At 56.4% G+C, this 57,671-nt stretch carries 45 protein-coding genes (2 of these 45 only partly in view); 25 read left to right on the top strand and 20 right to left on the bottom strand.

From position 1 onward, the window contains the following. The 3 genes in view from HQL65_01125 to HQL65_01115 are tightly spaced (at most 6 nt apart) and all read left to right on the top strand, a layout consistent with a single transcriptional unit that may run on beyond the window. A protein-coding gene (locus HQL65_01125; protein ID MBF0134813.1) for a tetratricopeptide repeat protein crosses the window boundary here: on the top strand, positions 1–1,644 show its 3' portion. 1,158 nt of this gene lie to the left of the window's left edge; the window shows 1,644 of its 2,802 coding nt (coding positions 1,159–2,802); its start codon lies off the left edge, out of view; its stop codon occupies positions 1,642–1,644. Between the two features lie 6 nt (positions 1,645–1,650). Beyond that, positions 1,651–3,006 (top strand): sigma-54-dependent Fis family transcriptional regulator, encoded by a 1,356-nt coding sequence (locus HQL65_01120; protein MBF0134812.1) that lies wholly within the window; start codon positions 1,651–1,653, stop codon positions 3,004–3,006. Then, positions 2,978–3,718, top strand: coding sequence for a hypothetical protein (locus HQL65_01115; protein ID MBF0134811.1), 741 nt, complete (start codon positions 2,978–2,980; stop codon positions 3,716–3,718). Before HQL65_01120 ends, HQL65_01115 begins: the two co-directional genes overlap by 29 nt. 60 nt (positions 3,719–3,778) lie before the next feature. Here the strand turns inward: HQL65_01115 and HQL65_01110 are convergent, their stop codons facing one another. After that, on the bottom strand, positions 3,779–9,751 hold the full coding sequence (locus HQL65_01110) for a tetratricopeptide repeat protein (GenBank protein ID MBF0134810.1): 5,973 nt from the start codon (positions 9,749–9,751) through the stop codon (positions 3,779–3,781). Beyond that, complete coding sequence (locus tag HQL65_01105) at positions 9,748–11,064, bottom strand: AAA family ATPase (protein MBF0134809.1); 1,317 nt, start codon at positions 11,062–11,064, stop codon at positions 9,748–9,750. Before HQL65_01105 ends, HQL65_01110 begins: the two co-directional genes overlap by 4 nt. Before the next feature lie 112 nt (positions 11,065–11,176). On the opposite strand from HQL65_01105, the gene mobB reads away from it, so the two are divergent. Further along, a complete protein-coding gene (gene mobB / locus HQL65_01100) occupies positions 11,177–11,698 on the top strand; it encodes a molybdopterin-guanine dinucleotide biosynthesis protein B (protein ID MBF0134808.1) in 522 nt (173 codons plus the stop codon). 101 nt (positions 11,699–11,799) lie between these two features. Here the strand turns inward: mobB and HQL65_01095 are convergent, their stop codons facing one another. From HQL65_01095 to HQL65_01080, 4 genes are all read right to left on the bottom strand, one after another. Next, positions 11,800–12,489, bottom strand: coding sequence for an ATP-binding cassette domain-containing protein (locus tag HQL65_01095; protein ID MBF0134807.1), 690 nt, complete (start codon positions 12,487–12,489; stop codon positions 11,800–11,802). Then, a complete protein-coding gene (gene modB / locus HQL65_01090; protein MBF0134806.1) occupies positions 12,486–13,115 on the bottom strand; it encodes a molybdate ABC transporter permease subunit in 630 nt (209 codons plus the stop codon). The genes HQL65_01095 and modB overlap by 4 nt, the downstream gene beginning before the upstream one ends. A gap of 59 nt (positions 13,116–13,174) precedes the next feature. Further along, complete coding sequence (gene modA, locus HQL65_01085; GenBank protein MBF0134805.1) at positions 13,175–13,900, bottom strand: molybdate ABC transporter substrate-binding protein; 726 nt, start codon at positions 13,898–13,900, stop codon at positions 13,175–13,177. A gap of 107 nt (positions 13,901–14,007) precedes the next feature. Then, positions 14,008–14,751 (bottom strand): HesA/MoeB/ThiF family protein, encoded by a 744-nt coding sequence (locus HQL65_01080; protein ID MBF0134804.1) that lies wholly within the window; start codon positions 14,749–14,751, stop codon positions 14,008–14,010. 97 nt (positions 14,752–14,848) lie between these two features. Here HQL65_01080 and HQL65_01075 point away from each other — a divergent pair, with 97 nt between their 5' ends. From HQL65_01075 to HQL65_01065, 3 genes are all read left to right on the top strand, one after another. Next, positions 14,849–15,088: a DUF433 domain-containing protein gene (locus HQL65_01075; GenBank protein MBF0134803.1), complete on the top strand. Its 240-nt coding sequence runs from the start codon at positions 14,849–14,851 to the stop codon at positions 15,086–15,088. After that, complete coding sequence (locus HQL65_01070; protein ID MBF0134802.1) at positions 15,085–15,333, top strand: DUF5615 family PIN-like protein; 249 nt, start codon at positions 15,085–15,087, stop codon at positions 15,331–15,333. Before HQL65_01075 ends, HQL65_01070 begins: the two co-directional genes overlap by 4 nt. A gap of 141 nt (positions 15,334–15,474) precedes the next feature. Continuing rightward, positions 15,475–15,897, top strand: coding sequence for a type II toxin-antitoxin system VapC family toxin (locus HQL65_01065; GenBank protein ID MBF0134801.1), 423 nt, complete (start codon positions 15,475–15,477; stop codon positions 15,895–15,897). Here HQL65_01065 and HQL65_01060 read toward each other — a convergent pair. Further along, positions 15,894–19,373, bottom strand: a complete 3,480-nt coding sequence (locus HQL65_01060) for a PAS domain S-box protein (protein ID MBF0134800.1) — start codon at positions 19,371–19,373, stop codon at positions 15,894–15,896. The genes HQL65_01065 and HQL65_01060 overlap by 4 nt on opposite strands. 279 nt (positions 19,374–19,652) lie before the next feature. On the opposite strand from HQL65_01060, the gene HQL65_01055 reads away from it, so the two are divergent. Next, on the top strand, positions 19,653–20,051 hold the full coding sequence (locus HQL65_01055) for a response regulator (protein MBF0134799.1): 399 nt from the start codon (positions 19,653–19,655) through the stop codon (positions 20,049–20,051). 51 nt (positions 20,052–20,102) lie between these two features. Here HQL65_01055 and HQL65_01050 read toward each other — a convergent pair whose 3' ends face one another. From HQL65_01050 to HQL65_01040, 3 genes are read right to left on the bottom strand one after another with little or no spacing between them, the layout of a single operon-like run. Further along, positions 20,103–20,804, bottom strand: a complete 702-nt coding sequence (locus HQL65_01050; protein MBF0134798.1) for a response regulator — start codon at positions 20,802–20,804, stop codon at positions 20,103–20,105. Further along, a complete protein-coding gene (locus HQL65_01045) occupies positions 20,801–22,870 on the bottom strand; it encodes a DUF4118 domain-containing protein (protein MBF0134797.1) in 2,070 nt (689 codons plus the stop codon). The genes HQL65_01050 and HQL65_01045 overlap by 4 nt, the downstream gene beginning before the upstream one ends. A 6-nt stretch (positions 22,871–22,876) precedes the next feature. Further along, on the bottom strand, positions 22,877–24,766 hold the full coding sequence (locus HQL65_01040) for a potassium transporter Kup (GenBank protein ID MBF0134796.1): 1,890 nt from the start codon (positions 24,764–24,766) through the stop codon (positions 22,877–22,879). A 1,462-nt stretch (positions 24,767–26,228) separates the two neighbouring features. Between HQL65_01040 and HQL65_01035 the strand changes: the two genes are divergently transcribed. Further along, positions 26,229–26,849, top strand: coding sequence for a hypothetical protein (locus HQL65_01035; protein ID MBF0134795.1), 621 nt, complete (start codon positions 26,229–26,231; stop codon positions 26,847–26,849). A gap of 213 nt (positions 26,850–27,062) precedes the next feature. Here HQL65_01035 and HQL65_01030 read toward each other — a convergent pair whose 3' ends face one another. The 7 genes from HQL65_01030 to HQL65_01000 form a co-directional block, all read right to left on the bottom strand. After that, positions 27,063–27,275, bottom strand: coding sequence for a hypothetical protein (locus HQL65_01030; GenBank protein ID MBF0134794.1), 213 nt, complete (start codon positions 27,273–27,275; stop codon positions 27,063–27,065). Positions 27,276–27,317: 42 nt separating this feature from the next. Next, positions 27,318–28,061, bottom strand: coding sequence for a molecular chaperone TorD family protein (locus HQL65_01025; protein ID MBF0134793.1), 744 nt, complete (start codon positions 28,059–28,061; stop codon positions 27,318–27,320). 9 nt (positions 28,062–28,070) lie between these two features. Continuing rightward, the gene (locus HQL65_01020) at positions 28,071–29,006 is read right to left on the bottom strand and encodes a hypothetical protein (GenBank protein MBF0134792.1); all 936 of its coding nucleotides are present in this window, start codon (positions 29,004–29,006) and stop codon (positions 28,071–28,073) included. Between the two features lie 14 nt (positions 29,007–29,020). Further along, positions 29,021–30,148, bottom strand: a complete 1,128-nt coding sequence (locus tag HQL65_01015) for a dehydrogenase (protein ID MBF0134791.1) — start codon at positions 30,146–30,148, stop codon at positions 29,021–29,023. Between the two features lie 32 nt (positions 30,149–30,180). Then, a complete protein-coding gene (locus tag HQL65_01010; protein MBF0134790.1) occupies positions 30,181–33,669 on the bottom strand; it encodes a molybdopterin-dependent oxidoreductase in 3,489 nt (1,162 codons plus the stop codon). Positions 33,670–34,267: 598 nt separating this feature from the next. Further along, positions 34,268–34,936 (bottom strand): DUF4276 family protein, encoded by a 669-nt coding sequence (locus tag HQL65_01005; protein ID MBF0134789.1) that lies wholly within the window; start codon positions 34,934–34,936, stop codon positions 34,268–34,270. Next, positions 34,933–36,195, bottom strand: coding sequence for an AAA family ATPase (locus tag HQL65_01000; protein MBF0134788.1), 1,263 nt, complete (start codon positions 36,193–36,195; stop codon positions 34,933–34,935). The genes HQL65_01005 and HQL65_01000 overlap by 4 nt, the downstream gene beginning before the upstream one ends. 327 nt (positions 36,196–36,522) lie before the next feature. Between HQL65_01000 and HQL65_00995 the strand changes: the two genes are divergently transcribed. From HQL65_00995 to HQL65_00950, 10 genes are all read left to right on the top strand, one after another. After that, a complete protein-coding gene (locus tag HQL65_00995; GenBank protein ID MBF0134787.1) occupies positions 36,523–37,275 on the top strand; it encodes a methyltransferase domain-containing protein in 753 nt (250 codons plus the stop codon). A 48-nt stretch (positions 37,276–37,323) separates the two neighbouring features. Next, positions 37,324–39,675: a phosphoenolpyruvate synthase gene (locus HQL65_00990; GenBank protein ID MBF0134786.1), complete on the top strand. Its 2,352-nt coding sequence runs from the start codon at positions 37,324–37,326 to the stop codon at positions 39,673–39,675. Next, complete coding sequence (locus HQL65_00985; protein ID MBF0134785.1) at positions 39,672–40,403, top strand: gamma-glutamyl-gamma-aminobutyrate hydrolase family protein; 732 nt, start codon at positions 39,672–39,674, stop codon at positions 40,401–40,403. Before HQL65_00990 ends, HQL65_00985 begins: the two co-directional genes overlap by 4 nt. Positions 40,404–40,457: 54 nt before the next feature. Next, the gene (locus HQL65_00980) at positions 40,458–40,700 is read left to right on the top strand and encodes a type II toxin-antitoxin system HicA family toxin (protein ID MBF0134784.1); all 243 of its coding nucleotides are present in this window, start codon (positions 40,458–40,460) and stop codon (positions 40,698–40,700) included. Further along, positions 40,697–40,918, top strand: a complete 222-nt coding sequence (locus tag HQL65_00975) for a type II toxin-antitoxin system HicB family antitoxin (protein MBF0134783.1) — start codon at positions 40,697–40,699, stop codon at positions 40,916–40,918. Before HQL65_00980 ends, HQL65_00975 begins: the two co-directional genes overlap by 4 nt. A gap of 26 nt (positions 40,919–40,944) precedes the next feature. Further along, the gene (locus HQL65_00970) at positions 40,945–41,727 is read left to right on the top strand and encodes a phosphocholine cytidylyltransferase family protein (GenBank protein ID MBF0134782.1); all 783 of its coding nucleotides are present in this window, start codon (positions 40,945–40,947) and stop codon (positions 41,725–41,727) included. 184 nt (positions 41,728–41,911) lie between these two features. Beyond that, on the top strand, positions 41,912–43,651 hold the full coding sequence (locus tag HQL65_00965; protein ID MBF0134781.1) for a TolC family protein: 1,740 nt from the start codon (positions 41,912–41,914) through the stop codon (positions 43,649–43,651). 7 nt (positions 43,652–43,658) lie between these two features. Next, a complete protein-coding gene (locus HQL65_00960) occupies positions 43,659–44,552 on the top strand; it encodes an HlyD family efflux transporter periplasmic adaptor subunit (protein ID MBF0134780.1) in 894 nt (297 codons plus the stop codon). Beyond that, positions 44,549–45,922, top strand: a complete 1,374-nt coding sequence (locus tag HQL65_00955; protein ID MBF0134779.1) for an HlyD family efflux transporter periplasmic adaptor subunit — start codon at positions 44,549–44,551, stop codon at positions 45,920–45,922. The genes HQL65_00960 and HQL65_00955 overlap by 4 nt, the downstream gene beginning before the upstream one ends. A gap of 6 nt (positions 45,923–45,928) precedes the next feature. After that, a complete protein-coding gene (locus tag HQL65_00950; protein MBF0134778.1) occupies positions 45,929–48,037 on the top strand; it encodes an HlyD family efflux transporter periplasmic adaptor subunit in 2,109 nt (702 codons plus the stop codon). A gap of 36 nt (positions 48,038–48,073) precedes the next feature. Here HQL65_00950 and HQL65_00945 read toward each other — a convergent pair whose 3' ends face one another. After that, the gene (locus tag HQL65_00945) at positions 48,074–49,237 is read right to left on the bottom strand and encodes a Fic family protein (GenBank protein ID MBF0134777.1); all 1,164 of its coding nucleotides are present in this window, start codon (positions 49,235–49,237) and stop codon (positions 48,074–48,076) included. 304 nt (positions 49,238–49,541) lie between these two features. Between HQL65_00945 and HQL65_00940 the strand changes: the two genes are divergently transcribed. Then, positions 49,542–50,618 carry a hypothetical protein gene (locus HQL65_00940; GenBank protein MBF0134776.1) on the top strand — a complete coding sequence of 359 codons (1,077 nt, stop codon included), beginning with the start codon at positions 49,542–49,544 and terminating at the stop codon, positions 50,616–50,618. 37 nt (positions 50,619–50,655) lie between these two features. On the opposite strand, the gene HQL65_00935 is transcribed toward HQL65_00940, so the two are convergent. After that, entirely contained in the window at positions 50,656–51,270 is a 615-nt protein-coding gene (locus HQL65_00935) for a DUF3782 domain-containing protein (GenBank protein ID MBF0134775.1), read from the bottom strand. Positions 51,271–51,785: 515 nt separating this feature from the next. On the opposite strand from HQL65_00935, the gene HQL65_00930 reads away from it, so the two are divergent. Beyond that, entirely contained in the window at positions 51,786–51,926 is a 141-nt protein-coding gene (locus HQL65_00930; GenBank protein ID MBF0134774.1) for a hypothetical protein, read from the top strand. A 15-nt stretch (positions 51,927–51,941) separates the two neighbouring features. Here HQL65_00930 and HQL65_00925 read toward each other — a convergent pair whose 3' ends face one another. Then, a complete protein-coding gene (locus HQL65_00925; protein MBF0134773.1) occupies positions 51,942–53,642 on the bottom strand; it encodes a diguanylate cyclase in 1,701 nt (566 codons plus the stop codon). Between the two features lie 607 nt (positions 53,643–54,249). Between HQL65_00925 and HQL65_00920 the strand changes: the two genes are divergently transcribed. The 4 genes from HQL65_00920 to HQL65_00905 all read left to right on the top strand — a co-directional run. Then, positions 54,250–55,275 (top strand): cache domain-containing protein, encoded by a 1,026-nt coding sequence (locus HQL65_00920; GenBank protein MBF0134772.1) that lies wholly within the window; start codon positions 54,250–54,252, stop codon positions 55,273–55,275. Next, positions 55,275–56,180 (top strand): hypothetical protein, encoded by a 906-nt coding sequence (locus HQL65_00915; protein ID MBF0134771.1) that lies wholly within the window; start codon positions 55,275–55,277, stop codon positions 56,178–56,180. Before HQL65_00920 ends, HQL65_00915 begins: the two co-directional genes overlap by 1 nt. A 240-nt stretch (positions 56,181–56,420) precedes the next feature. Beyond that, positions 56,421–56,879 (top strand): cupredoxin domain-containing protein, encoded by a 459-nt coding sequence (locus tag HQL65_00910; GenBank protein MBF0134770.1) that lies wholly within the window; start codon positions 56,421–56,423, stop codon positions 56,877–56,879. A 7-nt stretch (positions 56,880–56,886) separates the two neighbouring features. Beyond that, positions 56,887–57,671 carry the 5' portion of a hypothetical protein gene (locus tag HQL65_00905; protein ID MBF0134769.1) on the top strand. Its footprint extends 154 nt past the window's final position, so the window shows 785 of its 939 coding nt (coding positions 1–785); the start codon lies at positions 56,887–56,889; its stop codon lies off the right edge, out of view.

The raw sequence follows: 57,671 nt of genomic DNA, 5'->3' as shown, positions 1-57,671 counted from the left end.
GAAATCGAATCGATCCTGGCACGTCATCCCAACACGAAACACTACGCCAAACTGCGTCTGCAACAGTTGATCGCCTTCAATGACGCCGAGCAGTATCAAAACGCTGCAGCGATCATGTTCGACCCCAACCTGCCCAAAAACGCCCCCGAAGTCCTCCTGGAACGCGGTCGTACCTACATGGAAATCGAGCGTTGGGAAGATGCCGAGAAAACGTTGCGCCTGGCGTTGACCATGGAACCATCCAGCGAACAGAACAAGGCAGACGCCTATTTTCTCCTGGCCCGCCTCGCCTCCAGACAGGCCCATGACGACCAGGCCGCTGCCATCCTGGATACCCTGGCACCGGAATATGCCGCCCTCCTGGCCAACCGGCCCGGCACCCTCCAGGAGATGGCCGACATCTATTTCAACAGCGGGCGCTTTCCCCAGGCGTACAACATGTACATCCGTTTCCTGGACAACTATCCCAGGGATGCCTCCCGTGCCCCATGGGCCTTGCTGCGCATCGGCGACATCAACCGCAGAATGGGCAAGATCAAGGAATCGGAACAAACCTTCCAGCGCCTGGCCCTGCAATTTCCCAAATCCCAGGCCATGTATTGGCAGCGCATCTACAAGATTCGCATGGATGAAAAACGTCCCCTGGAAGAACGTTTGAAAGACCTCGACACCATCATTGCCGAAAAACCCCTGCCCGGCGCACTGACCGAGGCCGAATTTTCCCAGGCCCTGCTCCTCGGCGAAGCCAAACGCTTCCCGGAAGCCATGGCCAAACTCAACCACCTGTTGGTTCTCTCCTCGCGGGGCACCATCATCAAACGCGCCAACCTTCTCAAGAAAAATATACTGGAAACCGGCATGTCCGAGGCCCTGGAATCCGGACGCCCCGAGCAGGCCGCCGCCCTGGCGGAAACCTATGGCTCCGACTGGCGCAACAAACCCGATTTTGACCGGGCGCGTGTTCTTCTGGCCGAGGCCCTGCTGCGCATCGGCATTCCCGAACGGGTCCCTCCCCTGTTGGCCGACAACAAACTCCCGGAGGCCGCCGAATTTACCCAACTTCTCGTTTCCATGAAGCAATCATCGGAAATGTCCGCTACCTCCGAAGCCGATGGCAGTGCCCTCAGAAAAATCAGCCCGCCAGCCGCCCGGGTGGTTCTGGCCGAGGCAGGGCGTCTCGCCAAGAAGGAACAGTGGAACGACATCATGAATCTCCTGGAAAATCTCCCGGAATCTGTCTTCAACCCCGACGAAAAACAGCGCCGACTCCGGCTGCTGGCCATGGCTGCCACAGCCCGTGGCCGCTTCCCCCAGGCGGTCAGCACCCTGGAAAAACTCCTGTTCGAAAAACCCTTGCAGGATGGCCGCGATTATTATTGGTACGCCACCATTCTCCAGGATTGGCAGGGCGACGATAAATCCCTCCCCGCTTTCAAGCGTGTTGCCGCCGAATCCACCAACAAGGAAGTTCAGGCATTGGCGCACATGCGGATTGGAGATATCCTCCAGAGAAAGGGAGATTTGCCCGCTTCGCAAAAAGCCTTCCAGGAAGCCTCCCGCCTGGATCCGGAAAGTTCCTGGGCGCGTGTCGCCCGTGAAAATGCCCAGCACCTCAAAATGGTCCAGAGTTTGGCGGTGGAATAGGACACCATGACTGAAATCAAGGATATTCTGCTGATTGGTCGGGACAACCGCGAGTGGTCAGCCGTGACCGCCCAGGTGCGTCAGGCCGGATTCAATCCCGTCTCCGTTCTCTCCGTGGCCGATGCCAAGGCCCATCTCTCCCAACGGCATCCCACCAGTCTCATCATCCTGGCGGTCGAAACCCTGAATGACCCCCTCGAAGGGGTCCGGGAACTGACCTTCCTCTTCCGGGGCATGCCCATCCTGGTGGCCGCCGTCAAAGGCAACGTCAACGAGGCCCAAAATGCCATCGCCGTCGGTGCCGCCGATTATCTCCTGCTCCCCATCGATGATGTCACCTTCCAGGAGACCCTGCACCGTTTCGCCAATCAATATTTCGATCCCGAACTCGGGCGCGGGCGGCGCATGATCTCCGCCGACCCCAGCATGAAAAAGCTCCTCAACCAGGTGCGCCGGGTCGCCCCTTCCAAGGCAACGGTCCTCATCCAGGGTGAAAGCGGCACCGGCAAGGAGCTGATCGCCCGCTATGTCCATCAGGTTTCAGATCGCCACAAAGAACCGTTCGTCGCCATCAACTGCGCTGCCTTGCCGGAAAATCTCTTGGAATCCGAGCTGTTCGGTCACATCAAAGGGGCCTTCACCGGTGCCCTCACCGACCGGAAGGGAAAATTCCAGCAGGCCCATGGCGGCACCATCCTCCTGGATGAAATTTCGGAAATGTCGCTCAACCTGCAAGCCAAACTGTTGCGCGTCCTCCAGGAAGGAGAGGTGGATCCCGTCGGCAGCCGCGGTACCATCAAAATCGATGTCCGGGTCATCGCCTCCACCAACCGGGACCTCAAGGCCTGGTCGGCCCAACAAAAATTTCGGGAGGACCTGTTCTATCGCCTGAATGTCTTCCCCATTCTGATGCCGACCCTGCGGGAACGAAAAACCGATATTCCCCTCCTCGCCGAACATTTCCGGCAACGCTTCATTGCCGAGCTGGGACGCAACGAAATCGCTTTCTCCCGTGAAGCCATCAGTGTGTTGCAGGCCTATCACTGGCCGGGCAACGTCCGGGAGCTGGAAAACATCATCCAGCGTGCCCTGCTGGTTGCCGAAGGCAGGGAGATCATGCCGTCCGATCTGATGATCGAGCCGACCATCACCGAAGAGGCCAGGGTTGCCCCGGCAGATAACGAGGACGGACATATTCACCTCCCTGTCGGCACCACTGTCCGCGAGATGGAAGAGTTTCTGATCCGGCGCACCCTGAACGAAGTGGCCGGCAACCGTACCCGTGCCGCCGAACTGCTGGGTATCTCCATCCGCACCTTGCGCAACAAGCTCAATGAATATGCAGCCCGTCTGCCCGAGTGATGCCGGTTGCGACCCTGGTTACCGTTCCCGTTCCTGGCATCCTGCATGGATCATTTTGGGTTTGTTTTTGTTTTTGGTCGGCTGCTCCAGGAGTGGCGCTCCAGAAGTGGATCCGGAAATTTACGCCCGGGACACCTTTCTGGAGACCCTGCAACGCCTGTTCATGCCCAAAACCTATTGGTCCAGGCGCATCGAACAATTGGAGCGTGCCGTGTCCGAGGCCCGCACGGTCTTTCAACAACACCATGCCGCCTATCGCCAGCTCCTGATCACCCGCCGCCAACTGGCCATGGCCAGTGGCCATCCAACCGGCACCAACCAGCTCCGACAAGCAACCGGACGCGATCCCCAATCCGACCCCAGACCGGCAGGTCCCGGCATTCTCCAACAAGAAGCCAGACGTGATCCCAGATCCGACCCCAGACCGGCAGGTCCCGGCATTCCCCAACAAGAAGCCAGACGTGATCCCAGATCCGACCCCAGACCGGCAAGTCCCGGCATTCCCCAACAAGAAACCAGACGCGATCTCAAAACCGACCCCGGACGAAGCACCAGCCGCAAAAGTACTCATGCCTGGGTCCAGGCAATTCAAACCACCCGCGACGACCTGGAACGCCTCCGCCGGGAAAGCCGAATCGCCGGCCAGGACCTGCAACAAAAAACCCTCTGGCTGAAACAGGCCGAACAGGCCTTGAATCACGCCTCGTGGTAGATCTTCATGAAATTCCATTGAATTTCAAGTTGCCGTCACTGTTGGGTTGAGCGGCAGCATTCAGGGTGCAGGTTGATCCTTGCCGGCCAGGACGAATGGTGCCCAAAAGTAGGGATGCCGCCAGCGGGGATGGTCGATGAAGGCGTGCTGCGTGGTCTGCAAAGCCTCCTGTGGTGGGGTGCCGCGAAGAACATGGTCGTAGAATGCCTGCATGAAAGCCATGGTGGCATCGTCGCTGATGCTCCAGAGGGTGGAGAGGACGGCTTTGGCACCGGCTTCCTGAAAGGCGCGTTGCAAACCATAGACCCCTTCACCATTGCGTACATCGCCGATGCCGGTCTGACAGGCCGACAGCACCACCAGATCGGTACCGGCCAGGTTCAGGTTGACGGCTTCCCCGGCAGTCAGGATTCCATCGGTCCCGTCGCTTTGCCTGATCCCCTGCACACCGGCATTGGCCCCGGCAAATGCCAGACCGGCACGGTTCATGGGATCGGCGACCACCAGCATGGCATCCTTGGCGGCAGAAGTGGTGGCCAACGCCTGGGCGGCTGGCGGCGTGGCATCCTTGGCGGCAGAAGTGGTGGCCAACGCCTGGGCGGCTGGCGGCGTGGCTGCCTGGGGGTCGAACCGTGTCATACTGCGCTGGGTTGTGGGCATGGGTGTCGTCGGTACCTCCGTGGGATGTACCAGGGTATCGAGAAAAAAGCCATGGGTCGCCAGGTGCAGAATCCGGGGTGCCGCCAGCAGGTTGACCGCCTGTTCGCTGGCTGCGGTACCAGTCAGCAACATGGGTGGCGTCTGCTGTTGACGCAGCCGTTCGGACAACGCACGCCCCTCCTTCAAAGTACCGGGCAGATAATCGAAATAAATGTCGGAAAGACGAATGCCACCGGTGCGCGTGCCACGTGTGCCATTTTCTGCCGGCTCCGGCAGGCCGGCAAAATAATCCGGTGCCGCCACCACGACCGGGGCGGTACTTGTACCGGTCAGGGGGGGCAGAACCAGATCCCGCACCGAGGAAAGGGTGACAAGCCGGGTGGTGGTCCCCACATACCGTCCCTGTGCGTCCATGAGTGCCTTGAAAGGCAACAGATGCAAGGCCCCATCCGGTACCAGATAGACTTTTCGCTTGTCCGCCAACAAGGGTGCCAGGGGTTGCCAAAGCACAACATGCAGTGCCTTGGCCAGGGTATCCATGGTCCTGCCGGCAGCGGCCTGTTCCATGGTTTCCCGATAGGTTTTGATCAACGTGGCAATCGGCTCCAACGGACCAATGGTGACCAAACGCATGTTGGGCGTGGCCTGCGGATCGGTCACGATGGCCATGACCTGCCATCTCCTATAACCAGCCAGCGGCAGTTCGACTTCGTGGAACACCAGAAAATCGACCAGGACTTCACCAGGCTGTAACGCCGTAACAACCTGTTCCGGTTCGACATGGTGCCGGTTGCGTCCCAGGATCTGTACCTCCTTGCCCAATTCGGCTTCGAGATTGTCGATCTCCTGTTGCAGGTGCGTCAGCCGTGTCTTGTCCGTCATGCCGCTGAACTGCCATTGCGCCACGGTTTTTTTCCTGCTCGCCAGGGTCTGTGCCTTTTCACGCAGAGCCGGCTGCGCGGCACTGCGGGTGACGGCATTGACCTCTGCGGCCACGCGCAGCAACAACCCCTTGCGATGCAGGGAGTAGAGCATCGCTTCGCGGGCCATGGACGCATCCGCCAACCGGGAGAGTACCGTCAAATACAGATCGGTCTGAGACTGGTCATGACGCAGATAAGCCTGCCGGGTTTTTTCGCTGCTGCCCCAAAGAACCCGTTCCAACCATGCATCGGTACTCCGCATGTTGCGTGTCATCCAGGTCATGGCCTGACGGGGCTGCTTCCGCAGCAGCTCCAGGGTGGCCAAGTTGCCGAGAATGCCCGCCACAACCGGATGATCCGTGCCCCACTGTCGTTCCAGAATCTCCAGGGCACGGTGCAACAAGGGTTCCGCCTTGGCCAGATATTCAGGCGTGGCACTGGTGATGAACCATGACTGATACAATCCCGCCAGATTGTTCAAGCTGATGGCCACATCTGGATGCTGCAGACCCAGAAGGTGTTCCCGGATCGCCAGGGCACGTTGCAACAGGGGTTCCGCTGCACCATGTCGTCCCTTCCCGACCTGCATGCTGCCCAGATTGTCCAGACTGATGGCAACATCGAGATGTTGTGGCCCCAGACGCTTTTCGCGGCTCGTCAACACTCGTTTCTGCAAGGCAATTGCCACATCGGTCAAACCTTGCGCATCCAACCAGGCGGACATGTTGCTCTGCATGGAGAGTACGCTCTCATGTTCCGGCCCGAACACGCGCTCCTGGATGGCCAGGGCGCGTTCCAGGAGGGGAATCGCCTGTTCCAGACGACCTTGCGTTTGATACAGGGAGGCCAGATTGCTCAACGTGACAGCCACATTGGGGTGATCTCCTTCCCGCTGCTCCCGGATCCTCAGGGCGCGTTTATAAAGGGGTTCCGCCTGCTCGTAGCGACTCAGCGTCTTGTTCAGGTGCGCGAGATTGTTCAGGGCCAGCGCCACGTCGGGATGCTCCGGTCCCAGTTGTTTTTCCTTGATGGCCAGGGAACGGGCGTACAGGGGTTCCGCCTCTTCGTACCGCCCTTGTTTCTCATACCATGAGGCCAGATTGTTCAAACCAGTGGCCACGTCGGGATGGTCCGGACCCAGGCGTTTTTCCCAGATGGCAAGCGCACGGAGCCGCAACGCTTCCACCTGATCCAATTTGCCTTGCGCCTCGTCAATCCTGGTCAGGTTGTTCAGGCTGATCGCCACATCGGGATGATCCGGTCCGAGCGTGCGTTCCTGGATCTCCAGGGCACGTTTGTACAGAGGTTCCGCTTCAGCATGGCGACCTTGCGCTGCATACAATGCTCCCAGATTGCTCAGGGTCGCTGCCACGTCGGAATGTTCGGATCCGAGTTTCTGTTCCCGAATCGCCAGGGCGCGTCGGTACAATGGCTCCGCCTCCCCGGGTTGGCCATGATCGTTATAGAGCGCTGCCAGATTGTGCAACACCCGCGCCACGCCGAGACTCTCCGGACCCTCTGTTTTCTCATAAATTTCCAGAGCGCGCTTGAACAGCGGTTCCGCCTTGGCGAACTGCCTTTGCTCCCTGTACATCGCCGCCATGTTGTTCAGGACCAGCCCGAGCTTCACATGTTGTGGACCGTGGATTTTCTCCAGGTTGGCCAGGTTGCGGCTGTACAGGGCCTCCGCCTTGGCATGTTTGCCCTGCCTGTCGTAAACAACCGCCAGGTTGTTCAGGATGGTGGTCAGGTCAAGCAGGTCAGCCTGGGTGGATGCCACACTTTTTTCACGTATGGCCAGGGCACGTTCCAGCACGGAAACGGCCTTGGCATACTCATACTGTTTGACATGTCCGACTCCCAATATACCGAGCGGATCGGCCAGGGCCGCATGCTCCGGGCCATGCACCTGTTCCAGAATGGCCACGACACGTTCAAACAAGGGGCCGGCCTGGGCATGCCGGTTTTGGACAAAATAGGTAAAACCCAGATTTTGCAAAACGTTGGCCACATCGGGATGGTTTGGACCGTGCCGCTTCTCAAGAATGGCCAGGGCACGTTGCAATGACGCTTCGGCCTGCGCATGCTGCCGCAGCGCAATGTATGTCACACCCAGGTGACTCAGGCCTTGGGCCAACCGCAGGTCGTCCGGACCGTATTTCTGCTCGATGAGGACATTGAACCGCTCGGTGGCATGTTGGGCTTCCGCATACCGTTGCAATCGATACAGCGCCACGCTCAGCGCCATCAGCTTGCGGGCCAGGATTATGCTATCCTTGCCATACTGTTTTTCCTCCAGCGCCAGTACACGTTGCAGCAATGTTACAGCCTCGTCATAACGGTTGTATTTGCTATAAAATTCCGCCAATTCCTCAAGCTGACCGGCCAGAATCGCACGATCCTGGCCAAAAATTTTTTCATCGACTGCCAAGGCACGCTTGAACAATGGCTCCGCCAGATCTGGCTGATTGCGGGCGTTGTACAGTTGCGCCAATTCACGCATGGCGTGTGTGCTGCTGTTTTTGCCAGAACGTTCCTGGATCGCCAACACACGTTGGTAGAGTGGTTCCGCCTCCTCCGGGTGGACTTGTTTGACAAGGACCCGCGCCAATCCGAACAATGTGTCGGCCACATCGGCATGCTCCGGTCCCAGGGTTTGTTCCCGGATGGTCAGGAGACGTTTGTAGTATGCTTCCGCCACTGGCCAATGCTCCTGCTGTGTCGCCAGTTCGGCCAGGTTTTGCAGGACACGGGCAAGGCTGTGCCGCCTGACAAAACCATCCTTGTCCAGAATGGCCAACGCCCTCTTGTACAACGCCTCCGCCTTGATGTACTGCGTTCGCTCCATGCGATACACATCCGCCAAATCATGCAAGGCAGGGACGATTCTGGGGTGGTCAGGGCCATGCTGCTTTTCCCGGATGCGCAACGCCTGTTCGTACAGGGCAGCGGCCTGGGTTTCCTTATGGTTCTGCCGATAAAAACCGGCCACAGCGACCAGGATCCCGTACACCCTGGGATCCTCGGGACCAAAAGCCTGTTCCTCGATTCGCAGGGCACGGGTAAAGAACGGTTCCGCCTTGTCATAGGCAAAGCGTGCAACATGATACCTGGCCAGATGCAGCAGGCTGGTGACGATGCCCGGGTGTGAGGAGCCATGGGCGGCTTCCGCCACACTCAGGGCACGCTGATAGGTCTGTTCCGCTTCGTCAGCACGATGACTCGTATCATAGCCTGCCGCCAGGGCTTGCAGGGTTGTGACCACTTCGGGATGGTTGGCCCCCAGGTCACGCTCCTGCCGCTCCAGCAGATTCCGATAGATCTGTTCCGCCTGTTGGAACTCATAGTTGGCGAGTGCCAACCGTGCCAGATCATGCCAACGCTGCACGACCTGTGGATGATGAACCCCGAGCAACCTTTCCTGGATCGTCACGGCACGCTGATAGAGGGGGATCGCTGCGGTCGAATGGTTTTGCTTGTCGAGCATCCGGGCCAGGTTGGACAGGGTCGCTGCGACATGGACATGTTGGGCACCCAGGGCTTTTTCAAACAGGGTCAGGACGCGCCTGTAGAGGTCTTCCGCCTGGGCGTACTGGAGTTGTTGCCCGTGGAGCCATGCCATCTGATCCAGCAGAAAGATCACATCGGGATGCTCCGGACCCAGGGCCTGTTCGAACCTGGCCAGGGTCGTCGTGGCAAGCTGCATGGCTTCCTGCCGAGCTGCCGCATATTGCGCAGCATCCATGGGTTTGTCGTCCCGCAGCAGTTGGGCAATCTCCTGCCGTTTCTGGCGCATCTCCTCCCGCAACGCCCGTTGTGGGGCCATGGCGGCGAAGGCCTGGCGCATCCAGGCCAGTTCGCGGGCAACCTGCTCTGGCTGCCAGCCGTTTTTGCCGAACAGGACAAAATCGCCTGCCGGACCCTCCTGGAACTCCTGGTCCGAGCGCAGAAGCGGTATGGTTTTTTCGTAGTATGTGCGTGCCGTCGCCGCATCGCCCAGCAACAGACAGGCATGGCCCAGATTGACCGTCAGCGCCATCTCCCAGGGGTCCAGGGCATGTCCGCGCTGCAACACCTCGCGAGCCTCTGCCCATTGCCGGGTCAGAATCAGATACCATCCCAATGAATTCAGAGCGGAGATGTTGTCTGGAGCCAGCACCACGGCCTGCCGGGCATCTGCCAGTGCCTCCTGAAGGCGATCCTGTTGTGACCAGCACTGTGCCCGTTGCAGGTAGGCTTCGCTGTGTTGGGAATTTCTGGCAATAGCCTGGGTCAGGAGGGTAATGGCACGGGAACAATCCCGTTGCTGCATGGCCTGATTGCCTTGTTCCAGCAACTCTTCAAGAGTGGGTTGTGTCGCAAACGGTGCCGTTTCTTCGGCCTGCACGCGGTGACCGCCCGCCCATGTACCCAGACAAACAATCCCGATGATCAGGATCAATATATTCATTCTAGATCATTCTCGACCGTGGGCGATTCCAGATTGTTGTCGGCAAAGTGGAGGGCATCTTCCATCCAGCCACCGGCCATGAGTCGTGCCAAATCCTGCTGTTCCAGGGCAGTGCGTATATCCGGTATATCGAGAACCGGAATGATCTTGCCCTCCTGGATCTCCGGGTGCCGGTAGACGAGAGAAGCATGTTTCAGAGATTCTGGGGAGAGCAAATGCAACAGTTGGGGTGAATGTGTCGTCATCACGACTTGTTTGTCATGTAAAACGGCCAGCCGTTCGATCATATCGAGCAGCAAATGCAGGCGGGTGGGGTGGATACCGTTATCCAGCTCTTCAAAAAAGTGGACCTTGGCCATATCCGGCCCCATCAGGGAGGCCAGCACACCCAAAAAGCGTAATGTGCCATCCGAGGCACTGTAGGCAGAAATCTGTCGCCCTCCAGCTTCCACCAGGGTCAATTGAATTTTTCCCTCCTGATTGCCCGTAAAAAGAAAATCGGTCACTTCCATGGGAATCAATTCCCGAATCCAGGCCAACAGGGCTTCCCGGGTATCGGGTTGGCTGCAAAGATGTTGCAAAACCGACGACAGATTTTCTCCTTTGTCACCGAGGATCAATTGTCCCGGGATAGAGGGACGCCGCAGGGCTTCCGGGTCAAAATCCAAAAAACGGATGGAGCGGAGATCGTGCAGAACAGAATTACAAATTTGTTGAACCTCTATTGGAACACCAATCAGTTCGGGAATCTGACTTAACAAAGGCCGATTCCGAGGAAAATTTATTTGTTTTTTTTCAATCTCATGTTCAGAATTATAAAATAAAACCTGTGCCTGTATCTGATTTTGCCAATTAAAACCTAGAGAGTCATCTTTATCGATACCATTGATTGTATTAAATATACTAATAAATTGGTTTGCATCATTACGTATTGAAATATTCTCTCTTATAATCATGGGCGATCCCAAATTCCTTTTATGGCCTATATAAACAGCAATATTATAATAAAGATATTGGAAAAATACAGTTAAATGAAAATAATCTTCTCCCCCAAGACAAGCTTCTCGTATTCCTCCACGTATACCACGCCACTCCAGATATCCACCCTGGCCCCACTTTTCACCAAGGATTTCTACCAAAGAGTATCCACGACCCACACCGTGAAGAAACCGCATGGCATCACGAATATTGCTCTTTCCGGAAGCATTCGTACCCAATAATACTGTTACAGGACCAAATATTAATTCCGCATCGCGAAAATTTTTAAAATTTTTCACATATAATCTATTAAGCATCACCAAACCTCCGCGCAAAATACAAACGCTGCAAAAAAATCATTCGTAATTTATAATTGCTTACACACCATCTGGATGGTAACATGCAAGGATATCATCATCAACCGGTTTCAAGATTGGGTTGGCCAGCATGAAGGTCATGGGCTTTGCCGCCGCAAGCGGTACCGGAAAAACCACCCTGATGGCGGGTGTCATTGCCGCCTTGCACGCCAAGGGGTTGCGGGTGGCCGCCCTGAAACACGGGCACCACGCGACCGACCCGGACATTCCCGGCAAGGATACACACCGCTTTCGACAGGCCGGCGCTGCGAGCGTGCTTTTTGCAGGGCCTGACCTGTGGTTCATGATCCAGGAACCACGCGGTACGCCACCAACCCTGGAGGAGTACCTTGCCCGCTTGACCGGACACGACCTGGTCCTGATCGAGGGGTATATGGATCACGCCCACCCCAAAATTGCCCTTTATCGCTCTGGGGCAGATAAAAAATTTTCGGATCGACCCCTGCGGCAGGTGGTGGCTATCGCCTGTGACATCCCACCGCCCGGCGTTTCTGCGGAAATGCCCCTTCTGCCCCTGGATGATCCAGAACGGGTGGCCTGTTTCATTCTGGATTATTTTGATCTGGACCGTTCTCCATGTTCATCCGTCTGATGAGCATCATATTTGGATGGGCAACTTTTTTGGGGGCGCTGCCCCCAAACCCCCGCTGAGGGGGCAGGCGGAGCCTCCCCCTCAGACTCCCCCAACCACTTTTAGTACTTTTCATTATTAACCAATTCCTGCAAAGGCCCCTCTGCTGTCACCTGCCCGGCTGCCATGCACACCAGCCACTCTGCCAATTGCATGACCTCCTCCCTGTGGTGAGTAACGTAAAAGATGGGCAACGACCATTGTTGCTGAATATGCCGTAACATGGTCAAAATGCGATGTTTGCTTTCGGTATCCAGGGAAGCCAGGGGTTCGTCCATGAGCAGCAACCGGGGCGAGGCAAGCAGGGCACGTCCCAGGGCCACCCTCTGCCGCTCGCCACCGGACAAGGTCTCTGGCCGACGCTCCAGCAACATGGCCAAATCCAGAGTCGCAACCACCGCGTCCAGTTGTATCCGCCGTTCGGCGGGCCGGGTGCGCTGCCAGCCATAAAGCAGATTTTTTTTCACGCTCAGATGCGAAAAAAGCCGGGGGCGCTGGAACACCAGGCCAATCCGCCGTTGATGCGGGGGAATGTTGATTCTTCGGGCATCATCCTGCCAGATGTGTTCCTGCCAGCCAAACAGGCCCTGCCCCCCTTTTTCCAGACCGGCCATCCAGTGCAAGAGGGTGGTTTTGCCGGCCCCGGACGGACCGGTTATGGCAACCACCCCCTGAGCCGGAATGACCAACGCCACATCGAGACAAAAATGACGCCTTGGCAGGTGACAGCGAATGGCAAACGACCCGCTCATGCCGCCTCCGGATCGGCAGGACGATTGATGACATAGATCAACAACAGAAAAATGAAGGAGGTGACGAGCAACAGGGCAGAGAGGAGATGGGCCTGAAGATAGGCCATGTTTTCGACATGTTCGTAAATCACGATGGAGAGAACCTGCGTGCGACCGGGAATATTGCCGCCCACCATCAGCACCACCCCGAATTCACCGAGGGTATGGGCAAAGCCCAGGACTGCCGCCGTCAGGTATCCGCGACGCGCCATGGGGATGGCCACGCTGCGAAACGCATCCCAGGGGGATGCCCCCAGAAGCCAGGCCGCTTCGAGGGGTTGGCGACCCATGTTTTCGAAAGCGCGTTGCAGGGGCTGCACCACAAACGGCAACGAATAGAGAACCGAGGCCAGGACCAGACCGGCCTGACTGAAGGCCAGGGTTTCCCCGGTCACCCCCAGCCAGGTTTTGCCCAACCATCCCTGGGGCGCAAACAGGACCAGCAGGTAAAAACCCAGGACGGTTGGCGGCAGCACCAGAGGCATGGCCACCAGGGCCTCCACCAGCACCTTGCACCGGCAACGACCATGGCTCAGCCACCAGGCCAACGGCGTTCCCAAAAGCAGCAGAATCACCACCGTCAGCATGGCCAGACGCAAGGTCAGCCCGATGGCAAGCCAGTCCTGGGGTGTGAGGAGGGAAAAAATCACGGCAGATCGTAACCACCCTGGGCAATCAACGCCCGGGCCGGAGCCGAAACCAGAAATTCCATCAGTTTCCGGGCCGCAGGCTGGGCAGCGCCATTCTTGAGCAGGACCATTTTTTGCGCAATGGGTGGGTAGATGTCACGCGGCAGTTCCCACCAACTGCCCGGCGTTCCCTCCCGGGCCATGGTTTGCACCTGGGACAAGGCCACAAATCCAACCTCGGCGTTGCCGCTGGCGACAAACGCCAATGTCTGCCCCACATCTTCCCCAAAGACCATACGCCCGGAGAGCGTTGACCAGAGATTGGTTTTGCGCAGGGCCTCCCGGGTGGCCCGTCCATAGGGGGCTGTTTCCGGATTGGCCATGGCCAGGCGGCGCAAGGATGTGGTATACGCGGCCAAATCGCCATGACCGGTCAGGCGGGTCGGATCCCGGCTCCACAACACCAGACGCCCCAAGGCATAGACCTGGCCCGCATCCACGGCCAGCCCTGCCCCGAAAAGCCGCTCCGGGCGTTCCGTATCGGCGGCCAGAAAAAGATGAAACGGGGCACCGGCATGAATCTGGGCATACAGCTTGCCCGTGGAGGCATAACTTGTGACGACCTGATGGTCCTGGTCGGTCTGGAAACGCGCCGCCAGGTCCTGAAAAGTGCGCCGAAAATTGGCGGCAACCGCAACCCGCACTTCGTCGGCATGGCCGCCAGTCGGCACAAGAGAAGCCACAATGACTGTTGCGAAAAAAATCCCGCAGAGGACCAGACACCGGAGACGTATCCCCCCATCCCCGGGCAAAGGCACCCGGTATTGCCCACCGGTAACTCTGGAAAAATTCATCCGGCACCGCATACCGGACACTCCGGAAGACGCACACCCTGCACCTGGTGAAAGATGCCTTCCAGCAGGTTGATCAGGAGGGTTGCGCCGACCCGGCTGGAACCCACACCGAGCAAAACCTTCAGGGCTTCGGTTGCCTGCAAGGATCCCACCACCCCCACCAGGGAACCGATGACGCCCGCCGTGGCACAGGTCGGGTTGGCTGTTGCTGTCGGCGGTTCGGGATAGAGACAACGGTAACAGGGAGAAGTCGGATCGAGTCCCGAACGCAGGAGGGTCACCTGTCCCTCGAAACCCAAAACCGCACCGGTCACCAGGGGGCGCCGGGCGGCATGACAGACAGCATTGAGCAAATAGCGCGTGGAAAAATTGTCACAACAATCCACAATGACATCGTGCGCCGCAATCAGGGTGGCGGCATTGTCGTCATCGACCCAGCCATCCACGGTTTCGACCCGAATGTCTGGATTGAGTACCCGGATTGCCGTGGCCGCCGAGGTGACCTTGGCCTGGCCGAGCCGATCCATGCCGTGGATGATTTGCCGGCCCAGGTTGGAAAGCTCTACCCGGTCGCCATCCACCAGCGTCAAACGTCCCACCCCGGAGGCAGCCAGAAACAAGGCCACCGGTCCACCCAACCCCCCGGCACCCACAATCAACACCGACGCCGCCCCAAGACGCCGTTGACCGGCCTCGCCCACCTCGGGCAAAATCATCTGTCGAGAGTAACGCTCTTGCATGCCTCCATGCTAACCGATTCATCAGGTGTTGCAAGGGACCATGGCAGGATGCCGATTCCCGACAAGGGGGAAAAATTTTGCCAATAGGAGACCGGTCATGAATTGGCGTGATCATATTGCCACCAATCCAAACGTTTGCCACGGCCAAGCCTGCATTCGTGGAACCCGGATTCCGGTTTCCGTAGTCCTCGACAACTTGGCCGCCAACCTGTCGCATCATGAGATCATGCAAAGCTACCCATCCCTTACCAAAGAAGCCATTTGTGCTGCAACAGCCTATGCAGCGGACCTTGCCAGGGAAAGGATTATCGATTTCAAACAAAAGGTTGTAGCATGAGATTCAAGGTTGACGAAAATCTTCCTTCAGAAGTAACCATCCTGCTTCAACATGCAGGTCACGATGCATTGAGCATTCTGGACCAAAACATGGGTGGATCTGATGATGGCAAAATATTTCCTGTCAGGTGCAGACAGCAAGACAGAATACAGGACAAACTTTGTTCAGGATGGGTTCATCCCATGGGAGACAAAAATGAAAACCTGCATCGCAGAAAACGAGAAAACCACGACCACCAAACATGATTTACCAATGATGCAACCTGTTGATCAACAATTTAAAATAAACAGGATAGCTGCTATTAAGGCATTGAAAGAATTCCGAACCAATCACACCCTGGGCCAATTTTCTTTGAAATCGTTGATTGAAGACGGCAGGGATTGACTGTGACTTCTGGTTTCGTGCTGGACAATTCAGTCTCTATTGCCTGGTGTTTCAACGATCAGGGGGGAGATTATGTCGTTATGGTCCTGGAATCGCTTCTGGACAAAGAAGCCTTTGTTCCAGGTATATGGCCTTTGGAAGTTACCAACGTCATCTCCCGAGCTGAAAAACGCAAAATCATTCAAAAAGCTGATTCCGAAAGGTTTTTCATCCTCTTGAACAATTTACCCATTCGAATCATTCAAGAGTCACCACAAAGAATTTTCAGAAACATTTTGGACATTTCCCGGATTTACGGCCTTTCATCCTACGATGCATCATATCTGGACCTGGCGATACGAGAGGGCCTTCCTTTGGCAACATTGGATGAAAAATTACGTAAAGCGGCCTGTCAGGCAGGAGTCACCATATTTAATATCAATTAAGGTAGCATCTCCTTGCGTTCCACCAAAGCCTGGATGGCTTGTTGCATGGCATCTTCCAGGGTCTGGAATATTTGCCGTGCTGTTTCCCAATCCAAGGTTTCCACATTGCCCTTGAGGCGCATGGCGCTGGTGACCACCCGTATGGCACCGACATTTTCGGCTGTGGTGCGCAGGTGTCGAATCTCCTTTTCGGCCTGGGTGGCATCCTGCTTTTCCAGGTAAACAGCCAAACTTTTCAGACGCTCTGGTGTCTCGGCAATGAATATTGCAACATCCCTGGCCAGGGTTTGCGGATCTGATTCCACCGGTTTGAGAATGGCGGGTTTTTTCGTTGGGTGAGGATTGGCTGGGGGTGGGACACGCCGGTTGGTAAACGGTTCTATGGCCTGAAGCAGCTCCCTGGCGCGATAGGGCTTGCGCAGAAAGCCATTCATGCCGATGTCCAGACAGGCTTTTTCATCGCCGGAGGAGGTCCTCGCCGTAACCGCCACAATGGGAACGCGAGGATTGCCGACGGTCGCGGTGGTCCCCCGGCGAATCCGTTGTGTCGCCTCGATTCCCCCCATGTTGGGCATGTGCAGATCCATCAAAACCAGATCGAAAAGAGTCTCTTGCATCAGATGCAACGCCTCTTGACCATCAGCGGCCATGGTCACCCGGTGACCGGCCTGTTCAAGAATCATGGTGGCCAGTTTTTGATTGTGGACCTGATCCTCGACCAACAAGAGATGCAGGGGCAGTGTGCTGCGTTGGATTTTGAAAGATTTCCTGGTCGCACTCTCCGGGGTGACAAACGCCCTGCCGGTGGCCTGGTGCAACATCTGCAACATGCGCAGCCTCTGAACCGGTTTTTTGATGGCAAGTGCGTTTTGGAGCCAGTCGATATGTGTCCATGCATCGATGCTCATTTGGGATGGCAGCATGACCACACTCGTGCCACGCCACCCTGGATGGTGGGGCATGGCGGCAAAACTGGTTTCATCCGCAGCGAGCAGACGATGATCAAGCAGCAGCACATCGTAAGGTTGCCGTGCCCTCCCGGCCTGATCGAGCCGCGCCAACAGGTCAACACCATCGACCGCCACATCGACCTCGATCCCCCACCCGGCAAGCATGGACCGGAGAATGGCCCGATTGGTGGCATGGCCATCTCCCAACAACACGCGCAATCCGGTGATGTTGGAGACATCCGGCCTGTCATCCCCCACTCCCGGATCCGGATCGAACTGCACCGTAAAGTGAAACACACTCCCCTTGCCCAGTTCGCTTTCAATCCAGATATTGCCCTGCATCATCTCCACCAGATGCTTGCAGATGCTCAGTCCCAGACCACTGCCGCCATATTTGCGGGTGGTTGATTCATCCACCTGGGTAAAATGATCGAATATGGCCGTCAACTTATCCCCGGGTATACCGATCCCGGTATCGGCCACGGAAAAATGCAACCGGATGCCACTCTGTTTTGGGTCTGAACCAGGTACCGCATCGGCGGGGATCACCCGCAGCACAATTTCACCTTCCTCGGTAAACTTGATGGCATTGTTGACCAGATTGGTGATGACTTGTTGCAGGCGCAGGGGATCCCCGCGCACGGTGGCAGGCAATTCATCCGCCAACTGGAGACAGAACTCCAAACCCTTGGCCTGCACCTGAATGGCCAGCCGCTCACAGACAGCCTCGATTTGTTGACCAATATCGAAGGTGACATTTTCCAATGTCAACCTGCCCGCCTCAATCTTCGAAAGATCCAGGATTTCATTGAGCAGGGAGAGCAGGTTGGCGGAAGCCTGCTGGACAATTTCAAGATTGCGGCGTTGTTCATCCGGGGCCAGTTGTGTCGTCAACACCAGATCGGTCAGACCGATGATGGCATTCATGGGGGTACGAATTTCATGGCTCATGTTGGCCAGAAAGGCACTCTTGGCCCGGTTGGTGGACTCTGCCACATCAAGCGTGTCATGCAGGGAGCGAAACAATTGTTTCCGGTCGGTAATGTCGTGAATGAAAGCTGTATAATGGGGCTTTCCGTCCCAGGGTGTGGCAATGATGCTCAGTTCCAGATCGATGCGTTGTCCATCCTTGCGCAGACCCGGCAGTTCCACTTTTCTTTTGACCGTGTTCCATTCAGGATTCCCGGCAAGCCGCGCCATGGCCTGGCGGTGGGTTTGGCGCAGTTCCGACGGCACGATGAAATCGGCCAGTTCCTTGCCAACGATTTCATGCCTCGCATACCCGAACAAAGCCTCTGCTGCGGGATTGAACTCGGTGACCCGGCCTGAGGCGTCGATGATAATGATCGAGTCCATGGCACTTTCCAGGATCGAACGCAAATGGATTTCACGTTCCCTGAGTCGTTGCTCACGTTGTTTGCGATGACGGATATTCCGGAAAATTCCTTGAATAATTTTCCGATCCCCCAGATCGATCACCCCGGAATGGATCGACACCGGGATGATATCGCCCTGGCCATCGACGATGAACGAATCCTCAACCTTGTACCCGGATTGGACAGCATGATGAAATTGTTCCGCATAATCAACACCGTTCTCTCGTGGATGCAAATCGGACTGGTGCATGCCGACAATTTTTTCCACAGGAATTCCAAGGAGAGTCTCAGCCATTTTATTGGCCTCCTCAATCATGCCGGTTTTGGCATCGGCCACAAAAATGGCGTCCCCGGCCAGTTCCATGAGGCGTCGATATCGGGTTTCTGATTTTTGCAGCATTTTCTGATGCTCATCCCGCTCCTGCACACGCTGAAAACTGCGTCTGGTCAAATGAACGATGATTGCCAAACCGAGAATCCAAAAAAAAGTGTGCGACAGCACCATCATGCGGACAGTCGCTATCTCCCAGTTTTTGTAAATAGCCATGGGAACCGCCACGCTGATCCCACCCCGAATGTCATCCACCTGGTAACCCTGGTGACCGTGACACTGGAGACATCTTTTTTCGACGATCAGGGGGTGCATGAGTCGAAACCGGTACTCTTCCCGACTTGAAACAATCTCCTGGACCTCTCTGTGCCCCTTTCCGAAAGCCTCCAGGGCTGCCTTTTCCCACGGGTCCGGTGCATTGGCCGGATTCAGGGGGTTCAAACTTGTGATCCGTTCACGGATTCCATAATGCCCCGGATTTTCATCCATCAGTTGGCGTAACAGGTAGGCCGGGTTCATCAAAGTCAGCATTTTTCCTGATGGTGTCTGAATATCACGTTCGGGCAGGTGTGCCAGGTATGGATTGGGAGGAGTTCGATCATCCGTGGCCACATAAATCCCTCCATGTTCCGTAGCCCAACGATGCAAGGCCAAATCCTTGTGAAGGGTTGCCTGCCCGACATTGTGAACAATCTCCCTGGTTTGATCCTGCTCCTGCCATATGTTCCAGATCAACAACAGGACAACCAACAGCGACCAACCCAGGACCGGAATCCACAGGGTACGCACGAATGAACCATCGGAAAGAGTTATTGCCATATTTTTCACCTTTAAAAACAATAAATTAAAAAAATAATAACGACCACGTTTGACTGTTTCGCCAAAAGCGACTTTACTGTATAGGGGGTTTTTTCGTAAAAGTCAAACATGTGATATATAAAATATGAAAAATACTAAAAATTCGCTAAGCAAAGCAAAGCAAAGCAAAGCAAAGCAAAGCAAAGCAAAGCAAAGCAAAGCAAAATCATGCATCGATCATATAGACTGATCAAGTTTTTCGAGTAATTTTTATTGGTATTTCTGAACGGAGGGGGGCGTATGAAATGCTTGATTGTCGATGATGTGCTTGAAAACAGACGACTGTTGCACGGTATCCTATCGCCATTTGCTCTTTGTGACATGGCCACGGATGGTGCAGAAGCCATCAAATTTGTCGAAACATCCCTGGACGAAGAAAAACCCTACGACTTGATCTTGTTGGACATCATGATGCCCAATGTGGATGGGCTGGATGCCTTGCTGAAAATTCGTGCCATGGAAAGAGAGTACGGCATGACCGGTCCCCGGGAAGCCGTGATCATCATGGTCACCGCCAATGATTCACCCCTTGCGGCCATCGAAGCATTTTTCAAAGGCTACTGTACCGACTATTTGACCAAACCCATCACCCGTCAGGCCTTGCTGGACAAACTGCATGAATATGGCTTGGTGTTGTGACTTCCGCTTCACTCCTTCAGGACTCGCCGAACATCTGAAAGCTGAGGAAGATCAAGTGTCGCGCATGCGGTAACCAACACCCATTTCCGTCATGAGAAGTTGCGGATGGGCAGGGTTGCTCTCCACCTTGCGGCGAAGTTGGGCCATGAACACGCGCAGGGTATGGGTTTGATCGGCGTAAGCAACACCCCAGATTTCCTTCATGATGTGGCGATGGGTCAAGACCCGTCCGGCATTGCGGGCCAGAAGCAGCAAAAGCCGGTATTCGATGGGCGTGAGCGTGACCGGGTGGTCATTGACCCACACCTCGCGACGGCCAGGGTCCAGTCGCAACGAACCAATCGTCAACACGGCTTCTTGCGCACAGTTGGTCTGCAACAAGACCGCATGGCGCAATGCCACCCGGACCCGGGCCATCAATTCGTTGATGCCAAACGGCTTGGTCAGATAGTCGTCGGCACCGGCATCCAATGCCATGACCTTGTCATCCTCGCGGCCACGCGCCGAAATGACAATGATCGGAATGTGGCTCCACTCCCGGATTTCCTGGATAAAATGCAGGCCGTCACCATCGGGAAGCCCCAGATCGAGCAGGATGATTTCCGGCGGATGGGACGTGACGGCCAGGCGGGCTTCGCGCAGGTTTTCCGCCTCCAGGACCTGAAACTCCCTGACCGAAAGGGCCGTGCGCAAAAACCGGCGCATGTGTACCTCGTCATCCACCACCAGGATTCGGATGCCCGGGTCGCTCATGTGGGTCTCTCCGGACCGGTTGTTTCCTGACCTCCCAAAGTACATCTGGCTCTCTCCAGACCGGTTGCTTCCTGACCTTCCAGAGTGCTGACTGGAGGTTGGGGGGGATACGGCAAAAGAATGCGAAATTCGGCACCACCTGTCGGATTGGCACAAGCCCGAATGGTCCCGTCATGGGCCTGAACGATGCTCCGACAAATGGCCAATCCCAGTCCAGAACCGGGAATACCCGCCGCTGATGGTCCACGCACGAATTTTTCAAAAATATACTCTTCCTTCCCGGCGGGTATTCCCCTGCCCGCATCATGCAAGGCAATCCGAACGCCCTCCGGCTGGCTGGTGGTCGTCCAGGTGATGGGTGTCCCTGGCGGGGTATATTTAAGGGCATTGTCCAGCAGGTTGACCAACACCTGTTCGAAAAGAACCGGATCCACATAAAGAAGAGGTGTATCTTCAGCCACCTGTACCGTGACTTGACCATCCCGATACCGCTTTTCCAGGCGCACCATGGCGGAACCGACCAGCTCCTCGAACGGAATCCACTCCCGATGCAGGTGAATGGTGCCCGATTCAAGACGCACCATGTCCAGCAGATTGGTGACCAGTCGTTCCATGCGTTCGGATTCGATGCAAATGGTTTCCAGGAGTTCATGTCGTTGTTCTGGATCGAGATTTTCTGTATCATCCCGCAATGTTGTGCCGGCTCCGGTGATGGTGGCCAACGGGGTGCGCAAATCATGGGAGGCCATGCTCAGCAGGGCATTGCGCAGCTCTTCCGCCTGGGCCAGAAGTGCCGCCGCCTGGGCTTCCCGACTCAAACGCGCCCGATCCATGGCCAGAGTGGCCTGTTGCACAAATGCAACCAGTAAATGATGTTGACTGGCGGAAAAAAAATCCGGATCAAGAGTGCGAATGGCCAAGACTCCAAAAAGATGGGAAGTGATCAAAGGCAAAACCGTAATCTCTCCATCCAGGGGATTGAGCGTTCCCCGTCCTGCCGCCGTAGCATGACGGCAGCTCCAATGCAGGGTTGCCAGCATGGTTTCGGTGGGAAAAAACGTTTCCGGAGTGGCGGCAGCCAGAGTCAGATTTTCCGGGGTGTTGCCCAGAAAGAGCGCTGCATCCCCCTTGAACATGCGGGCCGCATGTTGGGTGATCACCTGGGCAGTTGCGGTATCGTCGGGCAGGGTCATGATTTCCCGGCTGAGATGGTACAGGGCATCGGTTTGTTGTTCGCGTTGCCGGGCCTCCTGCTCCTGCCGACGAATACGGCCCATCAGATGGCTGATGACCAAACCCACGGCAAACATGATGGCAAAGGTCAGAATGTGTTGCGCATCCCCGACCGTAAAAGTGAACGTGGGTGGAACGAAGAAAAAATCATAGGCAGCCACGGCCAGGGCAGCCGTGGACAACGAGGGTCGCTGGCCATACCGGAAAGCCGTCATCATGATTGGCAGAAGATAAATCATGACCAGGTCCGCCGGAAGCAGATAATGTTGTCCCAGGCAGGCCAACAGCGTGACCAGCACCACAAGCATTGCCCCAACAAGATGCCAGGTCCAGGGGGCCGGCTTGTGAACCTGCAACGCAAGAAAAGGGGATGGGGCGACTGGTGCCCCATCGATGAAATGAATGTCGATCCGGCCACTCTTGCAAATCAGATCATAGACCAGGGAAGGTCTGACAAGATCCCGCCACCGTCGCAAGGTGGGCTTGCCCACCAGAATTCTGGAAACACCATGCGCCTGGGCACAACGGATGATTTCATCACTGACCCGGTTGCCTGACAGCCGCAACGATTTTGCTCCCAGGGAGTCGGCCAGACAGAGATGATCCAGGATTCTTTGCCGATCCGCATCATCCATGGGATAGGCATCCGGGGCATCCACGGTCACCACGATCCAGGCTGCCCGCAAATCTCCAGCCAGACGATGCGCCGCATGGATCAAGCGCGCCGACGCCGGACTGGGACCCACACAGACCAGAATGCAGTCACGCTTCGCCTCTAGGGCGGATGGGTCCGGATCTGCTGCCGGAAGCTGTGCGACCGAAAGGCTCGTCATGGCTTTCTAGAGAACGATCCGCGTACCGATATCCACCACCTGTTGCGGGGGCAGATTGAAAAAAACCGAGGCGCTTTCCGCAGCCCGGGCCATGCCCAGATACAGGCGCAGACGCCAGAGGGCCATCTCTTTTTGTGGACTGGGAACAAAAGAGGCCTTGCCGACGTAGAATATGGCATCTTCCAGTACAAAGGGGAGGTCCCCAATCTGTTGGGAGCGCATCCGGCCCGGAATGTCTGGCGTTTCCATGAAACCAAAACCCAGGGTCACCTGATAAAAATGACAGAAAAGCGGGGTCACGAGCATTTTTTCATGGTCCTGGGCAAACGGCGATTCCAGAAAATGGACGTTCAGGATGATTCTGTGCGCCGGCAACATTTGAGAATGACGAGACAAATGGACCAGGGCTGTGGGGGTGATATCCGGATTGGAGGACATGTAGACGGCGGTTCCGGTTCCCTGCCAGGCTTGTTCGTGATCGAGTTGCCGCAGGAAGGGTTGCAGAGGAATGCTTTCCCGACGAATGGCACGTCCGGCGATTTGACGCCCCTGTTGCCAAGTGAACATCAAAAAGGTGATGCCAGATCCCAGCACCAATGGAAACCAGCCGCCATCGGCAATCTTGAGCAGGTTGGCGCACAGGAAGGTGCTATCGATCATCAGGAACAACCCCAACAAGAGCAGGGTACGCAGCCACCCCCAGTGAAACAGGTGCCGCAACACCAGACCAAAGGCAATCAGCGTCACAATGATCATCGTGCCCGTGACGGCGATTCCATAGGCCGAGGCCAGACTGCTGGAGTCCTTGAACGCGATGACCAGGACAACCACTGCGGCCATGAGTGTCCAATTGACGGTTGGAACGTAGATCTGACCAAATTCGTTTTCCGAGGTGTGAATGATGTTCATGCGGGGCAGAAGACCCATTTGCATGGCCTGGAAACTCGCCGAATAAGCCCCCGAAATCACCGCCTGCGAAGCAATGACCGTGGCTGCGGTGGCCAGAACGACCATTGGATAGATACCCCAGGTGGGAATGGCCAGATAAAATGGATTATGGATGGCTTCCGGGTGACCCAGAACCAGGGCACCCTGTCCCAGATAGTTCAAAGTCAATGCCGGAAAGACGAAGCCACCCCAGGCCCAGTTGATCGGTCCCTTGCCAAAATGCCCCATGTCGGCATACAGGGCTTCGGCCCCGGTGACTGCCAGGAAAACACCACCCAGAACAGGCAGGGCCCTGTCCTGGTGCATATACAAAAGCTGTATACCATAAAACGGGTTGCAAGCGCGCAAAATTTCAGGATGATGCAGAATGTTCCAAAGACCGATGAGCGCAATGGCCAAAAACCAGATGCCGACGATGGGTCCAAAAACGGCTCCCACTCTGGCCGTACCATGTCTTTGGACCACGAACAGGCCAATGATCACCACCAGGGTGGCAGGAATCACGACAGGCTTGAGCAGGGGCGTTGCCACTTCCAGTCCCTCGATGGCGCTCAGTACCGAAATGGCTGGCGTGATGACACCGTCGCCAAAAAACAGGGCCACACCACCCATGCCCAGCAGCAGAAGAATTTTTTTGCGTTGCCGATGATCTTTTTCCTGTTGCATGGCAATCGCCACCAGGGCCATGGTTCCTCCCTCGCCCTTGTTGTCCGCATGCATGATGAAAAACTGATATTTCAGGGTCAGAACGATCATCAGTGTCCAGAAGATGAGGGATACCGTGCCCAGGACCTCGTCGAAACCGGGTGCCGATCCCAGGGCCGCGAAGGTTTCCTTCATGGCATACAGCGGACTCGTGCCGATATCGCCGAAAACCACACCCGTCGCCCCGATCAACAATGCCAGAAAGCGATTGTTCGGGTCGGACCCGTGTACAAGCCTTTTCATGTAGACACCTCGCCTTGTTCCGCAACCAAAATCCCGGGGCGTCACGCACCGTGCATGACCAACTGTGTCGCCCTCTGTGGACAGGGTCGGAACTCTGGCAGGTATCAGGTCAATTGGGTGTCAATTCTGTCCTGTGGAAGGTCAGGATCGTATCAGGATTGCCATGGAACTGTTGCCGGTCAGGGTTGGTGTGGAACTCTTGCCGATGGAGGCAGCACAACATTCTGCGGCGAGAAACACCTGATTAACCCTGAATCCGGCAATTGGATCGGGAGCAATTGGGAAAAAATGAGGTAACCGTTCACCGGAATAAAAGTGATTGTTCCACTTGACAAGATCGGCCAAAAGGGATCAAATTCGATCTCATGAACAGCAACGTCGACATGGATGTCCACCCACTGATTGCCGAGAACGTGCGCTTGCGAGAAGTGATTCGGGAACAAGATGGGATAGGGAATCGGGCGAATTTGCAGAACCGAGCCGGTCCTGTGGAGAGCAAGGTCAAAAGTTTGCTCGAAGAGGGAGCTTCACGTTGAGTTCATCCTTACCTGTGAGGCACTACGCAAATGAAAACATCAACTTTCACTGCTTTAATTATATGTACTCTGATAAATTCGTCATGTGATTCGACAGATTGGGAATCTGCCGGATACAAAGATGGATATGCTGCAACTATAAATACAGCATGTAAATTTCGTGGTACTCTTGTTCACGGCAAGTACGACAACGCCGACTATGCTAGAGGGTATAGCATAGGATCTAATGCCGGTTCGATTGCTGTTGCTTCGAAAGGCTGCGACAATCTGAGATAGGGGAATTCTCGGAACATCCCACCAAATTCGGTAAGCGGTGAATCCTCCCCGTCGCTCAGTTCATTGACAGAAGAGGCTTGTCCACATTCCACGGCAGGGGTTTTTCAAAGTCATCCACCGTCTTTGCCGTGGTCAACTCTGTAATAACGTGTTTCAGATAGGCGAAAGGTGTCTTTCAGCGTCCAATAATGACCCCCTTTTAGGGGAAATCAGCGTCCAAAATTGACCCCTGTCCCTTCCGTTTGGCTCGTCCGACCCGGTTTCAGACATTGTGGTGGGGTCTCGTTGCGGGTTTTGATAAACTGGAGAGGTAAAGTCCAGGACAATCCGGGCATGGAGATGCCGTTTCCGGGTGGCCCAAGTGCCGCATCAGTGGATTTTGGGTACGGGATATCGGTGTCTCTTCTCTCGAACAGCTCTTTGAAAATTGGAATCCATGCAGCGCTGAGGCGATTTGCCTCGGACAAGGGAAAAATGAAGGAATAGAGGCTTTTGGATAGTCGCGCAACAAAGACTTGCTGGCACTGTCTGGTCGGCGAAACGCTGAAAATGCTGTTGGAACCCGTCGGCATTGAGGTGCGTTCAGAAGTCCAGGTCGTCTCTCTCCCGCCCAAGGCAGACCTGATCCTGATTCAGCGCCAGAAGAGTGGTTGGACGGAGGCGCAGCGTTTGTTCTTGGCTTTCTTGAACGGTTTGCTTTTGAACCCGTCGGACCAAGCGGCGTTTATGAAAGCAGACCACGATGGGGTGGTGCTGTCCGTCTGATTCTGCTGAACGAACTGGCGAATGAGGCCCAGAACGCGCCTTTGAAGTGTTTCTCCAGCCGACATGAGGAGCGGAAAAAGGCGTTTGAGACGATCAAACATGCAGGGTTGTTCAGGATTTCCGTCGCGTTTGAACGAACTATTGCCGGTTTAAGGAGATTGCTCATGAAGGGTTCATTGCATGATCCAGAAATGGAAGGGATCACGCCCGAGGACGTTTCCCAGCTTGGGAAGGAGTGGCTTGATTGGTTGGTAGACGTAACACCCGATGAGAAACTTGCGTCTCTGCCAAAATTTGGGCATCTCTTGGTGCAAGGCCGTCAGGAAGAGAGATGCGATGTTCTGCTTCAGATCCTCCATCGTCGCTTTCCTGACCTGCCTGCTTGGGTCAGGCAGAAGGTGCTTGCCTCTGACCTTGACGCATTGCGTGTGCTGACAGATCGTGCAATAGACGCCTGCTCGTTACAAGACGTTTTTGGGATCGAGGAAACCAGAGAAACAATATAACAGCAACATGTTGAATTAAATCATGTTATTGTATTTTTCGGCGTCCGTCAAATCTTTCCGGATTTAGACCAGGTTCCCAGGCCATCTGGATCCGGGTATGGGGCAGACGGAAACGCTCTTATGCCTTGATCCAAATCATTAAATCCTGGGGGATCTTCTCCGGTCGCATGGCCACAAGCCTGCCATTCAATTTTGTTCCACCTCACCCCCAATTCATGGGTGGGTCTGAAGAGAGACCCGACTTGAGGGGACTATGACATGGCTGGCGATTTTCCCCCGATTGATGGGTTCACCATGACGGTACAACGTTCCTTCCGTGAAAAACTCAGGAGGCAATTCAGGAATCTCCTCGTATTCTTCAGGGGTGATGATATGGGCATCAACCTGTTGCATATCGCTCTTCAAACCATTTAATTTCACGTTCATTGGCTTTTCTCATGGCCATGAAACGTACAGTGGCGTGGTCAATCAGTTGGGTGGCGTGCCCTCTCTTGGGCAGATGAAGGCGTCACCCAGGATGGATTCATCGACCGGTATGCGACCCGAGAAGGGCTGCGGGGTCACTTGGCGGCGGGCGCACTCCATCTGGATGGACTCCAGGAGCAACTCGGCCAGGGTACCATAGGGGGTCACAGGCCCGACGTTGTCGCGAATATTCTGGACCATGGGTTCGATCCAGCGACCCAGGTGATGTTCCAAAAATTTGAAGCCGGCGTCAGCGGCAATTTGCGCCTGTTCGGACCACCCTTCATTCAGGGCATACCCCTCTTTCATCAGCAACAAACTGTAAAATTCCAATTCGGTACAGAGATGATCCGGCAGATCGGGTTGGGTCGGGGAGGGTTCCACGCCAAAAGCCCGATAAAAACCGCCGATATCGGCCAGTTCCACCGGCTGACCGCCGATACGACGGGCATCGCCGTAGGAGGTTTCATGCAGGGAACACAAACCCTTGCCCAGAAAGAGACGGACATGTTCCTCCTGAAGGGCGGGTTCGGCAACCTGACTCCAGACCACCTGCAGGGCGGTCAGGGCCGGGGTGGGTTCTCTGGGAATGGATTGGATATCCGTCAGAATCTGCGCCAGATGACCTGGGTGGGGGTAGGCGAACCCCCGCGCCAGGAATCGGAAAAAGGCGGCTGCAGTCAACAGCACCTGCAACCGCCCTTCCAGATCATCCGGGCTGGAAATATGTTCCAGTTGCCCGTTCATGAATTACCCTTATTTGGCGAGAGAGACCGGCACCCAATCCGACCAGGATTTACGTGAGCCGACCTCCTTGGCACCCCCTTCCCAGACGGCAAAGGCGGTGACTGTTTGTCCACCTGGCTCCAGACGCGGCGAGTTGGTGGCTTCGGGGGCCATGGGAACGGTGATGACAACGTGCCAAGCACCATCCCTCCAGACACCATGCCCATCGGCTTCCTGGTGCTGTTTGACCGTCAAGGTGCCAAATCCTTCGGCCACCTGATCCAGCACCGGGTTGTCGCGATGTTTGGCAACCGGATTGTCCACTCCGCCAGCTCCCATGTAAGCGCGCATGTCGAAGGTATTGAGGACCTGATCCGGATAGAGGTCGGTCTGGGCATTGGGGTAGATATCGCGAATGTTGATATCCCGCTTCCGCACCAGGTCGGCCTGGAATGCGGACCGCCATTGGATGATGTTTACCCGTTCACCGGGCGCTCCCATCATCGGGTTGACCGGGGCATTGGCCCGGTAACGAACGGGCAGTTCCACGGCAACCTGATCACCGAACTGGTCCACCACCACCCGGTCGCTCTGGGTGGGGTCTTTCCATTCGAGGAGCAGGGAGAGCCAGTGGCCATTATGCACGGAGCGCACGGTCATGGCACTGACTGCCGGCTGGTTGTTGGTGGGTTCTGTCACCCCTTGGGGCTGCAAGGCGACGGTGACAGGTTTGGCCTGTGCCCAGACATTGGCATCGGGGTCCAGGACCGGTCCTTTGCTCTCCACCCGGATTGCCTGGAGCGCCCCGGCGGGCGGCGGGTCGATCTTGGTGGGTGCGGTGGCGTAGTGTATGGCGGCGCTGGCAGGCGCTGCCGGTGCTTGGGCTTCGGTCCCGGCGGCGGTGGCATTCCCCGCCATCCCGGCGATCAGGGCCGACAGCCAAAGGGCTCTGTTCCATCCGTTCATGGCTTTGTCCCCCGTCAGGTGATGTTGCTGCGATGGGTTTTGTAGGCCTCGTCATAGGCCACGCGCAGGAAAGTGGGTTCACGCATCGGAACCCGCACCAGCTCCTGCCCTTGATCGTCAAAGCCGACGGCGGTATCCCCTTCCAACTTGAAGCGGTCGATGATCATGGGCGTGGCTCCGAAGAGCAACAGTGCCGCCAGGAGCTTTTTGTCATCCACAGCCTTGCGGTAGAGTTCGACGGCCTTGCCCACACCACCACCGAACATTTGCTGCGTATAGGGCGCAGGGACATGGATCGGTGGAATGTAATAGACGTTCGGCTCCAGGCCCAACTGCGGGAAGAGCGGTTTGGCGATCTTCAGGAGATGGACCAGATAATCCAGGGGATTGTCATCCCGTGCCTTGTCGGGCGCGGAGATGAACCCTTGCAGGCGGATTTTGCCGATACAGGTGATGGTGCATTGGGTCTGCCGGCCCCCTTCCACCGCCGGATAACAGCCGACGCACTTTTCCGAGGTGCGCGTCATGCTGTTGAAGAACGGCTTTTTGTACGGGCAACCGCGCACACACTCCCGGTAACCCCGGCAGCGCATCTGGTCCACAAGAACGATGCCGTCTTCAGGTCGTTTGTAGGCCGACTGCCGGGGGCAGGCACCGACACAGGCCGGATAGGTGCAATGGTTGCAGATGCGAGGCAGATAGTGCATCCACTGCATGTGCGGCATGGTGATATAGGCCCCCTGGGTCATGTTGCCCAGGGAGTCATCTTCACTGATGTTGGGATGGGCATAATCCAGGTCGTCGGGAAGATAGCCCAGGACCCGTTCTCCTTCGGGAGCGGCTTCGAAGAGTGTTTTGCCCTTGTAGGCGGGTCCATCCACATCCTGGACCCCGAGTTTTTCGAGAATCTTCACATCCCAGCCCAGGGGATAGTAGCCGTAAGGCTTGGTTTCCACATTGTTCCAGAACATGTATTCCTGGCCTCGACTGGAGGTCCAGGTGGTTTTGCAGGCCACGGTGCAGGTTTGACACGCAATGCACTTGTTCGTGTCCATGATCATGGCAAACTGCTTTTTGGGCCGGGCTTCCGCGTAGGGGTACTCCATCTCCCGGCCGATTTGCCAGTTGTATACTTTCGGCATCGTCAGGCTCCTTGCTGGCGTCGTCGCTTGGCTTACGCCTTGGTGATCTTCACGTAACCGCCCTGAAGATACTGCTTCAGGGACGCGCTCTCATTTCCGGGACGCAGTCCCAGTTCCACCGGACGCCACTTGCCGACGCCTCCGATACCGCCATTTTCCGCTTTGGTGAATTTGGCGATGGATTCACGGGGAGCGTTGGTCACGCAGTGGACATCGACATTGAACCCCTTGGTCACCTCGTTGGTCCAGGATTTCCGGGTGATCAGGGTTGCGGTCTGGTGGGTGGGTTTGAGCCAGGAACGGGTCAGGCTCTGGTGACCACCGTAACGGAACAGGGATTGATAGTTGGTCTCGGAATTTTTGGCGATGCCATCCAGACGGGTTTCATGGGCTTTCACCGAACCGGGTGTGGCCATGTAGCCGTTGAACCACATGCGGGTAATCCCGGTCGGAGTGCCAGGATAGTAGCGGGCGCGGCACAGCAGGCGTGCCACCTTGTACTCTTCCTTGCGTTTGGGATCGTTCCAGCCCCGGAAGGGGAGGTCATTCGGATCGCCGTCCACATGGACATAATCCCCGTCTTCGATGCCCATGGCCTTGGCATCGATTGGATTGATGTCTACGTACATTTCACCGACGCTCGGCATGCGCTTGTCGCGCCGGTACATATCGCCAAAGGGTCCGAAAAGAGCCGACATGAAGTCGGTGTCAATCGGGGTGGTGTGGGCACCGTGCCGGTATTTCGGGGTGTGGAAAACGTGATCCCACCCTTTATCCTTCAACGGATGTTTGGTGGCAAGAAGCTGCTCCACCGTGTAGGTCGTGTTGCGCATCTGCCGGCTGGTATGGGTCCGATCCCCTTCCGGAATGTTCCAGTCCGGGGGCCGCTTGGGCGTGATGGCCGGATGGGCCGCCGCGACAATGGCACAGGGATCATGGAAAGTGGCATCGGAAGGTTCCCGATGCACGATCAGATTTTCGCCCGCCTCGATGAACTCCAGCTCGGGACGGTAGTACTCCAGGCGACCGGTCTTGGTATGCCAGGGGCGGGACTCCTGCACCTGTTCATAGCTGTTGATGCGCGGATAGGTCCGGGTGTTCAATAGGGCTGGAATTCCTTGTTTGGCCAGGGTTTCCAGTTCCGTGAAACGGTATCCTTTGAGCGATGTCGAACCGTCGATCATCCGTTGCAGATAGACTTCGGGCCGACCGTCGGCGATGAATTTCCACATTTGCGCAAAGCGTTCGTCACCGGTCAGTTTGGCCATTTCCTGGGCCACGTACAGATAGGTTTCGTTATCGGAAACCGTGGCATAGGAGCGTTTGACCGGGGTGCGGGGATAGGCCTGGAAGAACGGATTGGTATTGGATCCCGTGAAGTCGGGATATTTCAATTCCATCCAGGAGTCCACACCATAAACGATGTCGGAAAACTCACAGGAGGCGGTCCACCACCATTCGTTGTAGACCACGATCTCCGCCTTGGGCAGGGTATTGAAGACCACATCGTACATACCCTTTTGATTGCCGAGGCTGGAGTTGGAGTTGACCTGCCAGATGGCTTTGGTCGGGGTGGGGACATGGGCACCGACGGTGATTTTTTTGTTGCCGGCCTTCATCAGCCGTTCACCATTGGCCCAGTAGTGCATGGACTCGGGACGCAGATAGAGCTGCGGTTTGACCGCGCCATCGGGATCGAGTTGGGGATGGAACGGATTTTCCAGGGTCCAGCGGGGCACGCCGGAGAAGAGGGTGTTTTTGTAGACACCGGCGTAGCTGCCCACATTGCCGCCATGGCGACCCAGGTTGGCGGTCAAGGCGGCCACAAGCAGGATGGCCCGGTCCTTGTTGTCGTTGTTCCAGAACTGGTTGGGGCCCATGCCGGTGGCAAACAGGGTCTTGCCGCGATTTTTGGCAATATCGCGGGCCAGGGTCTGGATGCCATTTTCCGGTGCCCAGGTGATTTGGCGCACCATGGCCGGTTTCATGTTGTGGTCCAGATACTGTTTGGTCAGATCGAACACGGTACGACAGACCACTTTTCTGCCGTCCGCCAGGGTCACATCGAAACTGCCTTGCAGGGCCGGATCGATACCCAGCTTTTCAAAGTGCGACCCCACCTGGTCGTGGGTGACGGCCACGGCGGCATTCTTTTTGGCGTCCCACATGACAAAGTCGCCAAACTCGCCTGCCAGGGCTTCCGGAATCTGCACACCCCTCTGGGCCGGGGTGGGACCGGGTTTTTCACCTTTTGGAATCACCTGGGTCCAGTTTTGCAAGGCGCTGTTTTTGTGGCCGGCGAATACATCCTTGGCTTGCAGACGATCCAGGGTATCCATCCGCACCAGGGTGGGCAGATCGGTATACCGCTTGACGAAGTCGGCATCGTAGAGATTCTCGGCGATGATCACCTGGGCCAGACCGAGGGCAAAGGCCGGATCGGTGCCGGGGCGAATCACGAGGACATCATCGCACTTGTTGGCCGTGGAGGAGTATTCCACGGTCACGGCGACGGTCTTGGCTCCCTTGAGACGGGCTTCGGAGAGCCAGTGACCATCCGGCATCTTGGTTGAAATCCAGTTCATGCCCCAGGCAATGATGAGGCCGGCATTTTCCGAATCGAACAATTCGAAGTCATTGGTTTGATCACCCGTCACCATGGGATGGCCGGGGGGAAGGTCGGTATGGAACGAATAGGAGTCCCAGGAACCGGAGCCTTTGGCCTCTTCCTCGGGAACCTTGCGCAGGTGAGCATCCAGCAGGGCCATGGAGTTGCCCATGCGGAAGGCACCGAAGATGCGCAAAGCACCCTGCATGGCCATGCCACCCCGGAATTTGGTCACCCGGGTTCCGGCCCCGCCGACCGCTTCCACCATGTCGGGATCATACCCCTGGGCCAGCAAATATTTTTTGCCCTGATCACCGGTATAGGTCTTGGAGATGTTATAAAGGGATTTGGCGTGATACTGGGCAGCTTCCTGGGCGGTCACTTTCACCCAGGAGTCCCAGCCCCGGCGCATCAGGGACGGGGGAGCCGCACCCGTGGCCGGATCACGCGGGAATCCCTGGTCCACCCACTCCTTGAACCCTTTGCGCAGAAACGACCCATTGACACGCCGATCACCGTAGAAACGGCGGGCAAGAACCAGACCCTTCTGGCAGCAGCGGGGATCCCAACGATGGGTTGCCTGGTTGCCGTAGAGGTCCTGCGCCTTGCCGTACCCATAGGTCGGCTCGATACGCACAATGACATCGTTCTTGACGAAGGCATTGAGAAGGCAGTTATGGGTATCGTTCGGGCAGCACATGAAGACGAATGTCTTGTCATGCCGAAAAATATCCCGATAAATCCGTTCCCAATCGCGATTGGGGTACGCGGCCAGGGGGTTCTCCACCTGGACCGGGGAGAGGTAGCGGAATCCCGCCATCACCTCTCCTGGCACAGCCAGAGTCCCCAATCCGGCGACACCCACCGCCTGAAGGAAACGCCGCCGTGACAACTGGTTCGTTTCTGAACTCATTTCGTCTGCCTCCCGAAGCCTGTGTCCTCTTTTCGCGGACCGTGTGTGACGACGGCCCGCATCCATGTTTCACATGCTTGACCTTTTGAACATCACCAACCACCCAACATGCACCGGATCCCTTTTTACGCCAGAATCAGGAAAACCGGACCCGGATCACGTTAAGACCACTGAAAAAAATCACTATAACGGAATCTTGACAAAATTCACCACAACAGATCTGAACGCAAACGGCAATGGACGACCAACCAACAGATACGCAAGACTCCCTGTGTGCAGCACTTTCGACTTCGGCCTCACAGCGAGCAGGGCAACAGGTTCAGGATCCTGCCCGATGGTGCGGCCCGTTGTCCACACAAAATATAAGGGAAACTTGATCCAGATCAATTTCCATGCATTTTTTCACTTGGCTCTTTCAGGTAGTGATATTTGAGCAATTTTGGATTTTGACGACTGGAACCTGGCTCTGAATTGACAATCCTGGGACAAGTTTTTCCAGAAGGTATTGCCATCAAGGGATCCTCACGCCAAGGGATCCACACGCATGGAAGAGACAGTGACCGGGATGCGCATCCCGCAAAACCCTTACCTGCAAAATTCAGAAAACTTTGAGTGGAAGGTTTGCTGTATTCCGCAACAAATCTCTGAAAGTTTGGAAACTTGGAGAAAGGTTTTTATCAACATCCATGTGTGGCGAAATCTTGTTGGCAAGTTGGGTCTTGAACTCTCCCGATTCACATCGACCTCTCTTGGACAGTGACGCTGGATCCTTGCCAAGGGTGACACGCACCAACAATTCCCATGTACCGCATATACTGTCCTGGACGTAACCACCTACCAAAACACTTTGTTTTCTGGCCTCTGGAAAAGCTGTAAACAGAGCCGTCATGTCTCCCAGATACCAGGCTTCCAGCTCTTCAATGGCAAAACAGACGAGAAGGTTGGGCATGGGATTAATTCCAGCCACAAGGCATGCCATCTGAGTACAAAACAAGGCCTGATCTTTATCATCCAGGTCAAGCAGAACCACAACGATTTCATCTTCTTTTAAAGCTTGTCCGTAGGCCTTCAGTTTGGTGGGCAGTTGGCCCAGCAAAGTTTCCGCAGATTTGACCACGGTATGGGGAGCCGTGGAAAGTGAGCCGATGCCTTTATGTTTGTGGATATACCACATGTGTGGATGTTCCCGAGGACCAAGAATTCCAGGCAGCAGATACCATAGGGCAGTTTTGTCGGAGATTCCCTCGACAAGGATATGAAATTTCATCTCACGTCCGTCCAATCGTCCATGTAGTCGCTGTACCACAGGTTTCCCAGGGGAATACCCTCATTGACCATGTTCACGATGACTGGGTTGTCGCTGGCATGAGAAAGAGTAGCGAAACCATTGTCCTGTTTTTCCAGGATCCACGTCTCTGCAGGTGTCAGTGCATCGACGAAGTAGGGCTGGTGAGTGGTGATGAAAAGCTGTGGCGGCTTTGGCATCCTTTCCGCGTGGGCACGGAACTCGCGAGCCAGATCTTCCAGCAGTTTGTGATGCAGGCCGTTTTCCGGCTCTTCGATACAGATGAAGGGAGGCGGTTCAGGATCTTCCAGGAGCAGCATGTATGCGAAGAGTTTCAGGGTACCATCAGACATTTGGGGAGCAAAAAAGGACGTGGTGAACCCCTTGTCAAAAAATTGCAGATAAACGTTTTTGGTCACCGAATCCACATAGGGCGTAATACGTCCAATGCCCGGAATTTTCCGCCCGATACGATCCAGTACTTTTTCGAAGCGCTTTTTGTCCCTGGTATACATATGGTGGACCACATTGCCGAGATTTTCTCCGCGCAGATCAAGGTGCGTCTCGGGTTTGAACTTGGGCGTCTGACGGGCAGCGTCAGGAGTAAAGTAGCTCAAGTACCAACCCTTGATAAAATTGCGGAATCGGGTGACGCGGGGATGATCTTTGATATGTTCTGCCAGGGTCGTGATGGCCAGCCGACCGGGATTGAGGGTGACAGCCATTTTGTCCCCTGCCTCGTCTCCTTCCACGCTTTTCTGGCCTGCCCATGCGTATCCCCGGCCGAAGGTCAGATCAAGGAAGGGATAGGGGCGACCATACCTCTCTCCAAGGCGGCGTTGCCGCAACTTTTCCGATGCCACGCAGGCCTCGCCGGTTTTTGGATTGCGGCCAATGGAAATCTCGTAGGTAATGGGTCTTTCGTTTTGTGCTTCCCGGTAATAGACGACGAAATCCAGGGTGGCGTTTGGATCATCCTGCACGTCAACTGAAAGAAGTTTGTCCAGTCCGCCACGCCAGCCTACGTTGCAGGCAGTTTCCACATCCATCTCCATGCAGTCAGCCAGAAAGCCAAAAGCATCGAAAAGGGTACTCTTGCCAGCACCATTCCTGCCAATAACCACTACCAGAGGTGTCAGTTCATCAACATCCTTGTAGTCAGGATCGGTGCCAATTCTGCCCATCGTGATGTCTTTGAGGGCACGATAGTTACGAATGCGAAGTCCTTCGATCATAGCCATGGTGCGCGTTCCATACCAAACAGGATGTGAAGCTTCTATCGAAGAGTGTATAGCCAGGCAGTGGTTGTCATCAATGTGAAAAGCATTCTTCTTCAGCACACCGCTAATATTCATCTCATCGCCTGGCATCAGGCTTGCCAGACAGCCCACGCTTGGCCTGATTTATGCTTTTTCCTCGGCAGGGCACCTATTTCAAGGCAACAGAAACACAACCCGGGCTGGTTCCCAGGCTGTTGTCCGGAAAATCCTGCCTGGCAGCCACGGGAAATAATTGCCTGTGGCCGGCAAAGGAGAACAATACTTTGGCAAACAGGGTGAGGCAACGCGATGCAGACCGAATGGGATTATTCCAACCTGGCCCAGGCCTACTTGAAACGTCCGGATTATGCGGCATCCGCCATCGATGAAATGCTGGCCCTGGCGGGGTGTCGTCCGCCGGCGGTGGTCTGTGACGTGGGGGCGGGCGTGGCCCACCTGACCTTGCAGCTTGCCGGACGGGGCTTGACGGTGCAGGCCGTGGAACCCAACGACGCCATGCGCGCCCTGGGTCGGGAACGAACCGCGCACCTGCCCCGCGTGCAATGGTCAGAAGGAAGCGGCGAACAGACCGGACAAGAGTCTGGACGTTTCGACATGGTCACTTTTGGTTCGTCGTTCAATGTCACGGATCGCCCGGCTGCCTTGCGGGAAAGCTGCCGCATTCTCAAAAAACGGGGCTGGTTTGCCGCTCTGTGGAATCATCGTGATCTCGATGATCCCTTTCAACAAAAAATTGAACAAATCATTCGCGATACCATTCCGGATTACGACTATGGCACCCGCCGCCAGGATCAGACGGAAGTGATTCGAGAGTCGGGCCTGTTCGGCGAGGTGATACGCATGGAGGGAACCATCGTGCATGCCCAAACCCCGGCGGACCTGGTCGAGGCCTGGCGCTCGCATGCCACGTTGCAACGGCAGGCCGGTGCCCGCCTGCCGGCCATCATCCAGGCCATTGAACGTCTGGTGACGGAAACCGGTCAGCAAGCCATTCCCATTCCCTACACCACACGCATCTGGATGGCCCAGGCCAAACTGTAACCGGTTGGTCCATTCCGGTTTGGCATAACGGTTTTCGTGAGGTTGCCCATGGCCATGCAATTCGGTACCAAGGCAGAAACACTGGCGTTGCTGGAACCCGTTCTCAAGAGTGCCCGGATTCTTCCGCAATACCGGTTTACCGCCCGGCAGTGGCGGGAAACACCGGGCAGGGTCAGGCAGGAAATCCTCGGGCATGCCTGGTCGCAGGGACCCTTGATCGTGCGCAGTTCTGCCCGGGCAGAGGATACGGAGAGCGGTTCCCTGGCCGGTCACTTCACCTCGGTGGGCAATGTGGTGAGCCAGGATGACTTGAGTCTGGCCATTGACCAGGTGCTGGCCTCTTTTGCCGCCGGTTCCCAGGATGACCAGATTTTTGTCCAACCATTTTTATCATCTGTCCATGTGAGCGGCGTCGCCTTTACGCGAGATCCCAACACAGGGGGCCATTATAACGTCATCAACTACGATGCCCATACGGGAAAGACGGATGGGGTGACCTCCGGGGCCGGCCAACACTTGCAAACGTTGTATCTGGCCCGCAATGCCCCCGAACTGCCGTCAGAACCCTGGCAAGGTTTGCTCCGCCTCCTGCAAGAACTGGAAACCCTGTTTGCCCGCGATACCCTGGATGTGGAATTTGCCGTGGCTGGCAATGGGGAGTTGTATCTGCTCCAGGTGCGACCCCTGCATCGCGCCGGGGGATTTACCGGTGATGCCGCAACCAGCCGGCAGGTCCTGCAACAGATCCATCGAAAAATCACCTCCCACACACAACCCCATCCCTATCTTTACGGGCGACGTTCCATCTTTGGCATCATGCCGGACTGGAATCCCGCCGAAATCATCGGGGTGCGGCCACGCCCCCTCGCCTTGTCCCTCTACAAGGAACTGGTGACCGATCACATCTGGGCCTACCAACGGGACAACTACGGCTACAGAAATCTGCGCAGTTTTCCCCTGCTGATCGATTTTGCCGGTCTGCCCTACATCGATGTCCGGGTCAGCTTCAACTCGTTCGTGCCGGCAGACGTACCGGAAACTCTGGCCGAACGTCTGGTCAACCACTACATCGACCGTCTGGAGGAAAATCCCCATCAACATGACAAGGTGGAGTTCGAGGTCATCTACTCCTGTTATACCTTCGATCTGCCGGAACGACTCACGGTACTGCACGAGCATGGTTTTTCCCGACAGGATACCCGGGCACTGGAACAGAGCCTCAGAAAATTGACCAACCGGATCATCGGCGAAGAAGCCGGCCTCTGGAAAGGGGACATCCGGCGCGTGCAGGAACTCGAAGAGCGTCGGCAAAAAATTGCCTCCAGCAACCAGGACACTCTCGCCAAGATCTACTGGATTCTTGAGGATTGCAAACGGTATGGAACCCTCCCCTTTGCCGGTCTGGCCCGGGCCGGTTTCATTGCCGTGCAAATGCTGAAATCCCTGGTGCAGGTCGGCGTCCTGTCAGCCCGGGATCATGCCGCCTTCATGACCTCCCTGCAAACCGTCAGTTCCCGCCTGGGAGAGGATTTTCATACCCTGAGCCGGGAAGCTTTTCTGGCCCGTTATGGACATCTGCGTCCCGGTACCTACAACATTCTCTCCCCGCGTTATGACGAAGAGCCGGATCTTTACTTCGACTGGTCCACCAGGAAGGGTGAAACCTCCAGTAAAATTCCTCCCCCCCGGGAAAACCGGGACCCCTTCTCCCTGACGTTGGGAAAAATGGAGGGGATCCTGAGCCTGCTGAAAAAACATGGTATCGATCATGACGTTCTCAGCCTGTTCCGGTTTATCCAGGGTGCCATCGAAGGACGGGAACAGGCCAAATTCATCTTTACCCGGAGTCTGAGTACTGCCTTGCAGTTGTTCGAAACATATGCCCGCGACCATGGCTTCAGCCGCGAGGATGCCTCCTTTGCCGATATCGGCCTGATTCATCGCCTCTATGCCGGGAGCGAGGATCCGGAAACCGTCCTGGCCCACACCATTGCGGAGGGACGGCGGCGACATGTCCTCACCCAGAGTCTCTCCCTGCCGCCCCTCATCGTCCGTCCGGATGATGTCTATCAATTCCAACTGCCCGTGGACCACCCCAATTACATCACCCTGGAACATGTCGTGGGTCAGGTGGTCCGGGAGGATGCCGAGCATGCCCGGTTGCCGGGCAATGTGATCATGATTTCGCACGCCGACCCCGGCTATGACTGGATTTTTTCCCATGGCATTGGCGGTTTCATCACCGAATTTGGCGGCGTCAACTCGCACATGGCCATCCGGGCCGGAGAACTGGGCATTCCTGCCGTGATCGGGGCCGGGGAAATCCTGTTCCGGGAGTGGTCACAAGCCCGGGTCCTGGCCATGGATTGCGCCAACCGGCAGGTACGGATCATGGGATGACCTGCATCGCCGTCACCCAGAGAGTCGATCTGCACCCGGCAACGGGGGAACGGCGCGATGCCCTGGATCAGCGCTGGGTGGCGTTTTTGCGGCTTTGCGGTATTTTGCCGCTGTTGTTGCCGAACCATGCGGCCACTGCCCTCGACCTGTTGCAAGCCTGCCGACCCCAAGGCATTCTGTTGACCGGTGGCAATACCCTGGCAGCCTTGCAGGGCGATGCCCCGGAACGGGATGCCCTGGAGTTTGCCCTCCTGCCATGGGCCAGGGAGCGACACATCCCGGTCCTGGGTGTCTGTCGCGGCATGCAGGTCCTGATGTCACATCTGGGTCTGACCTTGCAGCGGGTGCAGGGACACGTCCAGCCCCAACAAAATATCCGCATCCGGGGCAACTGGGAAACCGTCAACAGTTTCCATGAGTTTGGATTCCAGATTGTCGATCTGGCCCATGACCAGAAAAATTCCGTTTTTCCCCTCCAGACCGGCAAAGAGACTCTGCATGTCTGGGCCTGGGCCGTGGATGGCGTCATCAAGGCCATCCGGCACCCGGCAGAACCTCTTTGCGGCATCATGTGGCATCCGGAACGCATCACCCCTTTCCGGCACCAGGATGTTGTTTTATTCGCGAGTGTGTTTGGCAGCCATCTGCAATTGAAACATGACCCGGTTGACCAGCGTCACATGGAAAATTTTAATAAATCAGATCGTGACCAAAGCCGTTGTATGTAATGACGACACATCTTGCTTTGACATGATTCGCATTTTCGGTGTTATGATATTCCCATGACGAAAGCTCAAAAAGTTCTCCAGAAAATGCGGAACAGTGCCCGTGACTGGCGAATTGAGGAAATCAAGACTCTTGCCGAGCGATATGGAATGATCGTGCGAAATCCTCGTGGAAGCCATGTGATTTTTTCTCATCCCAGTGTCACAGAAATTTTGAGTATTCCAGCTCACAAACCGTTGAAACCAGTCTATATTTTCAAATTAGTCGAAATGATCGACACAATCGAGAATGCAAAATGAACGAACCAAACTTTCCCTTCATGATCCGTCATCTGAAAAAGGAAGAAGGTGGTGGTTATCTGATCGAATTTCCCGACCTGCCCGGTTGCATGTCTGATGGAGAAACGGTCGAAGATGCCTTAGCCAATGGCAGGGAAGCCATGCTCTCCTGGTTGGATGTGGCTGAAGAACAAGGACGGATAATTCCGGAATCGAACATCATCAAGCCGGGTGAATAACATGATCCCAGGAAGTTTTTGACACCATGGACACCAGAGGCATCATTCTGGCCGCCGGTCGCGGCAGTCGTATGGGAACCTTGACCAACACGCAACCCAAATGTCTCCTCTCGTTGGGAGGCCGTACCCTCCTTGACTGGCAATTGGCGGCCTTCCGGGATGCCGGCATCACCCGGGTGGCCATCGTCACCGGTTATCAGGCAGAACAGTTGGCAACCAGGGTCCCCGACACCTTCCACAATCCCGCCTGGGCCACCACCAACATGGTCCTCTCCCTGACCTGTGCCCGTGACTGGCTGACCCGATTTCCCTGTATCGTCTGTTATGCCGACATCACCATGGAAGCCGCCATGCTGCACAAGCTGAATGCCACCCGTGCCGAACTGGCCATCACGTCGCATACCTGTTGGCGAAAAATCTGGGAAGCCCGCTTTGCCAACCCGCTCCTGGATGCCGAAACCTTCTGTACCGACCCGGATGGCTACCTCCTCGACATCGGCGGTCGCACCGATGACATCGAACAGATTCAGGGCCAGTTCATGGGCCTGCTGCGCTTTCAACCCGGCGGTTGGGAGCGCGTGGAACACGTTCTCCACACCCTCCCCGCCCCCGACCGCCAACGCCTGGACATGACCGGTCTGCTGATCCGCCTCATCCGGACTGGCTGGAAAATTCCTGCCGTTCCGGTCACCGGTCTCTGGATGGAACTGGATCGGATCGAAGATAAATTTCTCTATGATCAATTGTTTGAGAGTGGAGACATGGGAATGTTTCACGAGATTGTTCCAGGCAGACTCCATTCGAATTGACACATGAAAACATCCGGATAATTGGCAGAAAATTTGCGTAGTCTCAAGATGGCGGGCAACACCAGGATATGAACAGAAGCTGCATGTCAAAGGCAGCATTCCGGACGCCCTGGGCTGAGGACCTGATTTTACAGAGGTTCTCAAGTTGCGACTGTCTGGCCACCTTGTCAATTGATTGGCGAAGATGTCTGCCTGCAAATCTGCCACTTCCCTGTCGCTGTATCTGTTGGGCTGGATACTCCTTCTGATCCTGCCGGCTGGCTGTATTGTCAAACCGCAGGCCTTGACCGAGGCAGAGCAGGCCCGGCTCGTCGAGGCCGATGAGCTTAAAATGTTCGAAAACCAGCCCCCCCTCCCGGAAACCGTGACCATCTATGATGCCATGGCCCGGGCCATCAGCTTCAATCTTGATCACCGTCTGAAGTTGATGGAAGAGATGCTTTCCAGAAATCAACTGGACCTGACCCGGGCGGAGCTGCTGCCCGGGTTGCTGGCTTCGGCGGGCTATACGAGCCGCTCCAATGCGGCGGCTTCCAGCAGCCAATCGGTCCAGAGTGGCAGCATTTCCCTTGAGTCCTCGACCTCGCAGAATCGGGATCATGAACAGATCGACCTCTCCATGACCTGGAATGTCCTGGATTTTGGCGTCAGCTATTTCCGGGCACGCCAGGAGGCGGACCGGTTGCTGATCACCGAAGAGCGGCGGCGCAAGGTGATTCAAAACCTGACCCGGGAAATTCGTTACGCCTTCTGGCGTGCCTGGGGGGCACAAAACCTGGCCCAAGAGATTACCGATGCCTTGCAACAGGCCGAAGAGGCCCGTGTTGCCCTGGAGCAAATCGCCCAGGAACGTCTGCGTCCCCCTCTGGAGATATTGCGCTATCGACGTTCGATTCTGGAAATTGTGGTGCAGTTGGAAAAATTGCGTGACGACATGGCCATGGCCCGCATCGAGTTGTCTCCCTTGATGAACGTGCCACCGGGAAAAACCTTCAAACTGGCCGCCACTGAACCCCCCCTGACCGCGTTCCCCTCTGACATGCCCCTGGCCGCCCTGGAACGACTGGCTCTGCGCAACCGCCCGGAGTTGCGTGAAGAAAATTATCAGGCCCGTATCAGCAGCGAGGAGACCCGCAAAGCCATCGCCCGCCTCTTTCCCGGCCTGGAAATGAGCCTGACCGGCAATTATGAAAGCAATACCTTTCTGGTCAACCAGAGCTGGGCGGAAGCGGGCTTGCGCATCTCCTGGAACCTGATCAATCTGGCCACGGCCCCCTGGCGGTTGCAATGGGCCAGATCACAGGAAGCGGTGACCGAAACCCGTCGCCTGGCCCTGCACATGGCCATTTTGAGTCAAACCCATATTGCCTGGCGGCAATATCTCACCGCCTTGCAACAGTATCGCCGGACCATGGATCTCAGCACCATCGACCAGGCAATCCTGCACCATGTGACCACGCAACAAAACAACGCCGCCGAAAACCGCCTGGAACAAATCCGCAACAAGGTCAAAGCCGTTTTGACCCGCCTGCAACAAAATCAAGCTCTTGCTCAACTGGAAAATGCCCTGGGTCAACTTCAGGTGGCCGTGGGAGCCGATCCGGTTGCCATGAACACCACCGACAATGATCTGAAATCCCTGAGTGAAAACATTGAAAAAAATCTGACTGAATGGGAAAAAGCCCTGATACAGGTTCCCGGTCCTGAACCCACGACAGTGCCCAATTCCCGGGCTGATCTGATCGAACGGGTCCGCAAACTCCTGCAAAAGTCCATGGAACGCATCCAGGCAACCCCACGGCATGAACCGGAGACATTCATTCTGGATATCCCATCGCCCACCTTTCCTCCAGCGAACCAATCCGCTACCCTGAACAATCCGTCAAGGCCCCTGCCTGTCCAAGAAGGGGTCAACCCACCTTGAAACGCCCATGATGATGTCCCGATCCATCAGGAAAAATCTCCTCTCTCCCGCCGGCCAGACCATGGCTGTCCGGGGTGGTCTGCGTCTTGGCTGGCTGGTGTGTTGTCTGCTGCTGCCCCCGGTTGTTCCGGTCTGGTCGGCACCGTCTGCACCTTCGGTCACCAGCAGCAGGGAAAAAATTCCGGTCCCTGTGGAGACCGGTTCCGACGGAATTGACCGGGGCACCGAAGAGATTCGGGCACAATTGACCTCCCGGCAACGCACGGTACTCGGTGCCGAGATCACTGCCAAAATCCAGCGCATCCACGTGACTGAAGGGGAGGCCTTTCCCCGGGGTAGACTGCTGGTGGAATTTGATTGCACCCTGTTTCATACCCGTCTGCAAAAAGCCCTGGCGGAGGTCCATGCCGCCCAAAAACGGGTGGAAGTACACACGCGCCTGATGGAGCTGGGTTCCCTCTCCCCGTTGGAACTTGAACTGGACCAGGCCGAACTGGCCCGCAACACGGCTGAAGTCACCACCCAGAAGATCATGGTGGACCGCTGTCTTGTGCGCGCTCCCTTTCCCGGACAGGTCATTGCGTTACAGGCCCAGCCATTCCAATATATGACGGAGGGACAGCATCTGCTGGAAATCCTGAACAATGCCGATCTGGAACTGGCCATGATCGTGCCCTCCCGCTGGCTCTCCCGCCTGCTTCCCGGGACGCCGTTGACGGTCCATATCGATGAAACCGGTCGAAATTATCCGGCCCGGGTGGTGCGCCCCATACCCCAGGTGGAGGCCGTCAGTCAATCCATCAAGGTGATTGGCCGCCTGGATGGCCAGTTTCCTGAACTGATTTCAGGCATGAACGGTCGTGTCATCTTCCCTGAAACCACCGGGAAATCGAGGCCGTGACCGATACCGCCCACAAAACCACACCCGACTCCCAGCAATTTCGCCTGCGGAGTCTGAGCCTGATCCTGGAACTGGGCAAGATGGCCCGTGATGCCCCGGATATTGAGGCCCTCGGCTTTGTCCTGGTCAATGAAACCCACCTGCTCACCCCCTACCGGCAGGCCATCCTGTGGCAAAGAAACGCCCCCGGTCAAGGGGAGGTGGTGGCCATTTCCGGTCTGTTCCGTATCGATCCACAAGTCCCGTTCGTGGCCTGGATGCGGCAATTGTGTGGCACTTTGGACCGGTCGTCCCATGCTGCGGAGGTGCGCGTCATTGCCCCGGAAAGCCTCCCGGAGACCGACCAATCCGCCTGGGCGGAATGGTTGCCTGCCGAATTGTTGTGGCTGCCCCTGAATCTGCCATCTGGTGCCCGTCCCGGCGGCATGCTGCTGGCCCGGGAAGCGGCCTGGAATCAGACTGACCAGGAGCTGCTTGCCATCCTGGCCGAAAGTTATGCCCACGCCTGGCGGGCACTGCAACCCCGTCGCCGTCTGCAATTCGGTCCCCTGCCCGATATCCGCCGTCTGCCTCTTCTGCTCCTGGTGGCCGTCCTGGCGGGTTCACTCTCTCTCCCGATTGACATGTCGGTTCTGGCCCCTGCCGAGGTGATTCCGATTGATCCGGTTGTGGTCCGCTCTCCCCAGGACGGGGTGATCGATCAATTCCTGGTGCGTCCCAACCGCACGGTCAAAAAAGGTGATCTGCTGCTGCTCCTCGATGACACCAACCTGCGCAACCGTCTGGATGTGGCCCGCACCGATCTGGAATCCGCCCAGAATGAATACCGGCAAGAGGCCCAGAAAGCAGTCCTCGATCAGGAGAGCAAAATTCGCCTGGCCCTGCTCCAGGGACGGGTCGAACAACGCCGCACCGAAGTGACCCATGTCGAACACCTCCTGGAACGCATCCGCATCCGGGCCAGCCGGGACGGTATCGCCCTGTTCGAGGATGTCAACGACTGGCTGGGACGCCCGGTCACGGTGGGAGAACGCATCCTGGTCATTGCCGACCCGGATGCCACGGAGCTGGAAATTCATCTCCCCGTCACGGATGCCATTCGTCTGGAACCCGATGCCGCAGTCAACTTTTTCAGCAACAGCGAACCGGACCAACCGTTGCCGGCCCACCTGGTTGAATCCGCTTTTCGACCCACTTCCGCGCCCGAGGGATTTCTGGCCTATCGACTCACGGCCCGTTTTGCGGGCGAGATTGCCCCGCCCCGCATTGGTTTGCGTGGCACGGCCCGGATCACAGGACAGGAAGTGTCCCTGTTTCACTATCTGTTGCGTCGCCCCCTGGCCGCCTTGCGCCGCATGACCGGGATATAGATCGACATGACGACCCTCCCCCCTCTCCGGGAGGAACTCCACCTCTTCCCCGGACCCCGGACCCGCAACCATGCCCCGACCTGGACCATCCACGACCCGGCCAGCAACCACTATTTTCGCATCGGCTGGCGCGAATTTGAAATTCTTTCCCGCTGGAACATGGGCAGCGCCGAGCAGATTGCCGCCCGCGCCACCCACGAAACCCCCGTCCATGTGCGGGCCGAGCAGGTTCTGGACGTGGCCCGTTTTCTGACCACCCACAATCTGGTCCGCATCCAGGGCAAGTCCGATCTGGCCCGCCTGCACCGCCAGGCGACGGGAACCCAACAAAACTGGTACCAGATCCTGTTTCACGCCTATCTTTTTTTCCGGGTCCCCCTGCTGCGCCCGGATCGTTTTCTGGAAGCCATTCTGCCCTCCATGGCGTGGGCTTTTTCCCGTGGCTTCTGGCTCTTCATGGCTGTGGTCACCCTGGCCGGAATCACCTTGGTCAGTCGCCAATGGGACATATTTTTTGCCACCCTGACGAGTCATTTTACCCTGGACGGGGCCATCATGATGGCCCTGGCCGTCTTTGCTTCCAAGGCCATCCACGAATTTGGCCATGTCCTGGCCGCCAAACGCCATGGCTGTCCTGTCCCGACGATGGGAGTGGCCTTTCTGGTCATGTGGCCGGTCCTCTACTCGGATGTCACCGCCGTCTGGAAACTGCCGGAACGCAAACAACGTGTCATCGTGGGACTCGCCGGCATTGCCGCCGAACTGGTTCTGGCTTCCTGGGCCACGCTGCTGTGGAGTTTCCTCCCGGATGGTCCGGCCCGCAGTGCCGCCTTTTTTCTGGCCACCAGCGGCTGGACCATGACCCTGGCGGTCAATCTCAGTCCTTTTTTGCGCTTCGATGCCTACTACATGCTCTCCGACTGGATCGAGGTCCAAAACCTCCATGCCCGTTCCGGTGCCCTGGGCCGCTGGTGGCTGCGCGAACTTTTATTGGGCCTGGGAGATCCAGATCCGGAACCCGATCTGCATCAAACCCGCCCTTTCCTGATTCTGTTCGCGTATCTTTCCTGGACCTATCGGCTGGTCTTGTTCATGAGCATTGCCCTGCTGGTCTACCATTATTTCTTCAAGCTGCTGGGCGTCGTACTCATGCTCGTGGAAGTGGGTTGGTTCATTCTGCGTCCGGTCATGCTGGAGCTGGGAAGCTGGTGGCAATTGCGGCAGCGCCTGCATATCAACCTCCATACCACCTTGACCACCCTCTTCTTCACCGGCCTGATTTTGTTCCTGGTTCACCCCTGGCACCACCGCGTGGAAGTCCCGGCCCTGTTACGTCCCGAACACCCGCCAGCCTTGTATGCCCCGGTTCCCGCCCGCCTGGACGCCTGGGAAGTGACCAAAGGGGAGACGGTGCAGCAAGGCCGGATCCTGGCCCGTCTCTCCTCTCCCGATCTGACCCACAAGATCAAACAGACCCAGACAGAAATCACGCTTCTGCGCCAACAACTCTCCCTGCACTCGGTCCAGATCGATCTTCTCGATCAGCGCCGGGATATCCGCCAGAAACTGAGTTCCCGCCTTGCCGAACAGCAGGGACTTCTCCGGCAACGGGAACAACTCACCCTGACCGCGCCAACCGACGGCCTGGTGGTCCATCGCCTGGAACATCTCCACCCCGGCGACTGGATCGGCATGACCGAACCCCTGCTGGAACTGGCCAATTTCCAACGCTGGGTCATCGAGGCTTATGTGGAAGAGACGCGCCGGGATCTGGTATTGTTTGGCGGCGAGGGGGAATTTTTTCCGGAAATGGGTGATCTTCCCACCCTGAGGGCACGTGTCACCCGCATCGAAAGCACCAACACCAAACAGTTGCATCATCCCTGGCTGGGATCGCATCTCGGCGGGGAAATCCCCGCCAAGGCCAATGCCCAAGGCGAAGCCATTCCTCTCACCGCCCTCTATCTCGTCCAACTCGAACCCTACCTGACCCCCGCACACGGCATGCTCCACATTTTGCGCGGCACGGTACATCTGACCGGTCAACCCCTCAGCATTCTCGACTCCATGTACCGCTCCGCCCGCAGCCTCGTGATACGGGAAAGCGGGTTTTGAGTGAGCGTGCTTTGCAGGTCAGATGGTTACTCGATATTACAGTGCATCACCTCCTTCATTCAGGATATTGAGATATCCATCGTACACAAACATTCGGTTGCGGCGCTGACCGGTGAGTTCGCGGGCGATGCCCAGGTTCACCAGGGTCAGCATGGATTTGGATGCGGTGGGGAACGAGATGCCTGCATTCTGGCAAAGCTGGTTCAGGCTGCACAATGGTCTTTGCCGCAAAGTGTCGAGAACACGCAAGAGGGTGGAAGCCCCACGTCCACTGCCCTGGACGCGCCGGGTATCCTGCTCGAAGAGCGTCACCAGCCGCCGGGCGGTCTGCACGGCCCCATTGGCGGTCTCTTCCACCCCTTCGAGAAAAAAATCCACCCAGACTTCCCACTCCCCGGAGAGGCGCACGCGATTGAGCAAATCATAATACAATGACCGGTGCTGCTTGAAATAGAGACTCAAATAGAGCAACGGCTGCGTCAGCGCACCGCCTTCATGCAGTACCAATGCAATCAGCAAACGCCCCAACCGTCCATTGCCATCCAGAAAGGGGTGGATGGTCTCGAATTGCAGATGCACCAAAGCCGCCTTGAGCAAAACCGGCATCTTCCCGGTCGCGCCATGGATGAATTCCTCCAATGCGGCCATGCACCTCTCGACCTCCTGGGGCGGCGGCGGCACGAAAAAGGCGTTACCGGGACGGGTGCCGCCGATCCAGTTCTGACTTCGCCGAAACTCACCGGGAGCCTTGTTGCTGCCGCGCCCTCGCGCCATCAGTTTGGCGTGCATCTCCCGCACCAGCCGGTTGCACAAGGGAAATCCCTCCCGCAACCGCGCCACGCCGTGTTCCAGTGCGGCGACATGGTTGGAAACCTCCACCACATCATCGAATGGAACACCTGGCACCTCGTCCAACTCAAACAACAGCAGATCTGCAAGCGAGGATTGCGTCCCCTCAATCTGCGACGACAACACCGCCTCGCGACGCACATAGGAATACAAATAGAGTTTCGGATCGGGCAAAAGCCATGCAATGCTGTCGAGACGCCCTAACGCCAAAGTGGCCTTTTCCAGCGTTTCCTGTCGCTCACCGCTCAGATCCAATGGCGGCACAGGAGGCAACGGGCTGGGCACAAAGGCCTGGACGGACTCACCTCCGGCAATGCTGGTGACATATTGGCCGGTCCTATCACGCCGCATGTGAAACGATCCTTGAATAAGAATTCGGATTATTCAACTATATTGCCGTTCCCTTTAATAAAAAACTGAAATTGCCCATCAGAGCTTCTCCGTATTGCAATTTCTCTCCTTGCTTGCTTGCGCTTGATCCATCAGATTGCGACAGAATACGCGATGTGTCAGCGCAGGGCAGGAAAACGTTCCGGGACCAGGTCCCTGCCACCATCCGAGTATCAAGCACATCTGTGGTCGTCATGCGCTCCTTCCGGGGAAAATTCTACCACAGTCAATCGCATTCCAACCAATACATTCATGGATTTTCCACATGACCTTTGCCAGCCGACTCCTCTTGTTTTATCTGCTACTGACCGGACCGGTACCCGTGCAGGCCGCCGCCCCCTCCCCCATGCCGGAGGGAGATTCGGCCTGCCGGACTGCCCCCCCGGTTCAGATTCCGTTTGCACCCAAACCCAAGTCCGAGTTGCTGGAACAAATTCTCAAAATGGACGAACCGGACATGCAGATGCGTGGCCGGCTGGTGATCCATGCGCTGGCTCCTGTGCAAGTGGAGCTGCGTCTTGAATATTTTCAGGGTGACCCACAACGCATCGCTGCCCTGATCGCTCTCTGGACCCGCTCCCCGGCCCTCAAGGATGTCCGGCTGCCGATTCACGATCTGCGTCTGGAAGGGGTTGTTGCCAGACTGGCCGGCAAAAGTATCGAGGTCCAGGCTGACAAGGTGATCCCGCCGGAAGGCACCCTGCACAACCTGAACCTGCGCCGTACCGGTGACAATCGCTGGGAACTCACCGTGGCAGAAGGCAATCTCCAGAAAATTCCGGAAGGAATTCCGGATCTGCCCCCCCTGCATGATGTCCGGTTTTCCGGCCTGCATGCCACCGGCAGCCCGCAGTGTCCGGGCCGGGTTCAGATATCCTCCCTGGCCGTGGAAGGCATCGAGGCCAGGGATGCCACACTTGAGGTGTTGAATATCACTCCGGGTCAGGAGGCATGGCACGGCTGGCTGGCACAGGTGACCGCCCCTCCTCTGCCCGGTGGGCCATCCATCCTGCCGGATTCACTCCCCTTTCTGGTCCAGGAGACCCGGGGCATCCTTCGGCAACTGGCTCAATTTGCAGGACTCACGCCCCTCCCGGCCACGGAACCCCTGGTCATTGACCATCTGGTCGTCCAGGCCGCCAGACAGGGACAACAAGTCAACGTGACTCATCTGTACCTGAATACGGCTGGCCTGCAAACCCAGGGACGCGCCAGACTCCAACCAAAACCACCCACCTGGATTCTGGAGCCGGATCTCCTGTTGACCAATCTCCAGAGTCCCCAAAAATCGATGCCGAAAAACTTCAAAAAAAGGCTCGTTCTGGGCCAGCATCGACAGTGATCGTCGAAACAATCCAACCCCACAGAATTTCTCGCTTTCACCAAACCCTGGGCACGAAATCCATGTCGTTGGCCAGTTGTACGGAATCACCCGATTGCACGATGAGAAAAAAACCCGCATTCATGACGTGACGATCCACGTCCTTGTCGATCAAGATACCGGCCATGGCTCCCATGGCCCGTTTGTCGGCATATATGGGAAAAAACTCCTTGAACTCGGCCATGCGTGTCTGATGTTCACGCACGTCTTCGCTCGTCAAGCGGCTCTTGACTTCCACCAGGGCGACGACATCGGTATTGGCAACCAGAAGATCGATTTCCATATGACGGTTGCCGGGAAGAGCGGCCTTGACATGAGGACTGACCTGATGGATCGGGATGCCCCGCTGGGCGAACAGGGTTTCGCAGGCTGGTGCCACCAGACCTTCCACAAATTCTCCCCAACGACCACCCAATCTGCCGACCAGTGTTGTGACCTCCTTGATTTTTTTATCGGTTTCCTGGGATTTGCGTTCGGTTTCGGCGCGGCTTTCCTGGAGAATGCGTCTGGTTTCCTGGAGATCGTGTGCCATTCTGGCTTCCGATTCTCGAAACAGTCGATTGGTCTCGTGAAAGAGTTTCCAGATATCATCAATGGTCAGGTTTTGGGACATGGATTTTTTCTCCGCGTGGACAACAAACATCTTCCTTGAGTCTTCGAGGCTATCGGGCCTCGGGGCCACTTTACCAGAATTATTTTTCCTGGGAAAAGCAAAAATCCGGTTGCATTCTGAGATGTCAATCCTGTAGAATAACCCACAGGTTATATTCTCTTCTCTATTGGTTTTGCCTGGATGCAAGAAAGATAATCAAGACAATGGGTCAGGTGCAACGACCCTCTCCGGGACCGTCATCGACGGCCCGGTGGTCGGGAGTACTGTCCAGATCATCGACAGCACTGGCAAGGTGGTGGCGGAAACCAAAACCGGGGCGAATGCCGGTTAGGAGGCTGTTCAAAATAACTTGAACAAGTCCTTCATGCAACACATCCCCCCGGTGCAATGCTGTAGTTCCACTCGCCGTGAAATTCGCGTCGCGTAATGGATAGTGATTGCATCACATCGTCTTCGATTTCATATTGATGAGATTGCCCTTTGCGTGTTCCCGGCAATGAGGTACGATGCCGGGCATGATCGACGACGATGATTCCATCTACCACCGCATCTTTTCCCATCCGGAAATGGTGGCCGATTTGCTGCGGAATTTTCTGGAGCCAGACCTCCTGACGGAACTTGACCTGTTGCATCGGCCAGGGAAAGCCTGCCAGTGATTTTCAGTGCGCTGCTTACTGCACGCCCTTGCCGGTCATGCCGGCACGCCACTGCACCACCCGGTTCCGTCCCTGACGCTTGGCCTCGTACAGGGCATTGTCCGCCAGCTTGAGAAATTCATCCCATTTTTCTCCAGCGGCTTCGGGAAAGGTGGCCACTCCGATGCTGCACGTTACGCGCATCCCGCTGATATCCGTATTCTCCAACCGTTCCCGGAAACGATCCGCCGAAGAAAAGGCTCCCTCCTCGTCGGTGTTGGGCAAAATGATGCAAAATTCTTCCCCGCCGTAGCGACAGGCATAGTCCATGGTCCGGAAATGGCTTTTGGCGACATGTCCGATCACCTCCAGCACTTTGTCACCCATGTCGTGGCCATATGTATCATTGAATTTTTTGAAATGATCCACATCGAAAAACAAAACCGAAAGGGATAAACTGTACCGGCGCGCCCGGTTATATTCACCGCTCAATAACTCCTCCAACCGCCGCCGGTTGTATAGACCGGTCAGCTTGTCGGTGTAGGACATCAGACGCAACGCCTCTTCCAGGCGCTTCTCCTCGGTAATGTCACGGATCAGGGCCGCACTGCCGATGGTAACTCCCTGCTTGTTTTGAATGGTCGCCGCATAGAAATTGAGGATCCGATCCTTGTAGACCAGGGTATCGGGCATGTCTGCCCCGTTCTTGTCCAGAAAGGCGCGCACATAGGCGGGGTCATCCACCACGGCGAGGAAGCCGCCTTCAATCAATTCCCGATCCGACTTTTCCAGGATCCGTTCGGCAGCCGGGTTGACGATGACCACGACCCCGGCGGCATTGGACACCACAATTGCCTCTCGCGCCGACAGGATGATCGTGGTCAGCTTGTTTTGTTCCTCGGTCAGGTGGGAATAGCCCTCCAGCACCTCGCGTGTCATAACATTGAAACTGCTCGCCATCCTCTCCAACTCTTGCATCCCCATGACTGGAACCTGCTGCGAAAAGTCCCCCTGCGCAACCTTTGCCATCGCCGAAGTGACCCGATCAATCGGCCGCACCAGTGAATACCGGATCAGGAAACCAACCACCAGAAGACTTCCCAGAATGCTTGCAGCCAGGATCATGGTGGCCTGGATCCGGGTGGCCCTGATCGCTTCGTGTACCGATGCCAGCGAGGTGGTCAGTTTCAATATTCCGCGTACAGGATTCTCTTTGCCATGGCAGCGGTAGCAGGACTTTTCCGCCAGAATCGGCAGCAGAAAGGTCAATTTTTTTTCTTTATTGTCGCCGCCATGATACAAGATCGATGTTTTTTTATCCTGCAACACCTTTTTGAGGTTTGCGTCATCCCTGGCCAACACCGGCACTGCCCGTTCCTCCTTTCGTGGCTGGAATTCATCGCTCCCCATCCGTGTGTTGACATCGTGAATCGTTTTATTGTCCTGAAAGGCTTCGTTGCCATCCATCCGGAGAATACGGAAATCCTCCACATCCCGCACCCGCTTGAGGCCATCCGCGTAGGCGTGGGCAATATCCGCGTAACCGCCCAGCATGACTGACTGCAAGCCGTGGGAAACCGCTTCGGCCATCTTGCCCATATTGGCCTCGTTTTGCGACAGGATGCTTTGCTCCTGACTTTTGGTATAAAAGGCGACCATGGTGACTACGTTCAACAGAATGACCCCACCTACCAGGATCAACATCCTGCCGCCAATGGTCGAGAAAAAACGTATCATGGACGCACATCTCCCTGCCGCAACAACCGTCAATGAAACACTTCGTTGATAATCAGCACTCCAATGCCAATGACCAGGATCCCCCAGGCCGGAAAAATACCGGGATAAGATGGAGTCCAGGCCCGGTACCATGCCCATCACCTGTGGGAACAAGAGAGAGTACCCGGGGATTTTGCAGGAGTTCCAAAGGATCATCAAGGTATCCGTCACCAATGATCAACAGGAGTGACCAGGATGACCGGGAGCAGGGATGGTGTTTCTCCAGCCTTGCCGGGCCCATGTCCCCAGGGCACCCTTGAAGCGGGTTGCCACCTTGATGGTATAGCCGACACAATCCTACAGCAACACCCATGCCGACTTTTCCGTTTGGTTGCGGCCTTGCCGCTTCATGGGTAGACTGGTACCGTTGTCCTGGGTGTCCGGGAAGGTTTGCGACGGATTCACGTTCACAAACAATTTTCTGTTTTGGCGGTCAAACTGGTGGAGCATGCCAGGAGCGTTCGCACGGATATAGGGCTTTCCCGGGAAGAAAAGTTGGTGATTGCAGAGTTGCATGGATCCATCATTGACGAAAGATAAGATGATGCGAATGTATGGGAAATGGATCTTGATGGTATTTTTTCTGGCAGGCGTGCTGGCTTGGCCGCAAGCCGGGCATGCCAGGCCGCAGATGAGCCTGGAAGCTGCCAGAGAACAGGCAGAAGCCCAGATCGAGCAGATGCTGTTTCGCATCAAGATGTTTCACCACGAGGTGAAAAGCACGCTGCTGACCACCGTTGAGATGCCTGTTTTTAAGGAATATTTTTCTTTGCCGGAGTCAGGATCCAACACCCTGAACGCGATGGGGGTCCCAACCTTTTCGCCCAGTCAGGTCAAGCTGCGCAAAAAGATGGAAGAGTGGGCCACGATCCTGAACAAACGCTTTCCCATCGGTGAAGTCTGCCTGATCGACCGCACGGGCCAGGAACATTTGCGGACCGTGCATGGCAAGGTGGAAGATGCCCATTTCTTTTCGAACAGCGAGTCGGACTCCCCCTTTTTCGCACCGTCGTTCCGTCTCCTGCCGGGGAATATCCATACCAGCGACCCCTACATGTCTCCGGATTCGCTTCACTGGGTGATCGCCTATACCATCCCGATCATTCTGGAGAACGGCGATAAACCAGCGTTTTTCCATTTTGAAATCCCGCTCGATGTCTATGAGAAAGTCCTGTCCAGCAAGGATTTCAGTTACTCGACCGGGTCTGGGAAGTTTCAATTGGATTCGGAGGAGGAGGGGCAGTACTTCCTGCTTGACAAGGATGGGCTGTTGCTGGCCGACAGCCGGCAGAAGATCCGCTCTGGATTGCGCACCAGAGATGCTGCCGATCATCATGACGACGAGGATGCGGCTGATTTTACGATGCGGGAAAAGTTGGCCGATTATCTGCTCGGCGTTGCCTCGATCAGCAATGATCCACGGTTTCTGGAAGCTACGGTGAGGATGCGCCAGGGAGAGAGCGGTGAGGCGCAACTGAACCTGAAGGGGCGTACCTACATCCTGCTGTATCGTCCAGTGCCAGGCCGTTCCTGGTCGTTGGGGCATTTGGATCCGGTAGGTCAGGATGGAGACCTGGACAGGGATAAACGGTAATGGGTAGATCGTTGCTGTTCGGGTGGCTGGTTGCAGGGCTGGTTGCAACGACTGGGTGGGCGAATTCCCCTTATGATGAACTGCCTGTCATGCCTTTGAACGTCCCTGTGGTCGTGGATGGAGAGTTGGGGGATTGGAATGCGCAGGGGATGCGAGAGGGCCGCCTGCTTTCCCTGACTGACTCGGAGTGGGAGGTGGATGCGGCGACAGGCAAGGATGCCCCGTTAAAGGAAAAAAAATTGCGGGTGTGGTTCGGCCATCATGGGGAGAGGCTCTATTTTGCCGCCCAATGGTCGGATGAGACCATGAATGCCCTTTACAAGCCTTGGAAGTTGTCCGGGAACGGATATCAACGCAGCCGTGCCCTGGACGACATGCTGGTCGTGCGCTGGCAGATGGGAGAGTCGTTCAGCCAGTGCATGCTGTCGAGTACCCAGTACCGAACCGATGTCTGGCGGTGGAGTGCCGGACGTTCCAACCTGTCCGGCTTTGCCGACGACATGCAGCACCTCTTTTCCAACAAGCCGTTCGATAAACCGGCGCGGGAATACGAGGGGAACAAGGGGACGGTCTATTTTCAAAACGCCATGGATGAGGGGATTCCGGGTTGGCAGACCGAGCCGACGCCCAAGCCGGAATCCGGGCCGGTGGTGCCAAGCATTGTCAAGGTTGGCGAGGCCTCCGGCAGCCGGGCGGACGTGACCGCCGCGGGACGATGGAAGGATGGGGTCTGGACCGTCGAAATGTCCCGTTTGCTGAAGACCAAGGATCCCAATGATGTGGTGCTGGAAGTCGGTGGTGAGCGTGTCGTGCAGTTTGCGGTCTTTAACGCCGGTTACCGCCTGGAAAAGCTCATAACCAGTCCATTTCGGGCGCGTCTGCTGCCCGGGGAGGGGGGCAGGTGAGCCGAAAATGTCGGCCAGAATTCCGGAAAGACGCAGGGAGTGGAAGTGTCGCCATGACCGGCGGTATTTTTCTTGCCAAATACCTGTCAGCCATCGCATAATCCGTCAATGGTCATGCCTTGCCGCACCATGCACGCCGGAAAATGCGGATTGTCGGCCACAGGCATGGTCTCTTTGAAAATCCGGCTGTTTATTGAGACGACTTTCGGACGCAACACGAGCCTAAGGGAGCAGGTGCAGATGAAAAATCCGATGCGTTGGATCGCCTTGACGTTGGTCCTGATGACGGGTGTGGATGTGTTAGCCGCCGAGGATTATGTGGTCAACAGCGCAGAGATCGTCAAGGCCGCAGACTGGAAGGCCATCGAGAAGGTAACGGTCACCATGGATGAGTACTCCTACTCTCCAAAGCAGTTGACCTTCAAGGAAGGCAAAACCTACCAACTGATCCTCAAGAACGCGGGTGAGAAAAAGCATTATTTCACCGCGCCAGAGTTCTACAAGTCGATTGCCACCCGCAAGGTGCAGTCCGACAAGGACGGCGAAATCAAGGTCCCCTATCTGCTTGCCGTGGAATTGATGGTCGGGGGCCAGTTGGATATCTATTTCGTTGCAGTGAAAAAAGGCAGCTATCCGGTCTTCTGCACCATCGACGACCACCAGAAACAGGGCATGGAAGGTCGGATAACCATTGAGTGACGGCGTGATGTTGACACGATCAGGACAGATGCCGGGCGCGGGCGGTCGGACCCTGTGGTCGCGGACCGCTCTGGCGCTGCTTGGCGGTGCGTCTTGGGCCGCAGGGTGGGCAGGGTGCGTCTGGGCGGCATCCCCTCCTGCCGCGTCGCCCATCCCGGTTGATGTGCCTGCCCTCTCCGCGCTTCCCCAGGTGGATGGGGAGTTGGCAGATTGGGGGGATTCGGGCTGGACAGATGTCGAGATCAAGCCGGCCAAGGAGAACGATGCAGACAATGTGACCGGCGTGCTGAAAGTGCGCATCAAGGCCGGCGTGGCCGGGGAACGCTTCTTCTTTGCCGCCCGCTGGCCAGATCCGGAGGCCAGTACTCTCTATCGCCCCTGGAAGTTGAGCGGAACCCAGTACAAACGCAGCAAACTGCGTGACGACATGTTTGTCGTCCGCTTTGACATGGGGGGAACCTACGACGAATGCATGCTCTCCCGGAACGACTATCGGGTGGACCTCTGGCAATGGTCGGCAGGCCGTACCAATCCGGCTGGTCTGGCCGAGGATTTCATGCATGTCATCTCCGCCACACCGCAGGAGAACGCCGCCGAGTATGAGCATCCCGAAGGGGGGATGGTTTACATCCGCAAAATCCGCGACGCTGGCAAGCCGATCTATGACAATCTTGATGCGCCTGCGCAGCCGAACGGAGAGACGCTGCCTGGCATCCAGATGCTGAAGGACCCTTCCGGCAGCCTGGCTGATGTGACGGCCAGGGGCGTGTGGAAAGACGGGCATTGGCATCT

Source organism: Magnetococcales bacterium, from assembly GCA_015228935.1.
Lineage (GTDB): Bacteria > Pseudomonadota > Magnetococcia > Magnetococcales > DC0425bin3 > HA3dbin3.
This window is presented reverse-complemented; position numbering and strand designations above follow the sequence as displayed.

What these genes read in the sequence shown, in the direction of transcription:
- modB (MBF0134806.1), bottom strand. Translation starts at nt 13,115, where the DNA reads ATGCTGACGGTGGTGATTCTGCTGCTTTTGGGAACGCCGTTGGCCTGG.
- HQL65_00935 (MBF0134775.1), bottom strand. Translation starts at nt 51,270, where the DNA reads ATGTCCCAAAACCTGACCATTGATGATATCTGGAAACTCTTTCACGAG.
- HQL65_01015 (MBF0134791.1), bottom strand. Translation starts at nt 30,148, where the DNA reads ATGCCGAAAGTATACAACTGGCAAATCGGCCGGGAGATGGAGTACCCC.
- HQL65_00930 (MBF0134774.1), top strand. Translation starts at nt 51,786, where the DNA reads ATGATCGACGACGATGATTCCATCTACCACCGCATCTTTTCCCATCCG.
- HQL65_00990 (MBF0134786.1), top strand. Translation starts at nt 37,324, where the DNA reads ATGGCCATGCAATTCGGTACCAAGGCAGAAACACTGGCGTTGCTGGAA.
- HQL65_01025 (MBF0134793.1), bottom strand. Translation starts at nt 28,061, where the DNA reads ATGAACGGGCAACTGGAACATATTTCCAGCCCGGATGATCTGGAAGGG.
- HQL65_01020 (MBF0134792.1), bottom strand. Translation starts at nt 29,006, where the DNA reads ATGAACGGATGGAACAGAGCCCTTTGGCTGTCGGCCCTGATCGCCGGG.
- HQL65_01005 (MBF0134789.1), bottom strand. Translation starts at nt 34,936, where the DNA reads ATGAAATTTCATATCCTTGTCGAGGGAATCTCCGACAAAACTGCCCTA.
- mobB (MBF0134808.1), top strand. Translation starts at nt 11,177, where the DNA reads ATGAAGGTCATGGGCTTTGCCGCCGCAAGCGGTACCGGAAAAACCACC.
- HQL65_01095 (MBF0134807.1), bottom strand. Translation starts at nt 12,489, where the DNA reads ATGAGCGGGTCGTTTGCCATTCGCTGTCACCTGCCAAGGCGTCATTTT.
- HQL65_00970 (MBF0134782.1), top strand. Translation starts at nt 40,945, where the DNA reads ATGGACACCAGAGGCATCATTCTGGCCGCCGGTCGCGGCAGTCGTATG.
- HQL65_01050 (MBF0134798.1), bottom strand. Translation starts at nt 20,804, where the DNA reads ATGAGCGACCCGGGCATCCGAATCCTGGTGGTGGATGACGAGGTACAC.
- HQL65_00915 (MBF0134771.1), top strand. Translation starts at nt 55,275, where the DNA reads ATGGGTAGATCGTTGCTGTTCGGGTGGCTGGTTGCAGGGCTGGTTGCA.
- HQL65_00995 (MBF0134787.1), top strand. Translation starts at nt 36,523, where the DNA reads ATGCAGACCGAATGGGATTATTCCAACCTGGCCCAGGCCTACTTGAAA.
- HQL65_00975 (MBF0134783.1), top strand. Translation starts at nt 40,697, where the DNA reads ATGAACGAACCAAACTTTCCCTTCATGATCCGTCATCTGAAAAAGGAA.
- HQL65_01070 (MBF0134802.1), top strand. Translation starts at nt 15,085, where the DNA reads ATGAGATTCAAGGTTGACGAAAATCTTCCTTCAGAAGTAACCATCCTG.
- HQL65_01000 (MBF0134788.1), bottom strand. Translation starts at nt 36,195, where the DNA reads ATGGCTATGATCGAAGGACTTCGCATTCGTAACTATCGTGCCCTCAAA.
- HQL65_01120 (MBF0134812.1), top strand. Translation starts at nt 1,651, where the DNA reads ATGACTGAAATCAAGGATATTCTGCTGATTGGTCGGGACAACCGCGAG.
- HQL65_00950 (MBF0134778.1), top strand. Translation starts at nt 45,929, where the DNA reads ATGACGACCCTCCCCCCTCTCCGGGAGGAACTCCACCTCTTCCCCGGA.
- HQL65_00940 (MBF0134776.1), top strand. Translation starts at nt 49,542, where the DNA reads ATGACCTTTGCCAGCCGACTCCTCTTGTTTTATCTGCTACTGACCGGA.
- HQL65_01030 (MBF0134794.1), bottom strand. Translation starts at nt 27,275, where the DNA reads ATGAACGTGAAATTAAATGGTTTGAAGAGCGATATGCAACAGGTTGAT.
- HQL65_01010 (MBF0134790.1), bottom strand. Translation starts at nt 33,669, where the DNA reads ATGAGTTCAGAAACGAACCAGTTGTCACGGCGGCGTTTCCTTCAGGCG.
- HQL65_00910 (MBF0134770.1), top strand. Translation starts at nt 56,421, where the DNA reads ATGAAAAATCCGATGCGTTGGATCGCCTTGACGTTGGTCCTGATGACG.
- HQL65_01040 (MBF0134796.1), bottom strand. Translation starts at nt 24,766, where the DNA reads ATGAAAAGGCTTGTACACGGGTCCGACCCGAACAATCGCTTTCTGGCA.
- HQL65_00980 (MBF0134784.1), top strand. Translation starts at nt 40,458, where the DNA reads ATGACGAAAGCTCAAAAAGTTCTCCAGAAAATGCGGAACAGTGCCCGT.
- HQL65_01060 (MBF0134800.1), bottom strand. Translation starts at nt 19,373, where the DNA reads ATGGCAATAACTCTTTCCGATGGTTCATTCGTGCGTACCCTGTGGATT.
- HQL65_01080 (MBF0134804.1), bottom strand. Translation starts at nt 14,751, where the DNA reads ATGCAAGAGCGTTACTCTCGACAGATGATTTTGCCCGAGGTGGGCGAG.
- HQL65_01055 (MBF0134799.1), top strand. Translation starts at nt 19,653, where the DNA reads ATGAAATGCTTGATTGTCGATGATGTGCTTGAAAACAGACGACTGTTG.
- HQL65_00925 (MBF0134773.1), bottom strand. Translation starts at nt 53,642, where the DNA reads ATGATACGTTTTTTCTCGACCATTGGCGGCAGGATGTTGATCCTGGTA.
- HQL65_01115 (MBF0134811.1), top strand. Translation starts at nt 2,978, where the DNA reads ATGAATATGCAGCCCGTCTGCCCGAGTGATGCCGGTTGCGACCCTGGT.
- HQL65_00945 (MBF0134777.1), bottom strand. Translation starts at nt 49,237, where the DNA reads ATGCGGCGTGATAGGACCGGCCAATATGTCACCAGCATTGCCGGAGGT.
- HQL65_00965 (MBF0134781.1), top strand. Translation starts at nt 41,912, where the DNA reads ATGTCTGCCTGCAAATCTGCCACTTCCCTGTCGCTGTATCTGTTGGGC.
- HQL65_00960 (MBF0134780.1), top strand. Translation starts at nt 43,659, where the DNA reads ATGATGATGTCCCGATCCATCAGGAAAAATCTCCTCTCTCCCGCCGGC.
- HQL65_01110 (MBF0134810.1), bottom strand. Translation starts at nt 9,751, where the DNA reads ATGAATATATTGATCCTGATCATCGGGATTGTTTGTCTGGGTACATGG.
- HQL65_01045 (MBF0134797.1), bottom strand. Translation starts at nt 22,870, where the DNA reads ATGACGAGCCTTTCGGTCGCACAGCTTCCGGCAGCAGATCCGGACCCA.
- HQL65_01075 (MBF0134803.1), top strand. Translation starts at nt 14,849, where the DNA reads ATGAATTGGCGTGATCATATTGCCACCAATCCAAACGTTTGCCACGGC.
- HQL65_00985 (MBF0134785.1), top strand. Translation starts at nt 39,672, where the DNA reads ATGACCTGCATCGCCGTCACCCAGAGAGTCGATCTGCACCCGGCAACG.